Origin of the sequence: Candidatus Tisiphia endosymbiont of Dioctria linearis, from assembly GCF_964026545.1 — a bacterium.
In the GTDB taxonomy this organism is placed as follows: Bacteria; Pseudomonadota; Alphaproteobacteria; order Rickettsiales; family Rickettsiaceae; genus Tisiphia.
In genome coordinates this window covers 692,057-749,727 of sequence record NZ_OZ032156.1, presented here as the reverse complement: position 1 = coordinate 749,727, position 57,671 = coordinate 692,057, and the positions used below count along the sequence as shown (strand labels likewise).

57 protein-coding genes and 1 other RNA gene (1 of these 58 cut by a window edge) are annotated in these 57,671 nt (G+C 31.5%); 22 read left to right on the top strand and 36 right to left on the bottom strand.

What is annotated here, in order from left to right; translation table 11 throughout:
* Positions 1 to 634, bottom strand: the beginning of a protein-coding gene (locus AAGD42_RS03655; protein ID WP_410520961.1) for an MFS transporter. Its footprint begins 650 nt before the window's first position; the window shows 634 of its 1,284 coding nt (coding positions 1-634); its start codon is at positions 632 to 634; its stop codon lies off the left edge, out of view.
* Between the two features lie 167 nt (positions 635 to 801).
* On the opposite strand from AAGD42_RS03655, the gene AAGD42_RS03650 reads away from it, so the two are divergent.
* Both AAGD42_RS03650 and AAGD42_RS03645 read left to right on the top strand, forming a co-directional pair.
* Positions 802 to 981 (top strand): DUF2706 domain-containing protein, encoded by a 180-nt coding sequence (locus tag AAGD42_RS03650; RefSeq protein WP_250311635.1) that lies wholly within the window; start codon positions 802 to 804, stop codon positions 979 to 981.
* Positions 968 to 1,714 carry a ComF family protein gene (locus tag AAGD42_RS03645; protein ID WP_341760706.1) on the top strand — a complete coding sequence of 249 codons (747 nt, stop codon included), beginning with the start codon at positions 968 to 970 and terminating at the stop codon, positions 1,712 to 1,714. The genes AAGD42_RS03650 and AAGD42_RS03645 overlap by 14 nt, the downstream gene beginning before the upstream one ends.
* Before the next feature lie 59 nt (positions 1,715 to 1,773).
* Here AAGD42_RS03645 and der read toward each other — a convergent pair whose 3' ends face one another.
* A complete protein-coding gene (der, locus tag AAGD42_RS03640) occupies positions 1,774 to 3,135 on the bottom strand; it encodes a ribosome biogenesis GTPase Der (RefSeq protein WP_341753288.1) in 1,362 nt (453 codons plus the stop codon).
* Between the two features lie 176 nt (positions 3,136 to 3,311).
* On the opposite strand from der, the gene tolQ reads away from it, so the two are divergent.
* From tolQ to AAGD42_RS03625, 3 genes are read left to right on the top strand one after another with little or no spacing between them, the layout of a single operon-like run.
* Positions 3,312 to 4,037, top strand: coding sequence for a protein TolQ (tolQ, locus tag AAGD42_RS03635; RefSeq protein WP_250311097.1), 726 nt, complete (start codon positions 3,312 to 3,314; stop codon positions 4,035 to 4,037).
* Positions 4,037 to 4,483 (top strand): protein TolR, encoded by a 447-nt coding sequence (gene tolR, locus AAGD42_RS03630; protein ID WP_341753287.1) that lies wholly within the window; start codon positions 4,037 to 4,039, stop codon positions 4,481 to 4,483. The genes tolQ and tolR overlap by 1 nt, the downstream gene beginning before the upstream one ends.
* Positions 4,473 to 5,399, top strand: a complete 927-nt coding sequence (locus AAGD42_RS03625; protein ID WP_341753286.1) for an energy transducer TonB — start codon at positions 4,473 to 4,475, stop codon at positions 5,397 to 5,399. The genes tolR and AAGD42_RS03625 overlap by 11 nt, the downstream gene beginning before the upstream one ends.
* Positions 5,400 to 5,608: 209 nt before the next feature.
* On the opposite strand, the gene AAGD42_RS03620 is transcribed toward AAGD42_RS03625, so the two are convergent.
* The 21 genes from AAGD42_RS03620 to AAGD42_RS03520 form a co-directional block, all read right to left on the bottom strand.
* Positions 5,609 to 6,895: a citrate synthase gene (locus AAGD42_RS03620; protein ID WP_341753285.1), complete on the bottom strand. Its 1,287-nt coding sequence runs from the start codon at positions 6,893 to 6,895 to the stop codon at positions 5,609 to 5,611.
* A 195-nt stretch (positions 6,896 to 7,090) separates the two neighbouring features.
* Entirely contained in the window at positions 7,091 to 8,296 is a 1,206-nt protein-coding gene (locus AAGD42_RS03615) for a dicarboxylate/amino acid:cation symporter (protein ID WP_341753284.1), read from the bottom strand.
* Between the two features lie 146 nt (positions 8,297 to 8,442).
* Positions 8,443 to 8,757: a divalent-cation tolerance protein CutA gene (cutA, locus tag AAGD42_RS03610; protein WP_341753283.1), complete on the bottom strand. Its 315-nt coding sequence runs from the start codon at positions 8,755 to 8,757 to the stop codon at positions 8,443 to 8,445.
* Positions 8,758 to 9,174: a 6-carboxytetrahydropterin synthase gene (locus AAGD42_RS03605; RefSeq protein WP_341753282.1), complete on the bottom strand. Its 417-nt coding sequence runs from the start codon at positions 9,172 to 9,174 to the stop codon at positions 8,758 to 8,760.
* Positions 9,175 to 9,457: 283 nt separating this feature from the next.
* The gene (locus AAGD42_RS03600; protein WP_341753281.1) at positions 9,458 to 10,399 is read right to left on the bottom strand and encodes a DNA-methyltransferase; all 942 of its coding nucleotides are present in this window, start codon (positions 10,397 to 10,399) and stop codon (positions 9,458 to 9,460) included.
* Between the two features lie 40 nt (positions 10,400 to 10,439).
* Positions 10,440 to 11,831: a Ppx/GppA family phosphatase gene (locus AAGD42_RS03595; RefSeq protein ID WP_341750430.1), complete on the bottom strand. Its 1,392-nt coding sequence runs from the start codon at positions 11,829 to 11,831 to the stop codon at positions 10,440 to 10,442.
* Between the two features lie 30 nt (positions 11,832 to 11,861).
* The gene (locus AAGD42_RS03590) at positions 11,862 to 13,631 is read right to left on the bottom strand and encodes a type IV secretory system conjugative DNA transfer family protein (RefSeq protein ID WP_410520949.1); all 1,770 of its coding nucleotides are present in this window, start codon (positions 13,629 to 13,631) and stop codon (positions 11,862 to 11,864) included.
* A 2-nt stretch (positions 13,632 to 13,633) separates the two neighbouring features.
* Positions 13,634 to 14,626 (bottom strand): P-type DNA transfer ATPase VirB11, encoded by a 993-nt coding sequence (virB11, locus tag AAGD42_RS03585; RefSeq protein WP_341753280.1) that lies wholly within the window; start codon positions 14,624 to 14,626, stop codon positions 13,634 to 13,636.
* A complete protein-coding gene (locus tag AAGD42_RS03580; RefSeq protein ID WP_341753279.1) occupies positions 14,623 to 16,077 on the bottom strand; it encodes a TrbI/VirB10 family protein in 1,455 nt (484 codons plus the stop codon). The genes virB11 and AAGD42_RS03580 overlap by 4 nt, the downstream gene beginning before the upstream one ends.
* Positions 16,078 to 16,154: 77 nt before the next feature.
* Positions 16,155 to 16,607 carry a TrbG/VirB9 family P-type conjugative transfer protein gene (locus AAGD42_RS03575; protein WP_410520948.1) on the bottom strand — a complete coding sequence of 151 codons (453 nt, stop codon included), beginning with the start codon at positions 16,605 to 16,607 and terminating at the stop codon, positions 16,155 to 16,157.
* Positions 16,594 to 17,334 (bottom strand): virB8 family protein, encoded by a 741-nt coding sequence (locus tag AAGD42_RS03570; protein ID WP_341753278.1) that lies wholly within the window; start codon positions 17,332 to 17,334, stop codon positions 16,594 to 16,596. The genes AAGD42_RS03575 and AAGD42_RS03570 overlap by 14 nt, the downstream gene beginning before the upstream one ends.
* Before the next feature lie 240 nt (positions 17,335 to 17,574).
* Positions 17,575 to 18,030, bottom strand: coding sequence for an outer membrane lipid asymmetry maintenance protein MlaD (gene mlaD, locus AAGD42_RS03565; RefSeq protein WP_341753277.1), 456 nt, complete (start codon positions 18,028 to 18,030; stop codon positions 17,575 to 17,577).
* Positions 18,030 to 18,371: an NADH-ubiquinone oxidoreductase subunit NDUFA12 family protein gene (locus AAGD42_RS03560; protein ID WP_341753276.1), complete on the bottom strand. Its 342-nt coding sequence runs from the start codon at positions 18,369 to 18,371 to the stop codon at positions 18,030 to 18,032. The genes mlaD and AAGD42_RS03560 overlap by 1 nt, the downstream gene beginning before the upstream one ends.
* Positions 18,359 to 18,883 carry a ribonuclease HI gene (gene rnhA / locus AAGD42_RS03555; protein ID WP_341753275.1) on the bottom strand — a complete coding sequence of 175 codons (525 nt, stop codon included), beginning with the start codon at positions 18,881 to 18,883 and terminating at the stop codon, positions 18,359 to 18,361. The genes AAGD42_RS03560 and rnhA overlap by 13 nt, the downstream gene beginning before the upstream one ends.
* 50 nt (positions 18,884 to 18,933) lie before the next feature.
* On the bottom strand, positions 18,934 to 19,416 hold the full coding sequence (locus AAGD42_RS03550) for a ClpXP protease specificity-enhancing factor SspB (protein ID WP_341753274.1): 483 nt from the start codon (positions 19,414 to 19,416) through the stop codon (positions 18,934 to 18,936).
* Between the two features lie 117 nt (positions 19,417 to 19,533).
* Positions 19,534 to 19,876: a transfer-messenger RNA gene (ssrA, locus tag AAGD42_RS03545) on the bottom strand.
* 163 nt (positions 19,877 to 20,039) lie between these two features.
* The gene (locus tag AAGD42_RS03540; protein ID WP_341753273.1) at positions 20,040 to 20,834 is read right to left on the bottom strand and encodes a GNAT family N-acetyltransferase; all 795 of its coding nucleotides are present in this window, start codon (positions 20,832 to 20,834) and stop codon (positions 20,040 to 20,042) included.
* Positions 20,835 to 20,871: 37 nt separating this feature from the next.
* Entirely contained in the window at positions 20,872 to 21,582 is a 711-nt protein-coding gene (locus AAGD42_RS03535; protein ID WP_341753272.1) for a class II aldolase/adducin family protein, read from the bottom strand.
* A 2-nt stretch (positions 21,583 to 21,584) separates the two neighbouring features.
* The gene (locus tag AAGD42_RS03530; RefSeq protein ID WP_341753271.1) at positions 21,585 to 22,766 is read right to left on the bottom strand and encodes a mechanosensitive ion channel family protein; all 1,182 of its coding nucleotides are present in this window, start codon (positions 22,764 to 22,766) and stop codon (positions 21,585 to 21,587) included.
* A 325-nt stretch (positions 22,767 to 23,091) separates the two neighbouring features.
* Positions 23,092 to 23,982, bottom strand: coding sequence for an HAD family hydrolase (locus AAGD42_RS03525; protein ID WP_341753270.1), 891 nt, complete (start codon positions 23,980 to 23,982; stop codon positions 23,092 to 23,094).
* A gap of 286 nt (positions 23,983 to 24,268) precedes the next feature.
* Complete coding sequence (locus tag AAGD42_RS03520; RefSeq protein WP_341760773.1) at positions 24,269 to 24,424, bottom strand: hypothetical protein; 156 nt, start codon at positions 24,422 to 24,424, stop codon at positions 24,269 to 24,271.
* Positions 24,425 to 24,475: 51 nt separating this feature from the next.
* Between AAGD42_RS03520 and lgt the strand changes: the two genes are divergently transcribed.
* From lgt to AAGD42_RS03490, 6 genes are all read left to right on the top strand, one after another.
* Entirely contained in the window at positions 24,476 to 25,267 is a 792-nt protein-coding gene (gene lgt / locus AAGD42_RS03515; protein WP_341753269.1) for a prolipoprotein diacylglyceryl transferase, read from the top strand.
* Positions 25,246 to 26,325 carry a class I SAM-dependent methyltransferase gene (locus tag AAGD42_RS03510; RefSeq protein ID WP_341753268.1) on the top strand — a complete coding sequence of 360 codons (1,080 nt, stop codon included), beginning with the start codon at positions 25,246 to 25,248 and terminating at the stop codon, positions 26,323 to 26,325. The genes lgt and AAGD42_RS03510 overlap by 22 nt, the downstream gene beginning before the upstream one ends.
* Positions 26,326 to 26,381: 56 nt before the next feature.
* Positions 26,382 to 26,753, top strand: a complete 372-nt coding sequence (locus tag AAGD42_RS03505; protein ID WP_341753267.1) for an MliC family protein — start codon at positions 26,382 to 26,384, stop codon at positions 26,751 to 26,753.
* 379 nt (positions 26,754 to 27,132) lie between these two features.
* Entirely contained in the window at positions 27,133 to 28,404 is a 1,272-nt protein-coding gene (locus tag AAGD42_RS03500; RefSeq protein WP_341753266.1) for an HlyC/CorC family transporter, read from the top strand.
* A gap of 133 nt (positions 28,405 to 28,537) precedes the next feature.
* Positions 28,538 to 30,259 carry a heme lyase CcmF/NrfE family subunit gene (locus tag AAGD42_RS03495; RefSeq protein ID WP_410520960.1) on the top strand — a complete coding sequence of 574 codons (1,722 nt, stop codon included), beginning with the start codon at positions 28,538 to 28,540 and terminating at the stop codon, positions 30,257 to 30,259.
* 153 nt (positions 30,260 to 30,412) lie between these two features.
* A complete protein-coding gene (locus tag AAGD42_RS03490) occupies positions 30,413 to 31,081 on the top strand; it encodes an HD domain-containing protein (RefSeq protein WP_341753265.1) in 669 nt (222 codons plus the stop codon).
* A 9-nt stretch (positions 31,082 to 31,090) separates the two neighbouring features.
* On the opposite strand, the gene AAGD42_RS03485 is transcribed toward AAGD42_RS03490, so the two are convergent.
* From AAGD42_RS03485 to hemE, 5 genes are all read right to left on the bottom strand, one after another.
* The gene (locus tag AAGD42_RS03485; protein WP_341753264.1) at positions 31,091 to 32,335 is read right to left on the bottom strand and encodes an MFS transporter; all 1,245 of its coding nucleotides are present in this window, start codon (positions 32,333 to 32,335) and stop codon (positions 31,091 to 31,093) included.
* A gap of 365 nt (positions 32,336 to 32,700) precedes the next feature.
* Positions 32,701 to 34,653 (bottom strand): primosomal protein N', encoded by a 1,953-nt coding sequence (locus AAGD42_RS03480; RefSeq protein ID WP_341760772.1) that lies wholly within the window; start codon positions 34,651 to 34,653, stop codon positions 32,701 to 32,703.
* A gap of 442 nt (positions 34,654 to 35,095) precedes the next feature.
* Entirely contained in the window at positions 35,096 to 35,533 is a 438-nt protein-coding gene (hemJ, locus tag AAGD42_RS03475) for a protoporphyrinogen oxidase HemJ (RefSeq protein ID WP_250311362.1), read from the bottom strand.
* A gap of 183 nt (positions 35,534 to 35,716) precedes the next feature.
* Positions 35,717 to 36,844 (bottom strand): ferrochelatase, encoded by a 1,128-nt coding sequence (hemH, locus tag AAGD42_RS03470; protein WP_341753262.1) that lies wholly within the window; start codon positions 36,842 to 36,844, stop codon positions 35,717 to 35,719.
* Complete coding sequence (gene hemE / locus AAGD42_RS03465; protein WP_341753261.1) at positions 36,822 to 37,841, bottom strand: uroporphyrinogen decarboxylase; 1,020 nt, start codon at positions 37,839 to 37,841, stop codon at positions 36,822 to 36,824. The genes hemH and hemE overlap by 23 nt, the downstream gene beginning before the upstream one ends.
* 394 nt (positions 37,842 to 38,235) lie before the next feature.
* Between hemE and AAGD42_RS03460 the strand changes: the two genes are divergently transcribed.
* Positions 38,236 to 39,069, top strand: coding sequence for a pyruvate, water dikinase regulatory protein (locus tag AAGD42_RS03460; protein ID WP_341760771.1), 834 nt, complete (start codon positions 38,236 to 38,238; stop codon positions 39,067 to 39,069).
* A gap of 91 nt (positions 39,070 to 39,160) precedes the next feature.
* Here the strand turns inward: AAGD42_RS03460 and AAGD42_RS03455 are convergent, their stop codons facing one another.
* Complete coding sequence (locus AAGD42_RS03455) at positions 39,161 to 39,928, bottom strand: N-acetylmuramoyl-L-alanine amidase (RefSeq protein ID WP_341753259.1); 768 nt, start codon at positions 39,926 to 39,928, stop codon at positions 39,161 to 39,163.
* A 334-nt stretch (positions 39,929 to 40,262) separates the two neighbouring features.
* Here AAGD42_RS03455 and trxA point away from each other — a divergent pair, with 334 nt between their 5' ends.
* Genes trxA through AAGD42_RS03440 form a run of 3 tightly spaced genes read left to right on the top strand, consistent with a single transcriptional unit; the run spans position 40,263 to position 42,116 of the window.
* Positions 40,263 to 40,586, top strand: a complete 324-nt coding sequence (gene trxA / locus AAGD42_RS03450) for a thioredoxin (protein ID WP_341753258.1) — start codon at positions 40,263 to 40,265, stop codon at positions 40,584 to 40,586.
* Positions 40,587 to 40,602: 16 nt separating this feature from the next.
* Positions 40,603 to 41,340, top strand: coding sequence for an ABC transporter ATP-binding protein (locus AAGD42_RS03445; protein WP_341753257.1), 738 nt, complete (start codon positions 40,603 to 40,605; stop codon positions 41,338 to 41,340).
* Positions 41,340 to 42,116 (top strand): ABC transporter permease, encoded by a 777-nt coding sequence (locus tag AAGD42_RS03440; protein ID WP_341753256.1) that lies wholly within the window; start codon positions 41,340 to 41,342, stop codon positions 42,114 to 42,116. Before AAGD42_RS03445 ends, AAGD42_RS03440 begins: the two co-directional genes overlap by 1 nt.
* Positions 42,117 to 42,344: 228 nt before the next feature.
* Here AAGD42_RS03440 and AAGD42_RS03435 read toward each other — a convergent pair whose 3' ends face one another.
* Complete coding sequence (locus tag AAGD42_RS03435) at positions 42,345 to 42,587, bottom strand: AbrB/MazE/SpoVT family DNA-binding domain-containing protein (protein ID WP_341753255.1); 243 nt, start codon at positions 42,585 to 42,587, stop codon at positions 42,345 to 42,347.
* 421 nt (positions 42,588 to 43,008) lie between these two features.
* Here AAGD42_RS03435 and AAGD42_RS03430 point away from each other — a divergent pair, with 421 nt between their 5' ends.
* From AAGD42_RS03430 to AAGD42_RS03400, 7 genes are all read left to right on the top strand, one after another.
* The gene (locus AAGD42_RS03430; RefSeq protein ID WP_341750460.1) at positions 43,009 to 43,197 is read left to right on the top strand and encodes a hypothetical protein; all 189 of its coding nucleotides are present in this window, start codon (positions 43,009 to 43,011) and stop codon (positions 43,195 to 43,197) included.
* A gap of 57 nt (positions 43,198 to 43,254) precedes the next feature.
* The gene (locus tag AAGD42_RS03425; RefSeq protein ID WP_341750461.1) at positions 43,255 to 43,812 is read left to right on the top strand and encodes a hypothetical protein; all 558 of its coding nucleotides are present in this window, start codon (positions 43,255 to 43,257) and stop codon (positions 43,810 to 43,812) included.
* Positions 43,793 to 43,948: a hypothetical protein gene (locus AAGD42_RS03420; protein ID WP_341753253.1), complete on the top strand. Its 156-nt coding sequence runs from the start codon at positions 43,793 to 43,795 to the stop codon at positions 43,946 to 43,948. The genes AAGD42_RS03425 and AAGD42_RS03420 overlap by 20 nt, the downstream gene beginning before the upstream one ends.
* 68 nt (positions 43,949 to 44,016) lie before the next feature.
* Positions 44,017 to 44,637 carry an NAD(+) diphosphatase gene (nudC, locus tag AAGD42_RS03415; RefSeq protein WP_341753252.1) on the top strand — a complete coding sequence of 207 codons (621 nt, stop codon included), beginning with the start codon at positions 44,017 to 44,019 and terminating at the stop codon, positions 44,635 to 44,637.
* 181 nt (positions 44,638 to 44,818) lie between these two features.
* Positions 44,819 to 45,073, top strand: coding sequence for a membrane protein insertion efficiency factor YidD (yidD, locus tag AAGD42_RS03410; RefSeq protein ID WP_341751000.1), 255 nt, complete (start codon positions 44,819 to 44,821; stop codon positions 45,071 to 45,073).
* Positions 45,074 to 45,372: 299 nt separating this feature from the next.
* Complete coding sequence (locus tag AAGD42_RS03405; protein ID WP_341753251.1) at positions 45,373 to 47,130, top strand: type I secretion system permease/ATPase; 1,758 nt, start codon at positions 45,373 to 45,375, stop codon at positions 47,128 to 47,130.
* 12 nt (positions 47,131 to 47,142) lie between these two features.
* Positions 47,143 to 48,669 (top strand): HlyD family type I secretion periplasmic adaptor subunit, encoded by a 1,527-nt coding sequence (locus tag AAGD42_RS03400; protein WP_341753250.1) that lies wholly within the window; start codon positions 47,143 to 47,145, stop codon positions 48,667 to 48,669.
* A gap of 242 nt (positions 48,670 to 48,911) precedes the next feature.
* Here AAGD42_RS03400 and AAGD42_RS03395 read toward each other — a convergent pair whose 3' ends face one another.
* The 6 genes from AAGD42_RS03395 to AAGD42_RS03370 all read right to left on the bottom strand — a co-directional run bounded on the left by AAGD42_RS03395 (position 48,912) and on the right by AAGD42_RS03370 (position 57,563).
* Positions 48,912 to 49,538: a bifunctional (p)ppGpp synthetase/guanosine-3',5'-bis(diphosphate) 3'-pyrophosphohydrolase gene (locus AAGD42_RS03395; protein WP_341760770.1), complete on the bottom strand. Its 627-nt coding sequence runs from the start codon at positions 49,536 to 49,538 to the stop codon at positions 48,912 to 48,914.
* 108 nt (positions 49,539 to 49,646) lie between these two features.
* Entirely contained in the window at positions 49,647 to 51,911 is a 2,265-nt protein-coding gene (locus tag AAGD42_RS03390) for a tetratricopeptide repeat protein (protein ID WP_341753248.1), read from the bottom strand.
* On the bottom strand, positions 51,908 to 52,492 hold the full coding sequence (locus tag AAGD42_RS03385; protein WP_341760769.1) for a hypothetical protein: 585 nt from the start codon (positions 52,490 to 52,492) through the stop codon (positions 51,908 to 51,910). The genes AAGD42_RS03390 and AAGD42_RS03385 overlap by 4 nt, the downstream gene beginning before the upstream one ends.
* Positions 52,471 to 53,283 (bottom strand): hypothetical protein, encoded by an 813-nt coding sequence (locus tag AAGD42_RS03380; RefSeq protein WP_341753246.1) that lies wholly within the window; start codon positions 53,281 to 53,283, stop codon positions 52,471 to 52,473. Before AAGD42_RS03380 ends, AAGD42_RS03385 begins: the two co-directional genes overlap by 22 nt.
* Positions 53,284 to 53,727: 444 nt before the next feature.
* Positions 53,728 to 54,276, bottom strand: coding sequence for a CDP-diacylglycerol--glycerol-3-phosphate 3-phosphatidyltransferase (gene pgsA / locus AAGD42_RS03375; RefSeq protein WP_341750472.1), 549 nt, complete (start codon positions 54,274 to 54,276; stop codon positions 53,728 to 53,730).
* A 743-nt stretch (positions 54,277 to 55,019) separates the two neighbouring features.
* Positions 55,020 to 57,563, bottom strand: coding sequence for an AsmA family protein (locus tag AAGD42_RS03370; RefSeq protein WP_341760768.1), 2,544 nt, complete (start codon positions 57,561 to 57,563; stop codon positions 55,020 to 55,022).
* Positions 57,564 to 57,671: the final 108 nt, after the last annotated feature.

The following is a 57,671-nucleotide window of genomic DNA, read 5'->3' as shown; positions in this document are numbered from 1 at the left end:
ACTCTTCCACTATAGGTAAATTAACCTCATTAGGAGAATTACGTAACCTATTAAATAAAAATAATGATATTAACAATGCAATTATTCCAGGAATTATAAATGCTGATTCCCAACCGTAAACATCTATTAAGTAACTACACATTATCATAGTAATTGCTCCACCAATTTGATTAGAAGTGGCTCCCAAAGACCATTTCGTTCCTAATTCCTTAGAAGCATACCAATAAGTCAACATACGTGTTGCAGGCGGCCAACCCATGGATTGAAACCAATGATTCAGAATCCACAAAATACCAAGAGATGTTATACTTGAAGCAAAACCTGATAACAATGTTATAATACCTACACATATAAGACCAATTACCATAAATATACGAGCATTTGATCTATCACTTAAGAATCCATTACATAACTTTCCTATACCATAAAATATAGAGGCAGTTGTTAAAATCCAGCCAAGTTGAGTTTTTGTTACATCAAAATGCTCCATTAAAGCAGGCATTACAATATTAAAATTCTGACGACAAAGTATGAATGTCGAGTAACCAACAATTATCGAATATAAAATTCTAATACGCCAACTATTATACTTTTTTGCATAAGGGGATCTTTCTTTAAAGGGTGTATTTGCCATCATTGCCTTGATTTATCAATTTTGCATTATATATCCTTGTCAAGAAAAATACCACAAGCTATTATGTTTTTTATATCTAAAACTTATTTTTCATCAAATATACTTGAGATATATTGCAAACTAGGATAGCTTAACCATAAAATCTAAAATTATTTTAAATGACAATTATGACAAAATTATTAAGATTTCTTCTGCCTTTTGTTGTGTTATTGCAATTATTATCATGCACCTCTAGTCCTCCTTATGAGATTAAAAGTCCTTGTGTATCTATTGAATCAACAGATCCGTCTGGTATTAGAAACCCATGTGTTCGTAGACCAGTAAATTTAACCATTGACATCGCTTAAAAATTTGCTTTATTACGCACACAAAATCAGTAGACTTTATAATTATCTTATAGATTACATCTTACCAGCAAGATGCTTGTCTTGTACCGAAATGACTGAAACTAAAGAGGATTTTTGTCAAAATTGTTGGAAAAAACTTGATTTTATTACAAAACCCTACTGTATTATTTGTGGTAGTAGATTAGATATATCAATTTTAGATAATATGTGTTGTGCAAAATGCTTTCAACATAAACCTTGTTATGATAAATCTCGTAGTCTAATTAAATTTAATGAGCATAGCAAAAAAATAATTCATGCCTTTAAATACCAGGATAAAACTATTCTTGCTAAAACTTTTAGTAAATTATTTTATAGACACTATAATAGTGAAATTCAAGACATTGACTTAATTATTCCAGTTCCCATGAATAGGTTCAAGAGGTTGTTTAGAATGTATAATCCTGCTTTGATTTTAGCCTTAGAAATTAGCAAATTAACAAGGAAGCCGTTTGGTCCGGATGTATTAATTAAGTCAAAATGGACCAAATCTCAAACATTTTTATCTAAAAAAGAACGAGAAAAAAACTTATCAAATAGCCTTATACTCAATAAAAAATATCAGATTATAGGTCAAAAAATATTATTAGTAGATGATGTATTGACCACTGGAACTACAGTTAACAAATGTGCTAAAATCTTAAAAGATTCTGGAGCTGAATGTGTTTATGTTATGACAATTGCCATGACATAAGTACCATAGCATCGATTAGACATATTATACTTTAACTTTTTTTCGTGAACGCTAACATTCTATGATTTTACATATGGATTCTCAGTTTTGGTATAAATAAATCTTATTGGAACACCTGGTAAATTAAAAGCTGCCCGCAAGTTGTTTATAAGGTACCTAGTATAACTATCAGTGATTTTTTCAGGATTATTGGAAAATAACTTAAAGGTCGGTGGACGAATTTTTGTTTGAGTCATATATTTAATTCTAACACGTCTTCCGCCTTTTTGTAAGGGTAACGGATGTTGTTCAAGGGCAAAACCTAACCAATCATTCAGTTTACTTGTTGTAATTTTTTTATTCCATAAATTATAAATTATGATAGATTCATCTAGCACCATATTAATATTATGTTTTTTTAAGGCTGATATGAATATTATTGGCAATCCTCTAACTTGCGGTAGATTGGTTTCTATCTTATAAGCAAATTCCTTTTTAAATTTATCCTGGTCTCTTCTCTCAATCAGATCCCACTTATTAACTACTATAAGCAAACTTCTGCCTTGATCTATAACATAATTGGCAATATTTAAATCTTGTTGTTCTAGAGGAGTTCGTGCATCAACCATCAGAATAACTGTATTAGCAAACTTGATGCTATTAATAGCATCAGAAGATGATAATTTTTCTAAGGATTTAGTAACCGTTCCTTTTTTTCTTAAGCCAGCCGTATCAATTAATTTAAATTTATTATCATTATATAGCCAATCAATTTCTATAGATTCTCTTGTTATACCGGCTTCAGGCCCTGTTAATAATCTTTCATTGTTAATAATGCTATTAATAAAAGTAGATTTTCCTGCGTTTGGTCGACCACTCACCACTATTTGTATATAGTTAGCTTTTATTGGATCGGTTAATTGGTCAGTTAATTCTTCCTCTCCATCTTTATTTTCTAATTCTTCAGTTATTGCATCGTATAAATCTGCCATACCAACACCATGCTCGGCAGAAATTGGTACTACATTATCAAAACCAAGCTTGTAATATTCTTTAGCAAAGTCAAATCGTCCTTCACATTTATTAACGATTAACACAGATTTCTTATTATATCTTCTGATAAAATTAGCAAAAAACTGATCTTCAGGTAACACCCCCTCCTTGCCATCTACCACAAGACATAGCAAATCTGCCTCTATAATCGCTTCCATAGTTTGTTGCATCATTCTATATTCTAATTTTTCATCTTCTGCTTCTTCTAAACCAGGAGTATCAATTACCGTAAAATCGAATGGGCCAATTTGTGCGTCAGCGTATTTTCGGTCGCGTGTTACCCCAGGGAGATCATGTACGATTGCCTTTTTCCTGATAGCTAAACGATTAAAGAGCGTAGATTTTCCGACATTGGGTCTGCCAATAATTGCCACAATTTTTTTAGTCATGTCACTTCATTTTATCATAATAACGCGTTAGCACTAATATCAAATCATTTGAATATTAGCAATATTTGCTATATTATTAGCACTTAATTATATAAAGTTAAACAGTTTATTGTACTATCAGGGATTTTATATATAGTTATTCAAAATAACATTTTAAATAATATATAATGGCAACAATGAGTACAAATAATAATATTAATGATGTTGTAGAAATTACAGCACAAAGTGGTTCGTCAATTTTTTCTCTGATATCGTCATCTGATATCATCGGAAAATCTGTTATGATAATTTTGGTAATTGCCTCAATCTGGGCATGGACTATTATTATAGATAAGATACTCCATTTAATTCAGGTAAGAAGGAAGATTGCAGTTTTTGAAGTTACTTTTTGGTCTGGAACAGTTTTAGACCAATTATATGAAACTACCAAAAGAACAATCAATAATCCTCTTGCTGCAATTTTTGTAGCCGCGATGAATGAATGTAACCGTCAAAGTTCCAAAAACCTCACTGATGCACTTAAAATTAGTCATAAAGAGCGAATAATACAATCTATGTATTTGATCAGAAATCGTGAAATTGAAAGATTAGAACAAAATTTAGGTTTTTTGGCAACTGTTGCTTCTAGTACACCATTCATAGGATTGCTGGGTACTGTCTGGGGGATTATGCATAGTTTTCAGTCTATTGCAGCATCAAAAAACACCTCACTTGCTGTTGTCGCCCCTGGTATTGCAGAAGCTCTACTTGCAACGGCAATTGGCTTATTTGCAGCAATTCCGGCAGTGATTTTTTATAATTACCTTTCCTCGCAAATAATTAAGATTAACAACAAAATCGATGATTTTATTAATGAGCTTAGTTCTATATTATCAAGAGCTATAGATGAAGGAAAAATGTAATGGCAATACAATTACGCAACTTAGGTAATAACTCAGGCAATCAAAGAGCAAGAAGTAATTTAGTCAGCGAGATTAACGTTACACCACTCGTTGATGTTATGCTAGTATTGTTAATCATCTTTATGATAACCTCTCCAATGCTAGTATCAGGTATTAATGTTGATCTACCAGAAACAACTTCTAGTCCACTGTCAGGACAAGATGAGCCGTTAGTGATTAGTATTAACAATAAAGGAGAATTATATTTATTAGAATCTAAAATAGAAAGACAAAATTTGGCTAGCAAGCTAACTAATATTACAAAAGAAAAAAAAGATACTAGAATTTTTGTAAGAGGAGATAAAAATGTATCCTATGGTGAGGTAGTTAGTGTTGTAGCTGAAATCCATACAGCTGGCTTTTCTAAAGTAGCACTAGTTTCAAATATTAAATATAATGAAAAATAATAATATTGTTTCTGTCTCTTTTATTTGCTCGATGGCACTTCATTTACTAATAATTTATTTTTTCTTATTTGGTATGCCATCATTGTTTAAAAAACTTCCTGAAGAGCAAGTAATAGTTTTTGAAATGTTACCGATTAGTAATCAATCTAATGTACCCAATAAAACCAAACAACCTGAAAAAGCTATAGAAAATCAAGATGTAAAAAAGGTAGAACAAAGCAAACCTGATTATGTAGAAGAGAAAAAACCTGTAGAGAAGGCTGTTGAAGAAAAGAAAATTGTAGAAGAAAAACCGGTAGAAGAGAAGAAGTCCATTGAAGAGAAGCCTATTATTGAGGAAAAAAAGCCTCTAGAAGAAAAACCTATTATCGAAAAAAAGAAGGCTATAGAAGAGAAGAAACCTACAGAAGTGAAAAAGCCTACAGAAGCAAAGAAGCCAATTGAGAAAAAAAAGAAAATTCCTAATAAAAGTGACTTAGATTCTTTGCTTAAAAATTTAGAGCAATCATCCGAAGGCTCTAATGCAAAGTCAAATAAACAAGCAAGAGCCAAAGAAAATAAAGAAACTCAGGAATCGAAAGGTTCATACGATGACACGTTAGCTCTTTCTATCAGTGAAATATCTTTAATTAAGCAACAAATAGAGAGATTATGGAGTAAGCCTATTGGGATACAAAATCTTGAGCAGTTAAGGGTAATTTTGTATATAGCTTTAAATAAAGATGGCAATGTTAAAGAAGTAAAAGTAAAAGAAACAATATGCCCAAATATAACGAAAACAGCTTGTGATGCTCTATCTGACAGTGCAATGAGGGCAGTATGGCAAGCAAGCCCTATTAATAATCTAGACCCTCAACGTTACGATAGCTGGAAAGAATTTAATTTTCTTTTTAATCCGAGTAATAGCAATAACTAAAGTAATTTTTGGGATTTGATATAGAATATTTTAGGATATAAGTTTAAGAAAAATACCTTTCTACTATGCCATTCTGCGTAGATGGAAATCCAAAAAATTAATACCACAAATGAGTTTTGTGGTGTTATAGATTTCCTCCATTGCTCATAGGCGTCATTGCAAGACCATGTAATGGTCGAAGCAATCCATAAAGCTACCTTATTTTTTAGCTATCTTTTATCATAAGGCATAAATTCTCTTTGTACATACCCAGTATATAATTGCCGAGGTCTGCTAATTTTTTGTTCTGGATCTTCATGCATCTCTTTCCATTGCCCCATCCAGCCGACAGTTCTTGCCATAGCAAACAATACTGTAAACATCTGTGATGGTATACCCATAGCCTGATAAATAATACCAGAATAAAAATCAACATTCGGATAAAGCTTGCGATCGATAAAATATTGGTCATTGAGAGCAATTTTTTCAAGCTCAGTAGCAATTTGTAATAAGGGGTTATTACGGTTCCCTAACTCATCTAATACTTCTTTGCAAGTTTCTCTAAGTACAATTGCTCTTGGATCATAACTTTTATAAACTCGGTGACCAAAACCCATTAATCGGAATGGATCGTTTTTATCTTTTGCCCGTGCGATATATTCCGGAATACGGTTTATGGTGCCAATTTCTTTCAACATGTTAATTACTGCCTCATTAGCTCCACCATGGGCTGGACCCCATAAAGAAGCTATGCCAGTACTGATACAAGCAAATGGATTTGCTCCGGATGATCCGGCTAAACGTACTGTCGAAGTGGAGGCATTCTGCTCATGGTCAGCATGGAGGATAAATATTTTATCTAAGGCATTTTTTACTACCTGATTCACCTTATATTTTTCACAAGGTGTTGAGAACATCATATAGAGAAAATTTTCAGTAAAATCTAAGCTATTGTCAGGATAGATAAAAGGCTGTCCTATTGAATATTTATATGCCATTGCCGCAATAGTTGGCATTTTTGCAATCATTCTAATAGCAATCAACTCACGCTCATTTTCTTCTACATTTAGAAAATCTGGATAGAATGCAGATAAAGAGCCTACCACCGCCAGCATAATTGCCATAGGATGATCTGATGGACAAAACGCCATAAATAAATTTCTAAGCTGCTCATTAATCAAAGAATGATAAGTAATTTTCTGAGAGAAAGATTTATATTGATCAATAGTCGGCAATTCACCATTTAATAGCAAATAGGATACCTCTAAAAAATTACTTCTTTCTGCTAATGTTTTAATATCATATCCCCGATATCTCAATATCCCCTGATCACCGTCTATATATGTCATAGCCGATTTACAAGCTGCTGTAGACATAAATCCAGGGTCGTAAGTGAAATAGCCTGTTAATGAATATATACTGCTAACATCAATAACATCTTGACCGATCGAAGCTGTCTTTACTGGTAAATTAAAAATTTTATCTCCTATTTTTAGTTCAACATTTTCTATTTTCATATATCCTTCATTTTTTCATACTATAGTTAACCCGATTAGCATCACACCGTCTATTAGCGAGGAGGTGTGAGCCGACGAAGCAATCCAAGATAATGGATTGCCACGACCTACTTGCGTGGTCTCGCAATGACGTTTAACTATTGACTATACTATATCATATTTTTATTGCCCACTAATACCAAAATTCTAATATTTTTAGACCGAGTTATATGTATCTTTATCCAGAGTACCTTCACTATTATCGATAATCAAGGTAATTGTTGCATCACCTGTAATATTAATGGTCGTACGTAACATATCTAATATCCTGTCAATTCCAGCGATTATAGCAACCCCCTCAATCGGTAAGTTGATTGAAGACAGAACCATAGGTAGCATTATTAAGGAAGCTCCAGGAATACCAGCTCCACCGATAGATCCAAGAGTTGAGGTAATAATAATTACTAAATAATCATGTAATGCTAAATCTACCCCCATCATTTGTGCAAAAAATATAGTGGTAAGAGCTAAGTTTATCGCAAACCCATCCATATTTATCGATGCACCAAGCGGCAATACAAAAGAAGTGCTAGATTCAGATATACCTAGTCGTTCACGACAAACTTGCATAGTAGTGGCAAGCGTTGCCTTACTACTAGAAGTAGAAAAGGCAAGTACCTGATATTCTAGACTTTTTCTATAAAAAGGTAATGGTGATATTCGACAGAATAGATAAATTAACATGCCAAAAATACCATATTGACATATCATAGCAATAACTACCGCAGCAACTAATTTGGACAAGCTAATCATTACATCAAAGCCCTGAGTACCAACTATCCAAGCCGTTAAAGCAAATGCACCATATGGAGAAATCTGAATGATCATTGAGATCATTTTTAACACCACTTTTGATAATATATGAAATAAATTCTTAATTGGTTCAGCACTAATACCCATTTTATTTATCACAAGTCCAAAAAATATTGCAAAGAATACAATTTGTAAAACATTAGAATTGGCAAATGAACCTACTACATTCTCGGGCACAATACTTACAAAAAAGTTAAGTATGTTAAAGGATTTTTCTTGCGGTATAGTTTGTGCAACATCAAAGTTAATATGTACACCATGCCCTGGCTTTAATATAAGAGCAACTGTAATACCAAAAACTACGGCAAAGAAGGTCGTGCCTAAGAAAGCTGCAACCGCCTTTAACCCCACTCTACCAAGAGAAGCAGGGTCATTCATACTAGTTATGCCCGCTACTAAACTAAAAAATATTAAAGGAGCAATAATCATTTTTATCAAACGCAGAAAAATATCTCCTACCGTTTTTATGTAAGATACATATTCAGGAAAATATATACCAAACACTATACCTAAGATTAACCCCAATGTAACTTTTTTCCATAATTTCATTATTATACTTAATTAAATTAAAGAGTGTTTTAAACTTATTTTACTGATTTCAGGTGAATGCCTATAGTAAAAACTAGTTGTACTATAATTACAACTCTTTTTGCTATAATTGAGTAAATCTTAATTCTAATAAACACTCTCTTAAATTAGATACTTTGAGTTACCCAGTTTAAATACGCCGGTAGCCCATCTTGAATGTCGAGCTTTATTATTTGAGGAAGATCATAATTGTGTATATCAATAATCATCTTTTCTATTGCATTGTAGTTATCAGACTTGGCTTTTACTACAATACGAAATTCTGGTACAGAAGATATCTTACCTTCCCATTTAAAATAGCTGACTACATTGTCTACTTGTATGCAAGCAGCTAAATTTGCTTCCAACAAACTAATGGTTAGTTTGTCTACTACTTGCTGGTCATCGGTCGTAGTTAAAATTACACAACATCTTTGTACCACTTATACCTCAACAAAGCAATTAGGTGTTTCAAATAATTTGACTTTTGCAACAAAAAGGGAACTATTAGTAAATAATTTTGGCAAGATATCCAACTTTAAGTGTAATGCTATATTTTCTGCTGTTGGATTTTGTTGCATATAATATATTTTCTGACCAGTCCAGTCACATATTTTATCTCCTATCTCTTTATCATTTTGATGTAATATAATATTATGATCAAAATTATCATCTATCCAGTGTTTTATTACCGATTTCATGTGACCAAAATCTACAACCATACCAAGATTATCAACCACATCAGATCCAGCGGTAACTTCAAGGACATAACGATGACCGTGTAAAAATTTACATTTATTCTCATGCCCAATCACTCTATGAGCTGCATCAAATTCAATTCTGCGAGTACATTTTATCATAATTTCTTCTTCAGTATCTTATATTACCCAAAAATATTTTGTCAGCAAGGGTGTAAACGTCATTGCGGGAAACCACTTTAGTGGCTACGAAGCAATCCAAATTTATAGTAATTTTGGTGAATAAAGCATTTTTCCTTTGCTTGTTTTCTCTTGGCTGACCTTATTTTTCTTTATGTCATTTATCGCTTTTATTGATTCATGAACTTCTTGAAAAATTTTAGGATAATCAAGTTGTAAAATTTGTCTTCCCCCAAGATGAGAATATTAATAAACTATTTTCATATTATACTGTTTCAGGTTCATAGACGGGTTTATTCATTTCTCTAACCATAATAGTTCCATTTAATGTTTCTTTAATTCTTTTTTTTGAAATATTTATATATTTTTTATCTATTTCTGCCCCTATACATTTTCTAGAATTTTTTAGACTTGCAACAAAAGAACTACCAGAACCAACAAAAGGATCTAAAACAATATCATTTTTTTTGGTCATTGATAAAACCAACCTTTCAACTAAACCGACAGGAAATTGACACGGGTGTTCCGTTTTTTCTATATGATTACTTTTTACATTTGGAATATCCCAAACATCTGATGGGTTTTTACCTTTTGGATTACAAGACAATTCCCCTTTTTTGTTACCTTTAAAATATTTTTTATTAGGATATTTTTGAGGTATCCTAACAGCATCTAAGTCAAAGTAATAATTGTCGGTTTTACTAAACCACATAATAGTTTCATGTCTTCCAGAGAATCTTTTTGAAGCGTGTAATCCATGTCCAAAATGCCAAATAACCCTATTTCTCATTTTCATTTTTAATTCTGAAAATATAGGATATAATAAAATATCTAAAGGTATTACTTCTCCATTTTCTACATAATTACCGACCTGCCAACAAATATGTCCATCATCTTTTAGCACTCTATAGCACTCATTGATGACTTCTTTTTGCCAATTATAATATTTATTAATATCTAATTTTTTTTCGTATTCCTTACCTATGTTATATGGCGGTGATGTTATTATTAAATTTATACTGTTATCTGGAATTTGTTTTAATAATTTCATGCAATCACCTTCAAATAGGGTTGCTTGATTATTTAAATCAAAACTATTTTTTAAGATATTATATTCTTGTTTTTGACAAGACAAATTATTTACAAGTTCACTAAAACTATAATTCTTTTCCTGTATTTCAGATATTCTAATTGCTTCTTGTGTCATATTCTAGAAAGCTAAAGTTTTTTATACGTTACTTAGAAATTCAACAAATATTCTTTCGAGCAAAACCTATAGCTTTTAGATATTCACATAGTTTGGTAAAAACTGGTTTTGGTAAAATATTTAGTGTAGAAATTTCAATATATTTATCATTTTTTAATTCAAAAGAAAAAGATGGTGATTGAAATCTTGGCCCATCAATTTCCCTAGCAATTTTTATAAAATTACCTATTATATGACTGTTACAATAATCATACTGATCAATCATTCTTTTTGCCAGCCTATTAATATATGTATCACTTTTGGATGTATAGCTAAGTGCAAGAGCGTTACTCATCATCAATCGTTGACGATGAGTAAAAGGAATATCTGAAGCTAAAATAAATGCAACAATAAAATTAGAACGCAGTGTTCTATCAATATTTTTATTATATTGTGCAAGCATTATAACCAAAGCAATTATACTAATTGTCGTGGTATCTGGTTGAATTAATATAGGTTTAATAACTTCTGTATAATTTTTGATATTACAAGTAGTTTCGTCAAAATTTACTAATGTCTTGATTCGTTCATAGATAATATCTTTTTGCTGTTCTTCTTTAGGAAGACAATCAAATCTAACCCCTTCTTTTAAACCATAATTTGAAATTATTACCTTTTCCGGTAAGAAGACATTTAGCATAGATTTTGCTACTAAAATTGCATTGGCATGAATTCTTGACTTATATTGCTTTTTCTCACTGATAGAATTAGCCAATCTTTCAAGATATAGCTCAAATTCCTTACTGTTTATTTCAAGGTTATGTAAGTTTTTAAGAGGGTAATGAACAAACTCCATATAAGAACGCCCCATTAATCTTAAAGCTCCTCCTATTAAGTATAAGTTTTGGCAATGTAATTCTTCAAATTCTTTCTTGATCATTTGACTAATTATATCAATATCATCAAAGTGATTATTAGCGATTAGACCAGTACCTAAAGGTAAAGACTTTAAGATACCAACCTTTCTGTCTTTAATTTGGACAAGCTCAAGACTACCTCCACCTAAGTCTGCTGCTATACCACAAGCGTCATTGATACCAGAAATTAATCCGGTAGCTGTAAGATAAGCCTCGCGGTCGCCAGAAATAATTTCAATATCAATATTAAATTTTCTTTTAACTATCCCTCTAAACTCTTCAGCTCTTGGATGTCCTCTAAGTACAGCAGTAGCAACGCATTTAACATCTGTTACTGATAACCTATCAAAAATATGTACCAAATATTGTAGCGACAAATATGCTTGATGCTTGATGTCTATGTTATCTAGATTAAGTAAATTAATAATATCACTTTTAAATTTATCATTAAAAATTTCTGGAGCTCCAAGCCTATCACATTCATAGACTACAGCTCTCACGGCATTATAACCAATATCAATAATAGCTGAACGCATAGAGATTTATCTTACTTCTTACTTACAAAATTAATCTTCTTTAGTGGTAGAATCTGTATTTTCTTGATCCTCATCTACATTATTTTTATTTGGATCATAAGGTTTTTGAGTTGGAATAAATGTAGGGGGTAATAGCCTATTTGTAAAGAACTTATCTTCATAATACTTAATTTTTAAAGATTTTATAGGCGGGAAAGATTCAATTAAAACGATTTGTTCATCTTTTGGTAATTGAATTACTTCTTGAGGTAAAAGCAGAGCTCTTGAAACTTGCGATACATTCTGCGTTCTTGTTGAAATATTTAGATCAAAAAATATTGGTTTACTATAAGAGCGTTGTTCAACTGTCTTATTACCAACTAGCTGAGATATTAAGTTAGCTGTTTCATAGTTATTAGCTGCAAAAGTAATACGATATGTAGAATTTGACAGAAACGAATTCATACCAGCATCCTCATAAGTTCCTTTGAGCTGTTGAGTATCTTGGATAATCAAGAATAGACGAACTCTATATCCCCTGAAGAAGGCGATACCAGCCTTAAATGTTTCCATTTTTCCTAAAGTAGGGAATTCATCAAGTAAGAACATCACCCCATAAGGCTCTTCTTTTAGATCAGGCATTTTACGACTTAAAAATTCTGTAGCCTGCTGGTAAAAAACCTGCATCAGTTTTTGCAAACGTTGTATGTTATCAGGAGTTAGACCAACATACACTGTTGTTTTAATCTTTTTAAACTCAAGTATATTAAAGTCAGATGAGGCAGTAGCAGCATCAATAAGGGGATTTGCCCATAATTCTAAGGAGGAGTTCATTGTTGAGATAACACCTGAACGTTCTTTATCTGCTTTTTGTAAAAATGCTGCTATATTCATATAGGCAACAGGATGTATTACTTTGCCTAAAGTATCTAAAACTACTGCCAAATTATACACTACGTCATCACTACGCATTGTTCTCACAACTTCACCAAAAGATTTAGTTTTTGTTGGGTCAGCAATTAAGTATAGTACCACACCGAGAAATAAACTGCGTGCCTCATTATTCCAAAAATCTTTTTCAGGCATAATCAGATTTGAGATTTTTTGTACGTCATCCACCATTTGACCTGGTTTGGTACTTACCCAATCTATCGGATTGTAGCAATGAGTTATCCCATCAGGATTTGATGGCTCCCAAACAAATACACGTTGCCCTTGTTTTTGCCGCCAACCACTTGTAAGACCATGATTTTCCAGCTTAATGTCATGTACTATTATAGAATGTTCCCAAAATAATAAATTGGGAATAACAAATCCTACACCTTTACCTGAACCGGTTGGGGCGAAAAGTAAAGCATGTTGAAACCCATCAGCAACAAAATATCCGCCACTATTAGTACCAAGTAACATACCATGTTTTGCCCTTAGACTAGCTCTACTTATATCATCTTCAGTAGCCCAACTAGCATCACCATAAACTTTCTCTGGCTGAGTAAAAAATTGTAAACTTTTTATTCTTTTAAAATTCTTCCAATAGAATATGATGACTATAATTGTTGGCATAGTCAGGGCTAATATTAACTTAATTTTTAAGTAATTATATGCTTGAATATCTAATTGTGACCATACACTAACTAACCAATAAAACCACTTATAAGCTATGTCTATGGCTACTAAGTCAATATTTAGGACTCTAGTTTCGTTAGTAATAAATGCAACTATCGCCCCACTTACCCATATCGTACAAAATATTACCAATGGGTGTATTATAGCATGCCCTAAAATGTTACGAGTAAGTTTTTGTATTTTATGCCATTCCATCGTTAGCCTTGCCTATTCTTACTATAGTATATTTCTGAGACATATCTTTTACCGCCACTACCTCGCTTTAATTGTACCACAATATCGACGACCGCTAATATATATTTTTTTACCTCATCCGGTGGCATACCTAGACTAGCTTGCATAACCATTAACTTAAGTTGTTCTATAGCCATAGCTGGTGCATCAGCATGTAAAGTAGATATAGAACCAGGATGTCCTGTATTAATGGCTCGTAAAAAACTAAATGCTTCAGCCCCCCTAAGTTCACCGACAATAATTCTATCAGGTCTTAGACGTAAACACGCCTCAATCAAATCCTGAGTAGTAACTTTTGCACGCCCTTGCCCCCCTTTTGAAGCTAGGAGATGTAATTTATTAGGATGGCTTGTTAGAATTACCTCTCGTGCATCTTCCACAGTGATTAATCGCTCACTATTTGGAATTTCTGCTAAGGCAGCGTTAGTAAAGGTTGTTTTACCAGTGGATGTCCCACCACTAATAATAATATTTTTCTTAGAAATTACTGCATGTCGAATAAATTCTTTTATTTTATTTTCTTTCAGATAGTTGTTTAAGATTTCTTCATTCTCGTCAATCAATTCCCCTGTAGATGTTGAATCAAAAGCTCCCATCTTGTCATATTGATCTAACGTGAGATTCATTGCACTACCTTTCCTGATAGCATACCCAACATAGCCTGGTTCACAAGCAGGAGGAAATACTACTTGGATACGGTAACCATTGGGTAATGAGGCGGAAAGTAAAGGTCTTTCTTCGGAAATTATCTGATCAGTTGACTGAGCTACCAACCTACCAAGTGATATAAGATGTTCGAAATCAAGCTCAGGTACCAATTTACAAAATTGATCTCCTTTCTTTTCAACCCATACTTCTCCCGGTTTGTTTACCATGATCTCATTAATACCATCTTCTGCGAATAATTCTTTAAATGGTAATAGAAAAGTCTCTAATGCAGCAAAATTATCACTCATTTTATTAATCTTGATTTTCTTAGTACAGCTTGAGGAAATTTATAATCTTTATTGACATAAATCTTGATTATCGTACCTTGATCTATGGTAATAGTTGGTTTAAATTCCTGTTGCTTCATCATATCTTTTACAGTATTACTGACATCAGTAAAAGCTTGTTTTGAAGCTGCTTGTGCCTGGGTTGGAGTGGTAGCGGTTGCCGTACTAGATAACAAACTAGCTGCTGCACTAGTTACTGCATTCAATAACGCAATAAGTCTTTGACCAGGTTGTGACCCAACTGGATTACGAGCAGTGTTACAAGCCTGTATCATGGAAATATAGGCTGTTGAAGCTTTATCAGTAATAGCATTCATCACACTAGAACATATCTGTGCAATTTTAACATCCTCGGTACCGGAACCATTATTAATACTTTGTGCCAAATTTTGTATGTTAACAGCGATAGCAGTATTAGCAGCGGTAGCTTGTGCATTAACCGGCGGAGCTACCACCTTGTCAAGAGCAGTGGCAAGTCCAATATTAAATGCTGATGATAATACAGCATTGGTTAATCGTTCTTTAAATTTATTATCTACTCTTCCTTGTTCACCTTTCCTTCCAAGATTATCAACAGCCAGAGCATCTAAGTTAATGGTATAACCACTTGATAGATCGATACGATTCCATATTATGGAAATTCGACCATACGCTCCATCAGTACCAGTTGCATAAACACCAAAAATCTTTGATCCTTTAGGAATTAAAATAATCTTCTCCTTTTCAGAGAATACATCTCTGCTAATTATTGCTCTTATCTCTCCACCAAAATCAGTATTAATAGCACTCTCTAATACCGCTTCCATTATCTTACCACGAGCCAGAACAAATGCCATATCCCCACGATCTTGAAAATTTGCTTCTTCGGCAATCTGATCAGGTGTTTTTTTCTCTGGAACTCCTGCAATTAATACTATAGCAGATTTTCTCTTTGCTTCACGACGGTTCTTTTCCTCATCACTTTCAGTTAATTTCCCAGGAAGGGCTGTTGGCGTAATGGAAGGAAGAGTAGCTTTGTCAGCATTACTATCTCCTGAAGGAGGTGGTAAAGGAACTGTTGGTTCAGTAACTTTAGGGGAGAGAAGTTGTGGAGGAGGTGGTGGTGGACGATCCACAGGTGCTTCCAGCTTAGGTGCTTCTGGTAATTTTGGAATTTCTGGTATATTTTTAGAGTTATCTTGTGTCGGTTTAGTAATATCAGTAGGTGCTGACGGAGCTACTACCACCTCCTCTGGTTTATTATCACTAATAAAAAGTTTAAAAAAAATAAATATAAAAACGGCAGAAATGACAAGCAAAATCGCAATACTTTGCTTAGGATTAGTTGCAACTTTTGACAGTTCATTTTGAACTTCTGGTATGTCTTGTTCCTCTGTACCAGATTGAGAAGTAGTATTATCTTGTTCTGCCATGTTAAATTAATATCAATTTATAAAAAAATCATCTAAAATGTAGATTAGAGCTAACCAGATTAGCACTAACAATAAATCTATTGTGTAGTACTAAAGCCTTTCTTAGGATAATAAAACCTAACTACATACACCAAATCCTTTTCACGTCCTTCTTCCAATTCTTTAGATACAACATCGAATTGGTAAGTCCTTTTATTAGTTATTATAGTCATATTTGTTCTAATGTTTTTTTCCAATGGCTTAATGAATAATCTGTTTGCCAACGGAGTCATTTTCCAAGCGTATGATTCTCCTAGAACAATATTTTGTATTTCCTCATTTTTGGCAAATTCTATACTTGACTGAAACCCAAAATGTAGAACTAATAAATAAACCTCATTAGGATTATGTATATAAGTTTTAATTCTGTTATCAGTAGTTATGGCTAGGTCATCTAAATCATTATCTATATGCATATTACTTGTATCAGCATTGGCAATAACCGAATACAATAATATTATTGCTGTAAAAAGAAGTCTAGCTATTATCATCATCTACCCTGTAATCATTAATTTGAAAGCCTACTGGATTAATATCTCGGTCTGCATCTGTTAATTCCATTGGAATATAGGCGAAACTTACTACAGCTATTTTATTAGAAACCTTTTTACTACCTGCTGTTTCATTAATAGAGAACCTAACCATATATTTATTTTTATTTTCTTTTAAATTTTCTTGTAATTTTGACCAAGATTTAATTAATAGAAAAGTTGTGTTGTTTTGACCATACATTAAAACTGGATCTATATCTTTATTTTTTATGTAGCCGAGATAGTTATAATATACTGAACTTGAAGATAATAACCTAACGCTTTTCCGGGCTTCAGTATCAAAATCAACAGGATTATAGGTTTCTCTAGCTATTAGGTATTTTTTTATAAAATATCTTGAAAGTGCATCATTGCCACTTAGTATCTCCGAAGATATTGGATTTACAATTGTTGCTGCCCCGGTGCTATTATCAATTTGGATAACAAAAGGGCTAAACTCTCTTGAATTTATTGCTATGGTCACCGATACTATAGATGCCATTATAAGAAGCATCAGTAATATAGATATTACCAACAAAATATTACGTTGTACAATGATTCTATCAGATTTTTCTTCGTACCAATTCCTGGTAATTTTAACAAAGTTACCAGACTGAACATTTTTGGGTTCTATCGTGGGATTAGTAGGTGATTTTAGTATATTTAATACATTCGATAATTTAAACATTGTGATTATAACTTATTTCATTTTGTAATATAACCTGAATTCGATATAACAAGTTATGGCAAAATCTGTTATATCTATAAATATAATAGATTTTTTTGCTCCACTAATAACTGTTTTCATTATTTTTGCGATATTGCTTATTTTTTTATTCCCTAACTAGTTAATATAATAATCCTTGTCACTACAATTATACACTAATTTGCAATGTACACTAATAGGATTATTGAATAAAATTTAATATTACCTCTTACCACTACCAAAAGAATAAATTAACTTACCTATCAAGGATTCAATATTAACCGCCGACTGAGTATATTTTATCTGATCGCCTATCGCCAAATTCTCTTCAGATGAACCTGGAGTTACGGATATATATCTACCACCAATTATACCACTTGTGACTATCGCTATACTAGTGTCTTTAGGCAACTTTATATCGTTATTGATGCAAATCGTTAATAAGGCAAAAAAACTAGTCTTATCTAAAGTTACGTTAGTTACTGATCCGATTTTTACCCCAGCTAACATCACGTCACTTCCTTTAACTATCCCTTCAGAATTTTGAAAATTTGCTTTAAGCATATACCCAGCTTCGGATCTTGATGAACTACCAATTTTATAAGCAAAAATAAAAAAGGCTAAAGCAACTAGTATTACTATAAAGCCAACTAAAGTTTCTATAATATTCTGTTTCATTATTTTGATTTACCTAAAGGTTGCCACCTACTATATTCAGCTTTAGTGGTATTATTTTTTACCAGCTTATGCGACAAACTAGTACCAGTGAGATTAGGAAGATAATCTTGTTGCCAGTCGAATTTATCATTATTGATTGGCACTTCATTGATCATATAGTGCAGCCAAGCATGCCACATAGGTGGAACTTTTGACGCTTCTACTTTACCTTTATAAACCACCTGTCTTCTAGCTTGACCTAAATAATCAAGCTTTTTACTTTCGTAATATTTATTACCAAATTGATCTTTCCCAATTTCCTTAGAGAAAATAGATATAAAAAAATTATCTATGAATGACATTTGAGCATTTTTATAGCAGTTTCTTTTCCCTTGACAGCCAGACTATCGGCTATCTGATTTCCCTTATTATTACCATGACCTTTAACCCAATTCCAGATAATAGAGTGTTTACCTAGTTCGTCGTACAATTTTTTCCATAAATCAACATTCTTGATAGGATCATTGTTGTTTTTATGCCAGTTATTTTTTATCCAGGTGTTAATCCACTGAGTTATTCCAAGCTGTAAATACTTACTATCTGTATAAAGTTCTACACAGCATGATTTTTTAAGAACTTTTAACGCTTCAATTGCTGCTGTCATTTCCATGCGATTATTAGTGGTGTGTAGCTCATGACCAAATATCTCCTTACAAACTCCATTAAATTGTAACAATGCCCCCCAGCCACCTGGTCCAGGATTACCTGAGCAAGCTCCATCAGTATATATGATAACTTTAGGTATACTCTTCTGCTTTGAGTATAAACTCAAATGATTCTGTGAATCTGTTCCATAAAACGACGTGGTACTCATGTGATCGCCTCTTATTTTAAACTCCAATTCTTCAAATCATTTGAGTATATCTATACTGGTTTACGGGGTTTCCGAAATTTATCCAAAACTATTATATTATCTGCTGAATTAGATTCACTGCTAGAATCAACACTCCCCTTGATTGTTTCTCTTTGTTTTGCGTCCGATAATTGATTAGATTTGATTGCTTCTGGCTTAAATTTTAGGCTATAACCACTATTAGGATCAACAAAACTGATCAGAGAATCAAATGGTACATTAATCGTTTCTTTGATACCATCAAAACTAACTGTTACGGAGAAGCCATTGACTCCTACGGTTAAATCTTCAAATTGATATTGCATTACTATAGTTATTTCTTTTGGATAGCGTGCTTTTATCCTAGAAGATAAGACCACGGCAGGATTGTCAGTTCTATAAGAAATATACAAGATTTGATCCATCTGCAACTTATCCGCACGAACTCTTGTAAGAATCTTTTTTACAAATTCCAACATACATTCATTAAGAAATTGTTGATATGAGTTGTTCATAGTTATAAAATAAATAAAGAAAATAACACTTTGGAGGCTACCTGAAATAACTAATTAATTCTATAATTTTCTGTTCTGTGTTTATAAACTAACGGTCAATCCAACATAGTTACTAATAGTGGGGCTTTTTCTGTTGCCCGGTTAAGCCCCCAACCGCGTAGGATTAAGCAGCTAGTGCTTGATTTCCTACGAAACGTTCATTATCATTTGCGTTTCTTTTTTTTAACCCAAAGACACAAGGTCCGGCGGAATTATACCGAGTAAAGATAATTTTTTTATTAAGCACGTCGATCCTATTTCGCCCCCATAAAGTTTTGCTTACAAAATATACTACAACTTTTTGGTGGAAGCGCCGGGTACCGCCCCCGGGTCCGCAACCTCTATTCTAAATTACGTTTATTACTATAGCTACAAAAATAGCAATTTTATATTACATCAATCATAATAAGATGTAAAGGCTAATTTCAACAAAGGGCTACCTCATATAAAAACAGTAAATATTGTAAGCGTTCACGGTTTTTTTGCTATTTTCTTATGATGAATAAAAAATCTGAGTTGCCAAACATCTATTAGCAAAGAGCGGCGATACAGCAACGAAACAATCGCATTACATAAGTTTACTCTCACGGGTAAGGATTATTTTTCAGCCAATTTGCCAAATTAGAGCAAAGAACGTTGCCGCGATCAGGGACAAGTAATGTATAATAACGGGTTATCTCAAATCCCAGTTTCATAGCTGTATGTAATGAGCTTCTATTATCAACGTTGCAACTCCATTTAGGAGTTATTTTTGTATTGAAACACTGTGTAATTAAATGAGATACAATTTGTCTACCGTATCCTTTACCACGATAATCAGGATGGGTGATAACACCTATTTCAGCGTAATCGCCACCAATACTAGCGTAAACTTCACTCACAACTTGCAAACCAAGACATAACGCATATCCAGTACCATGCATTAAAAAATTTTTATCTGAACCATATAGCTGAGATTGTTCTTTGTACCGAAAGCATTTTTTAAAGATATCCAGCGTCTTAATTGGTTCAATATCTACATGTTGTTTTGGCACTCCAGTGTCTTTTAGATTTTTGAGTGAAAGTTCAGTGCGTAAGTGAAAATTCCACCCAAGCCGTAAAAACAAAGGATGATATTTAAGGTGGCAGTAAACCATTGGAAACTTTAAATTACCAACAAGGGAGATCGTATCCTTAATCGCCTCATCTGTTAATAACCCTGCAATAAAGACAAATGGATCGGGACAATTTTCCATAATTAATATAGCTCCACCTGATAACTCAAATATTTTTCCAGATTGGTTTTTCTCTATAATTTCCCAAAGTACACCTTGATTTGGAAATTCTTTTAACTCTGATGTTAAGTTAAGATTGTTGATATTCTTAATTTCTTGAATCATTTTTGACCAATATTAAATATTCTATACCATAAACCTGTTAAAAATTTTTCCTAGCCGTTTTGAGCAAATTAAGCCAAGCTATCCAGTCACGTTTGCCTAAATCTTCCTCAAATGACAATAAATCTTGCACTGATTTCTTGCAAGTTTCTGGAGACGGTATAATTAACTCCTGATTTGTTGAACATGCTAAACATTGGGTTTTACATGCTTGCTCTAAATGATAAGTATAAAACATCGCTTCATGTATTGTCCTGCCACAGGCTAATATTCCGTGATTACGTAGAAACATAACATAATTCTGCCCAAGATCGTCTAGTATTTTACTAGTTTGATTGGAGGTCAGTATAAGAGAGTTATACTCATGATAAGATAGTTTTTCATAAAAATGCAGTGCCCACTGACTTATTGGCAACAATCCTACTCGCATAGATGATACAGCAACAGTTGCTGGAGTATGCAAATGAAAGATAGATAAAATATCCGACCTTTCTTTGTAAATATTACCATGAGTGACGTAGCCTGTTTCATTGTAACTATATTCATTACCCTTTATAATTGTCCCATCTAAACTAATTTGCAGTAAATTATCGCTAGTTACTTCCTCAAACCGTAAACCAAAAGGATAAATATAGTAATAGTCAGCCCCTTTAGGTCTTGCAGATAGATGGGTATATGTATGATCATCGAAGCCCAAAATTGCAAGAATTTGGTAGGCAGAAGCTAAATTAAATTTGGTCTCTAAAGTCATGGTTATATCGAATTTTCATTATTACTATTTTGAAATATTTTTAATTTGAGATCAGGTAGCACCGCCATCAAATGATCAAAAATATCTGATTGGATATCTTCAAATAGCCCCTTCCTCGTCTCATGGGTAAAGACACATAACTCTATTGGCAGACCATTAGGGGTTGGAGTCAACTGACGCACCAGAAAGGTGAAATTTTGTTGATAAATCATCGGGTGATTTTTCAAATATTCTTTTATATATAGCCTAAATATCTTGATATTTGTTACATAATCATCTAGCTGTTTCAAATCCACTTTATCCATTACTTCCTTTAGCAAATATGGTGATTTTTTTAACTCTTGTATAAATGCTATAGTCGAAACCGACAAAATACTGTTTACGTCAATACAGATTGCTCCCTGAATCTTTTTTGCCATTGAGTCAGTTATACCACGTGAGTTCACTACATTAGTCGTTAAAAGACTAGATGTTGGTATTGTTGAAATAGTCTGATCATTATTCCTAATTTTAACTAATGTAATAGTAATTTTTTCTACGGTACCTTCAACATTATACTGGCTAATACTAACAAAATCACCAATTCGTATTATATCTTGCAAAATTAGTTGTAAGCTTGCTAGCAAAGCCACAACCGTATCCTTAAATAGAAAGGTTAACAACGCTGCTGCTGCTCCCAAGCTAGTAAAAAATGCACTAAGAGAAACATTCAAAATGCTGGAAATAATGATAATGGTAGCAACCGAGATAATAAGTATCTTTAATATTTGAGTGTATAAACTTAAATATGATTGGATAGAAATTGTCAGTCTGCTTCGATAAATATCCGCAAAAGCATCGATAAGAGATAGGATTAGCATTGTAACGAAACTACCTGTATAGAATATTATCGCAACATTCTTGATGCTAATTATCCAAGATAAAGTAGGAAATGTCTGTAAGATATTATCCCAAAATATAAGGTATAAAGCTAGTAATGTATGTAATAAATATGTGTATATAGAATATTTTTTAAATATTTTTTCATAATCAGGATGCCATTGATTAATATAGTTTTTAAGCATTGAAAATATTATTGTCTTAATAAAAATAATCAATGGAATGATTGAAACTATCATAATTATTAACATTAAAATTTCTTGATTGCCTTTATGATAAAGATCCAATAAATATTGTACTGCCATATAAACTAACCTTTCTGATGGCTATTACGTTAACGATAAATAACATTAATTCGGGACAAGAATAATTGTTTTTATCTACCCAATTTGTATAATATACACCAATTATAATGTACACTAAGTATTATTGTGAATATTTTAAGATGAATATAATATAGCAAAATTAAAAATAGTAGATGAAAAGCTGTTGGTGGATAATGGTATAGTCAATTCAGGAGGATTGGGTAGCAGGAGCGATGGAGCGACACCTATAAGTTAATAGGCAAGCATTGAGCGATGACGTCACCAACTTCTCATCAATTGACTATAGTGCTACTCTAAATCAGAATCAAATAATGTATGGTATCAATGATGCTGTTGATTCTTGCGTTCCCAATAACTGGGCGTCTAATTCAATATTACTGTAATTATGCATTTGTATTGGTTGCATGCTTACGTGAAGATGTTTTTGTATTGATTTAGGAATTTCAGAATCTAATATGTTCGAGTTATCTTTGATTTGATTCGGTTGATGTGCCTCAGATATATTATTAAATTCTCCAATATCAGTAACTTGTTGATACTTTATCCCTTTAATAAGTGATAACATATTGTTTTTAATATCTGGACCTACTAAAATAGCATGCACACCTATTTTTTGTGCTTCGTTTAAATTACGTACATCATCATCTACTAATACTACATTGAAGTAGTTTGTAATACCATTAAGCTTCATTGCCTTTTCAATATGTAAGTTCTTTCCCATTTTTATTCCGCCTGTAGGAACGCCTGTTATTATATCAATTTTTTCAATTTGTTTCTCAGTTAAGCCCATTTTCTTTAATGCTGGTTTGATTGTATCAGGATATCGGGTATGAGAAGTAATAGCCACTTTATGACCTTTGTTTAATAAATAATTAAACGTATCTTTTAATTGATCGCGATGGTTTAATCCAAACTTATCAGAACGTAATAATGGTTTCATTATCTCTTGAATTTGATGTGGATCATAAGTACTATTTAGTGTATGCCCTTCTTCTATGCTACCGTTTATAATAAGGCAATTTTCATATGTTATAGGTTTAAAATCTTTGTGTTTTAATAAAGAATGAATATGCCCGTTTACTACAGTGCAATCAAAATCCCAACATACCAGTATAGTATTTGCTTTATTTGCTTTATTTGCTTTATTTTCTTTTTTGGAAAAAATTTTGTATATACAATTTTTTAATTTTGACATTGACTATATTATTTTTCTTGTAACTAAAACTTATAATATATTTTGAATATAATTCAACTATGTTTTTGTTGTTTCTTATGTATAACCCATTAACCCGAATATTATATGAAAGGATTATTAGTTGGGGCAAGAAAGCTAAAATGCCCTAGGAAGCTTATTGCAATAACGAAAGTAATTCTATATTTGGCTCTTTTTGGCTACGAATAAACATGATTTTCTTGAAATAGATAGCCTATTCTTGCAAAGAATCATATGTATTCTCGCCGAAAAATAGCTCAAAATATAATTAATTAGTTATCGCAGGCAACCTCCTAGCCCCCAATTCTTCTGACTTGACTATAGTAGCGACAAAGCAATCCATAAGAATTAGTATAGATACATCAAGACTATATGGATTTCTTAGTCGTGCGGTTTCCGCACTCCTCGCCATAACACCTAACATTTTTTCCTACTACTACTTGCAATCGATAAAGTCTGTGTATATAATAAACGTATGCTCTTTCCAAATATCAATCCTGTTATTTTTTCTATCGGATCATTTACTGTTTATTGGTACTCTATGGCTTACGTTTTGGGTATAATAGCTGGGTGGTTCTATGCTTATAAAATTATAAAAAAATTCGAAGTTGGTGTTACTACAGTACACTTAGAAAATTTTGTTACTTGGGCTATTCTTGGTATCGTAATAGGTGGAAGATTAGGCTATGTGTTCCTATATAATCCGATTCAATATTTTTCTGATCCTATTCTCATTTTAAAGACTTATGAAGGAGGTATGTCATTTCATGGTGGTGTGATTGGTTTAATCATCTCTAGTTATTTTTTCTGCTATAAGCATAAAGTTAACTCCTTGCTTATGTGTGATATATTAGCTACGGTTGGGTCTATTGGTTTATTTTTAGGTAGAATTGCCAATTTTATTAATGGGGAATTATATGGCAGAGTGACTACAATGCCTTGGGGCATGATTTTTCCAAATAGTGATCTACAACTAAGACATCCTAGCCAACTCTATGAGGCATTTTTTGAAGGAATTGTATTATTCATAATTCTAGCTTACGCCACTTTTAAATACAAAACTATAAATATCCATGGGTTAAATTTTGCTATATTTTTAATATTCTATTCGGTATTTCGAATTATTATAGAAATGTTTCGTGAGCCAGACTTTCACATAGGTTTTATTTTTAATAATTTAACTATGGGGCAAATTTTGTCATTACCTATGCTAATACTAGGAATTTATTTAATAATACGAATTAAATGCCAGTCGACTCCAAAATAAGAAAACTTATTGAGCAAAATGGTAGTATTAAGCTTGATGAAATGATGCTCCAAGTAACATCTGTAGCCCCTTCTTCCTATTACCAAAAACAAGATAAGCTAGGTTGCTTAGGAGATTTTACAACAGCTCCAGAAATTTCTCAGCTTTTTGGTGAAATGATAGCTTTATGGACTATTGACCAATGGTATAAAATGGGTTGCCCACAGAAAACTAATTTAGTTGAATTGGGTCCTGGGCAGGGAGTGTTAATGCGAGATTTGCTAAATGTTGCTAAATTAGTTCCAGAATTTTACCGCTCTCTCTCTATAGAATTAATTGATATTAATCCTCATTTTATCAAAAAACAAAAAACAAACCTAAAGTTAACAGCTCTACCTATCAAACACTATACATCCATACAATATATATCTAAAATTCCTTCTATTATAATAGCTAATGAATTTTTTGATGCTATGCCAATTAAGCAATATATTAAAAGCAAAAAGCTTTGGTACGAGCTAACACTTATTATTGACCCAGCTGATGGTAAGATTAAATTCGATAAGATAGAGGTTAGTAAGGAGTTACAGCGTTATTTACTGCAAGAACACTCAAACGCACATGATGGAGCAGTAATAGAAGAATCACCTAAATCGTTAGAAATCGTAAAATTTATCAGCAAGCATATAATGCAATTCGGTGGGGCTAGCTTAATTATCGATTACGGTTATGATATAGATCCAATAAAGAGGACGCGTAACCAATATAACCCTACTTTACAAGCGATAAAAAATCATAAATATTATCCACTACTTGAAACTTTAGGAGAAGCCGATTTATCAGCACATGTTGACTTTTATGCCTTAAAAACAGTAAGAAAAAATATAGGAATAAATGTGTATGGATCAATAACTCAACGTGATTTCTTAATTAGCAATGGTATATTATTACGAAGTCAACTGTTACAAAGTAAATTACCTATTATAGAGGCAAATATCATAGCCAAGCAAGTTGATAGACTAATTGCTCCCAATAAAATGGGACTATTGTTTAAAGTATTGATCTTTGTGCAGAAGTAAGGTATTAGTTTATTATGAGATGAATAGAATCTAATAATAGAAAAATAGGGTAAACTATGAAACTAGTTCAAAATAAGCTGGTAATTCTTACTATTTTTTTAGTAATTATATTTTTTGCTTTCTGGAAGAATTATAAAGCACAAGAAAATTTAATTATTCCTGGGGATGGGAAACTACAAGTTAAGAATGTAAATTATAGCTGTACAGATGGAAGAAAAATAAATATAAGGTATCTGAATAAGGAAGCTAATACTTTAGCACTTATTCCAGTTGGGGAAGAAAACCAGATTTTGATTTTTACTGGTAGGATATCAGCTAGTGGAGCATTATATGGTGCAAATCAATATGAATGGCATACAAAAAATAAAAGAGGAACATTCAGTAATATACAGACTGATAACACAGTATTTTGTGATGAAATAGAATAATAGACTTACCTAGGGGGCTGTTGGAAATAGCTAAAGTAATTCTATGTTTGACCCTGTTTAGCTGTAAATTATAGCTAACCCGATTAGTATATCCATGCAAACTAACGTTATTGCGAGACTACGTAGTGGTCGTGGCAATCCACTGATTGCTTCGTAGTCACCAAAGTGGCTCCTCGCTAATAGTACCAAGCTATTTTCCCTATAACTTTTAAACGCCATGTGTAAGGTGAATAATTAATTATAAGGCTTAAACTTTTATAAATTTTTGCCTACTCAGGAAAGAGATTGCCTTCGCCATTTTTTCAGCAAAAAAGTATTAGGGGAATTGTTCAGTTAGCAATATAATCAGGTTTATGCTAAATAATTTATACAAGGATCAATGACTATTTTTTTGATAATCATTATTGTTCTAATGATAGGATGTTCCGCACTACTCTCAGCCACTGAAACGGCTATAACCGCCTCGTCTCCTGGGAAAATACAAAAAATTAAGGCAGAAGGTATTAAACGTGCCACGATTGTATTACAAGTTCTAAAGGAAAAAGAAAAAGTAATTGGCACATTACTAATTGGCAATACCTTATTTAATACTGTCTGTACTACGATTTCTACCAGTATGTTTATCGATTGGCTAGGTGATAATGGTACTGTCGCAGCTTCAGCAGTTATGGCTTTCTTGATAATTGTTTTTGGTGAAATCATACCAAAAGCTATTGCTGTAGCAAAAGCAGAACAGTTAGCGTTATTCACTTCTCCAGCCATTATATTTCTTCTAAATTTTTTGAGACCAATTAACTATATCTTTGAATTGATAGTTAAAGGGTTTTGTTTTATTTTTCGTATTAATCTGCAACAAAATATCTCAGGAACAGAAGAAGTTAGGGGAGTTATTGAGCATTATCATCAAGAAGGTAATGTTTATAAATCTGACCGTGATATGTTAGGCGGTATATTAGATATTAGGAGAATGACAGTATCTGAAATTATGATACACCGAAGTAATGTCGTAGCCATCAATATAGATTTGCCTAAAGAGGAGATAGTAAGGAAAGCATTATTGTCCAGCCCTCATACAAGAATACCATTATGGAAAGACACTCAGGACAACATAATTGGTGTACTTCACATACGAGATATGCTCCGAGCTCTTTATGAAAAAAATAATGATGTAAAAAAAATTAATATCGAGGAATTGATAAGTCAGCCTTGGTTTATACCTGATAACGCTTTGGTCACTCATCAACTTCATGCTTTTAGAGAAAGAAAAAACCATTTTGCTTGTGTTGTTGACGAATATGGTGATTTACAAGGTATTATTACTTTAGAAGACATTTTAGAAGAGATTGTTGGTCCTATTATCGATGAACATGATTATCCTATTGACACAATTGTAAAGAAATCTGAAGTGGAGTTTATTATTGACGGATCTGTAACTATAAGAGATGTAAATAGAGAACTAAATTGGAATTTACCTGATTATAATGCAAATACCATAGCCGGCTTAATTATCCATGAACTTGAGCGTATTCCTAATCAAGGAGAATCTATAAAAATATTTAATTTAAGTATTACTATTAGCAAAAAAGTAGGCAATAGGCTTGATAGCATAAAAGTTATTGTTTTACCAAATAAAGAATCTGAAAGTGATTAGTAATTTTGGTAATTATTTACAAATATTGGCAATGCTGTTCAGTATACTAGCAGTTATTACCGCTTCATATCGTGCAGGTACTTTATTTTTTTACTTTAGCTGGCTGTCCACATTACTATCTTTTTTGTTATTAGTGTGTGGATTCATTATATCGGATTTTTCTATACAGAATGTTTTTCTAAATTCTAGTACATTAAAGCCGCTAGGATTTAAAATCGCGGCTAGTTGGGCGAGTCATGAGGGGTCTATCCTGTTGTGGCTGTGTTTATTGCAAACTATAGGAGTTATTTATATTGCTCTATTTAATAGCCGGCCAGCTCGAGTCTACCACATAATTGTACTAGCACTAATACAAATATTGTTCAATAGCTTCATTTATTTTACCTCCAACCCATTTGACAGCCTATCATTCCGTCCCACTCAGGGTCTCGGCTTAAACCCTATGCTTCAAGATATTGCCCTAATAATACATCCACCTATATTATATCTAGGTTCGGTCTGTTATGTCGCCCCTTTTACATCGGCTTGCGTTATGTTGCTTACCTCTAACTTAGACTCGGCTAATCTTAGAGCTATTAAAATATTTAGCAATTTAGGAATAATTTTTTTAACCTTAGGAATAGCCCTAGGATCATGGTGGGCTTATAGAGAACTCGGCTGGGGTGGCTTTTGGTTTTTTGATCCAGTAGAAAATATTTCCCTGCTACCATGGTTGTCGGCTATCTCTCTACATCACTCAATCTTGGTAACAATCAAATCTGAACGAATGAAAAATTGGACGATAACCTTATCCCTCCTCACTTTCTTACTTGTAGTTTTGAGTACGTTCTTGGTACGCTCAGGGCTAATCACCTCAATTCACTCTTTTGCCTCATCAGCTGAGCGGGCAATCTATATGCTGGCAATATTTGCTATTATTGCTATATCAAGCTTAGTTCTACTACTAGTAAAAGGGCAAAATATCACTCAACCTGATTCGATAGGATTAGACAGACACCAATTTAAGCACAAGCTTATTGTTTGGGGAAGTATATTTTTCTTAACGGCTTTAGTAGTATTACTATGTTCCACCATTTACCCCATAGTTTATTCTTTATTATATCAAGAATCTGTTACCATTAGTGAAAGATTTTTTATCAATAATTTTATAATTTTTATCATCCCAACGGTTCTACTAGCTGGTATTGCTCAGACAAATCACATAAGAAGACAACAGCTAATTATCTTAGCTTGTTCTTTTGCAATAACGTTTATTAGCTCATACCAAATTCAGTATGGCTTCATTTCAGCATGTGCTGTGATATTTTCTCTTTTTCTAATAATACAAAATTGTTACTATGTATTAACAAAGAGCAATTTTTTTAGAACCAAACTAAAAGCCAATATTGCCATGATTTTAGGACATTTAGGCTTTGGCTTACTTGTTTTAACTATTACTGTTAATTCATTATTACAAAGCGAAGTAGATTTTATAGGCAAAGTTGGAGACAAGGTACTAGCCAAGGGATTTGAAGTTACTTTAAAAGATATTAGAGTATCATCAGCCCAAAACTATTATCGGCAAATTGCTGAATTTTGGATTCAAGATCAACAAAATAACATCACTATATTAAAGCCTGAAAATAGATTTTATATAATAGAAAAACAACTATCCCAAGAAAGTAATATATATTCTTATTTAACTTATGATCTTTACGCGGTGTTAAGTAAAATTGATGATGATGTAATTCATGCAAAAATATATTACAAACCAATGATGAGTCTTATTTGGTTATCTATTATACTTATAGCCGGAGGATTGTTAATTGGACTATTTAGTCGCTCCGTCAAAAGTTTAGAAGGTTGCCTACGATAACTATTAATTAGACTATACTCGATCTCATTGCTTATGAGCAGGTAATTGAAAACCTTTGTCATAAATTCCAAAAGAATTTTTAAAATATATCATAAAATAATTGGTAATATTATTTTAATTTAATGTACAATTAAAATAATGGAGAGGTATTTTATGGAAGATCTTAAAAATTGGCAGACAAAGTTTAAGCCTTGCGAATATTCTGCTAAGTTACTTAATAAATTGATTTTACTAAATGAAAAAGTGACTCATCCAGTAGATATCAGAGAAATTATCAAAGCTATCTATTACGCTAAGAAATATCATGATAGTCAAATGAGGCAATCGGGTGAACCTTTTTACTCTCATCCAATAGAAGTAGCTTACATGGTTGCCGAATACACAGCCCAAGAAATTTGCCAATTGTTTAGAACTGACATGATCGTTACTAGTTTACTGCATGACACGATCGAAGATACAGTCCTTACCAAAGAGATGATTTCTCGAATTTTTGGCAGTAACGTTGCTAGCCAAGTGGAAGCTCTAACAAGGATCAAACCTTACGGCAAGATTAGCTCCAAAGAGATTTTGAATTTATTATCTCAACAAAAGAGATTTGACGTGGCATTGATTAAATTATTTGACCGTATTCACAACCTACAAACAATAGGGGTTAAATCACCGGAAAAGGCACTGAAGATAGTTAAGGAAACTATAGCCTATTTTGTAACTCTTTGTTTCTACTTGGAAATACCAACAGCCGAGCAACAATTAGCAGACCTCTGTTATCAAAACTTACCTATTACCCATGACCCACTTGCTCTAGACTATACATTTCTTTGAGTGGATGATTTAAGCTGGTTTTGCCAGATTTTCAAAATGAGATAACCCATAGACAAAACCGATAATTGTCGGAATCATAATAAACCATATTCCCCAATTGCCAAAATACTCAATAAGGTAGACAAAACAAAAAGAGCTAATAACATACATTAAAGCACGAGATCCAGCAAATGTAATGCTAGCACAGGTAAAACGTTTTAATATAGGAAAGCTTTTTAAACAAATGGGAATAGCAGGACTTAGGCATTTCCCAAATAAAACTATAAAGAATTGAATGAAAAATAACTGATAAGGAAAATTAATATTATTCAATAAATAAGGACAAAATGTCATAAAAATAGAAAATATTAGCAGTATAATTTTCATGATTACTAATGGATACACTTCTAAACTTAAATAACATAATATTAATGTGACTAACACCTCCATTAGACAAACAATAAAATTATGATAAATAACTTCGGACAATGTATAACCAAAGCTAGTTTTTAAAATATTACCACAATATATATAAATAAAATAAACACATACCGGTAAGGCACATTGTAATAAAAAGAAAGCTATTGCTGTTTTTTTATTAACTTTTTCTTGCAAAAGAGGATAGTCTTGTAAAATATTTATATCGGTATTAGTTTTTCTTAAAACTTTTTTTATTCGACGCTTTGCATCAGCAAATTCTGGTGTCTCTCTTAATTTTGTACGAGCTACTGAACCAATTAAGGCAACTATTGCACCCGTCCAAAATGCCATACGCCAGTTAAAGATATGAGAAGCAACAAGTGAGGCAACTCCTAAAGCAGCTAACGTTCCTAGGATAGCACAAACCCCTATCAATCCAACACTTGCATATTGTATAGGTGGATGAAGCATTTCAGTTAAATAAAGTTCTGCCCCTACTATTTCACCCATAGAAGATATACCTTGAACAGCTCGGCAGATGATCGCTATCCAAGCCGCTAAGCTCCCTATTTGTGCATAAGTAGGCAGATTAGCCATAACAACACATGATACAGCCATTGTAATAGTTGTGATGATAACTGTTTGCTTACGCCCTATATTATCACATATCCATCCAAATATTAAAGCACCTAACGGTCTAAGTAAGTAAGTTGAGCAAAAAGTAGCTGCATAATACAAAGAAGTAGTGTGTGGGTCGGTTTTTGGAAAAAATAATTCATTAAGAAATATCGCCATGTGAACATATATCATCAAATCAAAATATTCAAGGAAGGTTCCTATTGACAATAACCACATAGTTTCTTTTTGTTGTTTTTTTTAAACTTCTTTGTTCTTGAGGGTACCCTATCATTTTTTTTACCACCAATATACTAGTTATTAATGATAGCAAGAAAAAAATAATATTAAAAGTAGAATAATAAAAATTAGTGAATAATATCACTAAATCTTAATAAATCTTCACTTGATATCTTGTCCTCTAACTAAAATTAAAGTATGCTGAAGTAAATAAAGTGTTATTAGCAAGAAATATAAAACAATGAGCATAAGAAATTATCCAACAGATTTAACAGATGAAGAATGGTCAAGGATATAGGGGTTTTTTCAAGTATCGTATGTAAAGGGGAGGTTCTTTAAAACATAGTATTGATATGAATATATAATTAATGAAAACTCTTAGGATCAATGTCTATTTTCAAGTGACAAAAAGAGGGGATTTTGATTAAACTTAACCATATTTGCAAGAATTTCTGTAGATTAAATTTCCTATCTACTATGATTAAGATACGATAGCGAAATTTTCCTGCTAATTTAGACATTAAGGCACTAGATGGTCCAAGTATTCGTGCTGAACTTTTTGGAGCAATGGCAACTAAATTTCTGGATATTTCAAACACTTTATGTTCACTTTTTCCAGATAAAATTATCGATGCCATTTTGGTAAAAGGTGGCATATTTTCTGCTTGTCTTGTTTTAAGCTCATATTGCAAAAATTGATCTCCTCCATTTTTTATATAGCTAAATATAGCATTATCTGGATAATAACTTTGCATTAATACTACACCTTTTTTATCTTCTCTTCCTGCCCTACCTCCAACTTGATGAAGTAACTGATAGTTACGTTCACTTGATCGTAAATCTCCACTATTAACTGTTCCAAGATCAGCATCAATAACACCCACTAAGGTAAGATTGGGAAAATGATAACCTTTAGTAATCATCTGAGTACCAATTAAAATATCAATTTCCAAATGTTCCATTTTATATAGTAATTCTTGTATATCTTTAGATTTTTGAGAATGATCTTTACTAATTACAGAAATTTTACTATCAGGAAAAATACTCCTAGTTTCTTCTTCAATTCTCTCAATTCCAGGACCACATATAGTTAAAGAATCTTTTTCTAAACAATCTGGACAAACAATATGAATCCTACTCTGATAACCACAATGGTGACATTCAAGTTTTTTACTAGATTTATGTACCACTAACCAAGCAGAACAAGAATTACAAGTAAAACGATAACCACAAAGTTTACACAACATTAACGGAGCATAACCTCTACGATTTAGAAATAATAATACTTGCTCTTTGCTTGCCAGCTTTTCACGAATTGACTCTATTAACTTTGTAGATAAATAAGAATTTTTTGGTAAATTTTCCTTCTTCATATCTATTATTTGAATTTCTGGTAAAGTTGCATCTTGGTAACGACTTGACAATTCAATTAATTGATATTTATCTGTATTTACATTATAAATTGTTTCAATAGATGGAGTAGCTGAGCATAATACTACTTTTGTTGCAGATAGGCTTCCTCGCAATATTGCTACGTCACGAGCATTATATAATATACCATCATCTTGCTTATAAGAACTATCATGCTCTTCATCAATAATAATTAATCCAAGACTAGGATACGGTAGAAATAAACTACTTCTAGCACCAATTATGACTTTAATTTCATTGTTCAGCAAACCTCTTAAAATCATCTTTTTCTGAGCTTTAGTAACTGCCGAATTCCATATTATCGGATTAAATCCAAATCTTTCTATAAAACGATTTATAATTTGTTGACTTAAAGCAATTTCTGGTAACATTATCAATATTTGCTTACCTTTCCTCAAATATTCAGCTAATAAATGGAAATAAATTTCTGTTTTACCTGATCCGGTTACTCCCTTAATAATTGATGGTTTATCTGATTGACTTAATAGAGAAAGTGCCTTTTGTTGATCTATTGAGAGGGGTGGTAAAGTAAAATCTTTATTTAATTCTTGATGTTTTATTTTTATAGGTTGCTCAGCAATATCAATTGGTAAAACCAACTTTGCAATTGAACCAAGCTCTACCATGTAATAATTAGCAGCCCACTTAATTAGCGATAATATCTCTTGATTAAGTTTAAATTCAAGTGGTACTTTCTGTTTAACAGATTTGATTTTGTTATATTTCTCTGAAACTTCAATATCTAACTGCCAGACTATACCAGTTAGTTCCTTATTTCTAAAAGGGACTATTACTAAATCCCCTATAGCTAATTCTAATTCATTTGGAATTGAATAATCCAATGGAAAAAGATTAGCCAATGGCAATAATATTTTAGCAATTTGCATTAAAATTCATTTTTATACTATTTTATCATACTTAATTATATACTAAAATGATTTGAATAAATGTCATTGCGAGTAGCCGCTTTGCGGCGACGCGGCAATCCAAAAATGACCAGGTATGGATTGCTTTGTCGGATCACGCCTTCTCGCATAAGCGTCAGTTTAAGAAAACAATAATTGAAAAACCGTCATTGCGAGGAGACCTTATGTCGACGAAGCAATCCAGAAAAGTGATTAGAAATGGATTGCCACGCCACCTACGGTGGATCGCAATGACGACTTTTCTACTTTATCTTCTTAAACTAATGCTTATGCACCTTCTCGCAATGAAGTCTTGTACTTATAGCTTTTTTTCCGTGAAAGCTCGCCTTTTTACGGAGCCAATTCTTTAAATCACTTTATTATACATTATTTTTTCAATGCACTAATAGGTAATTGCATAAAATTAATCAAATGGTTTAACAATAACCATAATAACCGCTATGATCATCAATAATGCCGGAACTTCATTGACCATACGATAAAATTTCTCAGAATGATTATTTTTTCCATCAACAAAATTCTTTCGCCATCTAGATAATAAACCGTGAAAAATAGTTATGCATAAAACTGCTGTCATTTTTATATAAAACCATGTTCCTAAAGCTACTAACCCATATATATAACTATTGATTATACCTAAAGTATAGGTACTTATCATAGCAGGATTCATAATTATTCTGAGCAACTTACTTTCCATTAACTGAAATGTTTTATCAGATTCACTCCCTACCGCAACTCTAGAATGATATACATATAATCTTGGCAAGTATAATAAACCCACCATCCAAGAAATTGCCGATATAAGATGGAATGCTTTAAACCATAAATAATAACTAGCCATTAATATTATCTCCTGTTACTTAAATTTTTAAATTCATAGTCAATTAACCTAATTTAGTGCCAAATAAGCACCCATCGTGCTGTCTATTAGCGAAGAGGCATAAACCTCCGAAGCAATCCATTTTAATCGTTTTTTTGGATTGCTTTGTCGCCACTAAAGTGGCTTCTCGCAATGACGCTGAAGCTAAATACTAATCGGATTTATAACGTCACTAAATTCTCCTGAATTGACTATACAAGGACACATAGTAAAATTACCAGGACATATTTTCTTGTTAATTGAACTACATATTAAGTTTTTCGTTTCTTCTCCACAATCAATTAAATTTGATATCATCTTAGTTAAACTATTAATAAATAATTCATTTACCCCCATAGTGGGAGTTCTAATATATTCTATCCCATATTTGTCAGATATTTTTCTATATTCAATATCTAATTCTACTAATGTTTCAACATGCTCTGATACAAATGCTATTGGAACTATTATAAGAGGTTTATTTTCTTTACCAGCTATTTCAATTTCATCCTCTGTGTTAGGTTTTAACCATTCCACCGGACCAACACGGCTTTGATAAGTTATTTTATAATCTAAATTATCTATGTTAAGATTAGACACTATATTTTCTACAGTTTTTTCAATTTGCCATTGATAAGGATCACCTGCTTTTATTATTTTTGTAGGCAGTCCATGAGCTGAAAATAATATACGAAAAATACATTTGTTTTTCAACTTTTTTAACGATTTTTTTATTAACAGTAAGTGAGATTTAATAAATTGATCATCAATGGGATAACAACAAATAGTTTTAATTGGTATATCTAAATTTGAATATATATTTTTTTGGAAAGAAGATACAAAATCTTTAATCGAAGACCCAGTAGTAGTACTAGAAAAATGTGGGTATAATGGTAATAATATTATTTCTGAAGGATTATATTCATTTATTCTTCTTACGGCTTCTTCAGAATTAGGGAAAAAATGACGCATTGCTATAAAAACTCTAAAATCATCATTTATAGTATTTTTTAACTTTTCTATAATGGCACCTTTCTGAGATTCTGTTTCCTGTAAAATAGGTGACTTATTACCTATTAGAGAGTATATTTTTTGAGATTTTTTATTTCTGGTAATTGATATTATTTTAGCAATAATAAATCTTAGAGGATTTGGTAGATTAATAATCGCTCTGTCATAAAATAAATTAAATAAGAACTGCCTAACTGAGCTTAAACTATCTGGTCCACCAAGATTAAAAAGTACAATAGCTATTTTTTTTTGAGAGATTTTAATATCTAAATTTTCTGACATAATTAACTAAAAATTCAACATTTTCAACTGGTGTATTTGGTAATATACCATGTCCAAGATTAAATATAAAGTTCTTTCTTTTAAAATTTAAAATTATTTTACTAACTTTTTCCTCAATAATCTCTTGATTAGTAAGTAATATAAAAGGATCCAGATTACCTTGTACAATAATTTTTTCGCTCCATAATTTCATAGAACTAACCGGTACAAATTGATCAACCCCAATAACATCTACGCCAGTATTATTAATATATTTTTCATATAAAAGTCCAGAACCTCTTGGAAAACCTATAATCGGTAAGTAAGGAAATTGTTTTTTTAAAGCTATTACTATTTTTTTTGTTGGTTGTATAACAAACTGGTCATATTCTGTTTCTTCTAATATCCCTGCCCATGAATCGAATAATTGTACTAAGTCCGCTCCAGCTATTACTTGTCCTATTAAGTGGATAATAGTCTTCTCAGTTATAAAGTCTAGAAGTTCTCGTGCTAAATTATTATTTTCATAAATAAATCTTTTACTTGTCTCAAAACTTTGCTTACCTTTTCCTTCAAGCATATAAGTCATTACCGTCCATGGACTACCGGCAAAGCCTATTAGTACAGTATTAGTTGGCAAATTTGCTTTAATTTTATTTATTATCTCATAAACTACATTTAATTTTTCACTAGAATTTTCTTTAAGATATTTAAAATCTTCTTTTGATTGAAATTTACGTAATATTGGTCCTATATTTTCTTCAAATTTAACATCCCATCCTAGTGCATCAGGTAAAACAAGAATATCAGAAAAAACTATAGCTGCATCAAAATTATATCTTCTTATTGGTTGTAAGGTAACTTCTACAGCCTTATTAACATCATAACATAAATTTAGGAAACCACTAACAGTTTTTCTTATTTTTTGGTATTCAGGTAAATATCTACCAGCCTGACGCATTAGCCAAATTGGTGTATAATTATTATTTTTCTTAAAAGTTTGTAATATCTGGTTCATAAATATAGTCCATATTAATCTATATAGTTATATAGTATTTTTTTAGTTGTTGTAGAGATTGTTTATATGTATATATATTATATATACACGTAGTTATACACATTTTTTATTGTTAAATTACTTAGTATAATATATTGATTGTAATTATTAATCACATATATTTATATAATTATTTTTTTAGTGGATAATTATAGTAATTTATGTGTTTAAAGTTAGGAAACGTGATGGATATTGGATATCTAGCATTTTACACACAAAATTATCCACAAAGTTATTCTTTGTATTTTATAGGTTATTAACCTCTTGATACATGATATATATACCTAGTTACTGGTTATTTTTAATATAGATATTAAAGTATGAATAAAAAATTATCCACAAATACTAATAAGTTATGAATAAGCTAGTTATTCACTTGGTTTCAGACTCTTCAGTACAAGCAGTTAAGCATGCATCTCATACTTCTTTGTCACAATTTAGTAAAATTGAGTCAAAATTATATCATTGGCCAATGTTAAGAAATGCAGAATTATTGAATGAGGTTTTGAGAAAAATTAAAATGAAGCCAGGCTTGGTATTATACACTATTTTAGATTATGAACTAAGAAGAAATTTAACTAAATTTTGTTATGATTTGAAAATTCCTTGTATTTCTGTCGTAGGTAGAATTGTAAAAGAAAATTCAGATTTTTTAGGTGTAGAAACAGAAGGAAGTTTAGTTTATGATTATGAATTTGATGAAAGTTATTTTGATAAAATTCATGCTATTGATTATACATTTAGACATGATGATGGTCAGATGACTAGTGAATTAGACGAAGCTGATATTATTCTGGTTGGTCCTTCTAGGACGTCAAAAACACCGACTTCTGTATATTTAGCATATAATGGATTTAAAACGGCAAATATACCTTATATACATGGTTATCCATTTTTAGATATTTTGGGAAATGTAACAAAACAACTTATAATTGGTTTAGTTATTGATCCAGCTAGATTGATTGAAATAAGAGAAACTAGAATGCATTCTTTACAGATAAGTGATAATACTAGCTATACTAATTTTAAAGTAGTCCAGGAAGAATGTATGCAAGTAAAACAAATTTGTGAACAACAAGGATGGTCAATAATTGATGTTTCAAGAAGATCTATAGAAGAAACTGCTTCTGTGATTATGAAACTTTATTATGATCGTAATAAGTATGTTTTAACAAATTATGATAAATAGCGAGTGTTTAAAAGTACAAGACGTCATTGCGAGACCACATAGTGGTCGTGGCAATCCATTCTCCTCACAATGACGCTCGAATTACATATTGTTATATGCTTGGAGAATCACCTACTAAATCAACGACATGATTAGGATGAATATTATCTAAAACATATTGATCTGCTTCAGACCAACTATTTGATAATTTTTGTTCTGGAACATATCGTGCATTAAATTTCTCAAACCATTTTACAGTTTTGTCACCACATTTTTCATCAACTGAAATATTGTAACCATGATTTTTTAACTGAGATTGAACATTAGAAACTGTTTCTCCTTGAGCATCCTTACATATTAGTATTTTTTCTTGTTGTTCTTTTGTAGTGTCTATAAATTTACCAAAACCAGCTTCTGCAAGAATTTTCCAAGGAAAGAGTTTTCCAGGTGCCACATGTCTTTCAGCTACTTCACCAAGACCAACAAGATCATCCTTAATATTTAAATCAGGATATCTTTCTTTAATATCTGTAAGACATACTTTTGATTTTTCTATTTGATAAGGTGTAAATTCATTTTTTGAATCATTAATAAACATGATAGATATGCCAAAATCATTAACATTTTTTTTCCCTTTCCAACTACTATCGCCGGCAAAAAATGTTTTTGACTCTAAGCCATTATGATATTGATATTGTTTACCATATTTATCTATTATGTAATGTACACTTGATCCTCTTTCTTGCAAAGCAGTTAATGCTTGGTCTAATGTTGTGCTAACTGAATAGGTTAGCACAACACAACTTGGTTCTATTCCTTCTCTAGGTGCAGAAAATTTACAATGATTAGTATTACTAATACCATTATTTTGCTTACTCATTTGATCCTCCTCATGATAATTTTAATTTTCTTGAAAGTATTAAATATGTACATATGGCTAACCAAATAACATTACACTAAATTCATAGATGTCTATTAGTGAGAAGCTAGTAATTAGTAACGATGAAGTAACCCAGGAAAATAATCAGAAATGGTTTGCTTCATAAAATTATGCCCCCTGATAATAGATGGAGTAATGCTAATCGGATAGCTATACTTAAAAAAGTATAACTATAATCTTGGCTTATGCAACAAGTTATTGCTAATATGTAGGAACTATTGTATCATAAAATTTATGATAATAGTGTGTTTAATAACTAAATAATTAATGGACTATGACAAGTAATATAACAGATGATTCTTTTGATAAAGAAGTTTTACAATCTACTGATCCTGTATTAGTTGATTTTTGGGCTGAATGGTGTGGACCATGCAAAATATTGACCCCTATTCTTGAAGAATTGAGTAAGGAATTGGTAGGAAAGGTAAAAATTGTTAAAATGGATATAGAGCAAAATCATAATATACCTTCAAGTTTAGGTATCCGTGCTATACCTACGATGATTCTATTCAAGGATGGCAAACAACTAGCTACTAAGACTGGATTATTTCCTAAAAATGCTATTGAAGAATGGATTGATTCTTCAATAAAAATGTAAATCATGTTTTTAGCATATGACGTCTAAACTAGTATCTATAGAAATAGTTGATGGTTTTGTCGAAGGAATCAACAATCAACAAAGAGTAGAAAGCTTAAGGCGTTTTCTTATTAAAGGGGGTAATATTTTTCCTTCGTCAATTCCTATCTTAAATAATATAAATTTTTCCTGTAAAACAGGTGAAAAAATTGCATTTATTGGTAGTAATGGTTCAGGCAAAAGTTCTTTGATTAAGGTAATTGCTGGAATTTATCCATTAAAATTTGGAACAGTTAAAGTTCATGGTGATTTTGCCGCTATCATTGAGACTGGCATAGGATTTGAGTTAGAGCAAACTGGCAGAGAAAATATTAAAATGCTTATGCTTTATAATAATATGTTAAGTAGATACAGTAAAGAATTAGAACGAGAGATTATAATTTTTTCTGAACTAGGTAGTAAGATAGATTTACCAGTAAAAAATTATAGTTCTGGTATGTTATCAAGATTAGCTTTCTCTGTATCGGTTTTTCAAGATGCAGATATTCTTTTGTTAGATGAAATTTTTGCTACTGGTGATAGTTATTTTGTTGAAAAATCTACTAATTTTATGAAGAATAAGTTACAAAATATACCAATTCTAATATTAGTAAGTCATCAGGAAAATATTATTAGGGATAATTGTAATAGATGTATCTTATTAAAAGAAGGTAGTATTATCTCCGATGGCAATCCAAGTGAAATATTAGAAATTTATAATAGTGGGAATTACTAATGTTAAAGTATTTTTTTTCCAAAAAATACTGGTTGTCAGTAATATTATTAACCCAAGCTTCTATATCTCGTCAAAATAAAGATTCTTTCTTGGGTTCGTTATGGGGTTTAGTTCAGCCTTTTGTCCATATAATAACCATTTCATTTTTTGTTGGATTTTTACTTAAACAACCAAGAGAAACAATGATTATGAATTTAGTTGGAGCTATACCATTATGGACGTTTATTGTTACTAGTTTAAATATATCATCAAATTCATTAACTAGTCGTAGTGGAATTATAAAAAAGATCATAATTTCTAGAACCATCTTTCCTATATCAGACAGTTTAGCACAAGTTTATAACCTAATTTACTCGTTTGTAGCTATGTATATAGCTTTTATAATTTTATATCCTGAAAGATTTAGTATAAATGTATTATTTGTACCAATTCTTGTCTTACCGTTGGTTATTTCAGTGTGCAGTAGTTCCATTGCCTTTGCATTTTTAACCCCATATATACGAGATGTTCCTCAAATTTTAAATCTAATTTTTAGTGTTGTATATTGGAGTATACCAATAGTGTACCCATATTCTATGGTACCAGAATCAAAAAGAATATTTTTTGAGATTAATCCTATTTTTCTTGTTATAAGACCAGTTCAATTCTTAATAACAGAAGGAATACTGCCAGATACATTCATGATTATCAAGTCTATTATTGTAGCTATTATTGTTACTTTTTTCAGTTATCTTGGTTATAGGTTTTTTGCTAAAAATGTCATATATTATATATGATACTTCAAGTGTCTATTAGCGAGGAGCAGCTTTGCTACAACAAAGCAATCCACGAAAAATATAATTAGTAAAGAGCCTAGTCAGAACAGAAACTAATTCACTTAAATTAACTGATGAAATAGCACTACTTGCGATAACATCCTCTAATATTTTATAACCTGATTCTTTTTTAATAAGGCAATAATTGCCGATGTGTCAAGCAAATATTTTTTTGTCTTGATCAAAGATTTAGAACCTGTTGACATCTTCACTTCTCATAATCTCCAACTCTTTTTGTAAATCAATATCCTTGTATTTACTTAAAATATTTCTGACTCTTTCTATATTAGCATGAAAAGTTGAAACTATTAATTCAAAACCTTTATATTTAATAGAAACTTCATCACCTGCTTTAAGTTGCAGCTTTTTTCTAATCTTAGCTGGGATAGCAAGTCTGCCATTACTATCTATATAACTTTTTAGTGCTGTCATGATATATACCTATAATATTAAGATTAATATAAATCTACAACTATATACAGTTTAGCTAAAATTATAAAAATGGTCAATTTAATAAATAGTTGAATCATAAAAACATTATATTGACTTTAGGGGTGTATATATTTAGAATTTAAGGCGGAATTACTATGAAGTAACTTTGGGGATTCAGAACCCTCTATCTAACAACGGTATGCATTAAACCGTAAAGATGATGCTTCTCGGTCTTTTATGGTCGGGGGGATGGTAGTCGTATGTTCGGCTTAAGTGTTTACATTTAAGCCCGACGGCTATCATAGCTGTCTGCTGGCAGTTTTGCTAACTCCCAGACCACCAATCTAGATTCATTTCTTCTAAAAATCTTGTCTTTGGTGGTCAAAAACTTACAGTTTTTTGACATTCAGGGGGAGATTAAATGGCTAAGAATATCATACAAGTTAGAAAGTCAGGAGAAAAGTTTTTTACTGTGCTTAGTAATAATAAATTATCTTTTCCGAACTCTCAATATTTTTCTGTTGATGAAATTTATGATTTACACTATCAAACTGGAGTTTACTCAGTTGAAAATTTTAAAAATAAAACTTTTCATTCGAGTCCAGTATGACTACATAGATAAAACGAACTATTGTTTTATCAAAAATTATTTATTTAGGAGAATGCTATGGTTAATTGGAATTCATACACGACTGTTGTTGCTGCTACTATAGTTGATAATTTAGATACTGCCACTGAATATTATGATAAAATATTTAATGCAAAACCTTTGTATCAGATAGATCACATTCAGGAATATGTAGATTTAAAAGATATTTTAAAGAATTCCCCAGTTGATGTTACTACTATTGACGCAAGCGTCCGTTTTTTAAATCTAGGCTTTAGTAAATATGTTTATGAAATAGCAAAATTTCATAACCTAAAGTATGATTATAATAACAGCAATAGCATTATAATGAAATTTTATGTTGATGATCTTAGTACAATATTTGAAAGAGTAAAGTCTGAAAAAAATACAAACTTACTAAGTAATCCTAATAAATTAAGTACTATTTTTAGTCCTTGCAGAAAATTTGAAAAAGATATAAAGTTTTTTGTTGATGAGGAAACCAAGCACACTATTTTATCTGAAGCCTCAAATAATCTGGGTGGATTTATCTTTGTTGATAAGTATAAAGTACAATGGGAAATTTTAGGAGAAATAAATGGTGGCAATATGCACTAGTATTGAAAGTAATGAACCTGATTGGGCATATTTTATGACTTTATTTCAAGATAATCCTTCTATATTTTTTACTGAAGATGGTATTTTAATAAACAAAAAAATAAATACCCCAATCTCTTCTTTTAAAAAAAACTAGCAGAACTTAATATTACTACAATAAATGCGTTTCACTTACTTGATTCAACAGTTGTACTTAATTGTGAGTTGGCATCTTCCGATAAAAATTTTAATGAATTAGATTATGAAGTTTTATCAGTTAAACCTTATTTATCAACTATAAGTTCCAACCTACAAGAACTTGTTTTGAAGGGATATCATTGGTTACAGTGGGATATTCAATCAAAGTTTTGTGGCAAGTGTGGTCATCCACTCAAATCTATGATTAAAACAACTGAGAAAAAATGCACTATGTGTAAGTACTCATTTTTTCCTAGATTTTCTCCAGCAATTATTGTGTTAGTAAAGAATAAAAATCAAATTCTCCTTGCATGCTCACCTAAATTCCCAATGGAAGTGTACAGTGCAATTGCTGGATTTGTAGATATAGGAGAAACGGCAGAAATGGCTATTAAGCGCGAGCTTAGAGAAGAAGTAGGTATTGAAGTAAAGAATATAACTTATGTTGGTAGTCAAACTTGGCCATTTCCTGATAGTTTTATGATTGCTTTCAAAGCTGATTATTTATCAGGCAACATTACATTGGATAAAAAAGAAATAGAAGATGCTCAATGGTTTAATGTAGATACACTTCCTACATTACCAGAGAGAGCAAGTATTTCAAGAAAATTAATTGATTTTGTTTTAAATGAAATGTCAATGAGATAATTACTCTTTAACGGATATTGTGCTAAGACAAAATAAATTTTATATAGGGAGATCATTATGGAAACTATTGAAGAACTTTTATCTGTTTAGTCCCAGGGTGTAATGCTAATCGAGTTAGATATATTAAGTAGAATCCCAAATTCTTGTGATAACATATTTTTTTTAAGTAACCGTGATCAAAATGAAACATCGCTTTAATTTATTGCTTATATTTATCTGGTTTTATCAATTTTTTATCTCTCCCTTACTTGGTATTAATTGCCGTTTCTATCCGTCATGTTCAGAATATGCTAAGTCAGCAATAGTGATACACGGTAATATTAAAGGATCATGGTTATTTATTAAGAGAATAGTCAGGTGTAACCCTTTTTGTCATGGTGGGTGTGACCCTGTACCTATAGATGTTTTATCTCCACATAAAGATAGAAATCTATAATATACCTTAGACTTTCGGGTTATTTTTCTAGGTAATTTTTTAATTTTATGTACCGAGATAGTTGAAATCCTTGAAAAAATTGATATATTAACACCTTAGCATTGTCGTACTTGAAGTAAAAGTATGTGGCTGTTTTTTTTGAATAGAAATGGTTATTTACATTATTGTTGGACTCTAAATCTAATAAAGAAGTTGATATATATATTTATTACATATATAATATCCGACTTAGAAAATATTGCAAATAATATAATTTTTACTAACTATATAGTAAAATAATATGATATAATAATGGTAATATGAAAAATAATAGTGCATTAGCAACTCAAGTAGCAAACCCTCTAAATAGTGCTCTTGAAAAGTGCAAGATTGCTTTTTGGATAGTTTTTGGTTTCGCGTTTGTTATTAACTTATTAATGTTGATAACCCCTCTTTATTCATTACAAGTTCTTGATCGAGTTATAGGAAGTGGTAACACATGGACATTAATGTGGTTGTCCATTATTATTGGTACAATCTATTTTATTTATGGGTTATTACAAATTGCTAGATCATTCACTTTAATTAAAGTTGGTGAATGGTTGGACAAAACAGTTGCCCCTGTAATTTTTGGTCACTCTATTTCAGCTGCTGCAACCCGTACTAATACTGGTGCTAGCCAATTACTTCGTGATTTTCAAACAATAAAAACTTTTGTAACTAGTACTGGTATTAATACTTTATTTGATGCCCCTTGGAGTGTTGTCTATATAGTAGTAATTTTCTTAATTCACCCATATATTGGGATTTTAACATTAGTTGGTGCTATTATTATCGTATCTACGGCTTTCTTTAATGCTGCCGCAACTAATAGAACTCTTGGTGAGGCTACTGAATTCTCCATAAAGGGTATGACCCAAGCTGATATTGCTAATAGGAATTCAGAAGTTGTAGAAGCTATGGGGATGATGAAAAATGTCACGGCAAATTGGCACCAATTTAATATTGCTGCTTTGGAGAAGCAATCCATTGCTAGTTATCGTAATGGTGCTATCTCTAATTTTTCCAGATTTATTCGTAATATTATGCAAATGCTTGTAACTGGTATTGGTGCTTATGTGGTTGTTAGCACTTCAGGAAGAGATATGACTACTGGTGGTATGATTATGAGTTCCATCATAGTTGGTAGAGCTTTAGCACCTTTCGATAATGCTATTGAATTATGGAAAAGTATGAGTGGAGCTCTAAAATCTTATAAAAATATCAATCAGTTATTTGCTTCGTATAAATCAAGAGAAGAAGCAATGCCAATTCCAAATGTCGAAGGACATTTAACTGTAGAAAATATTTATTATTCGTTTCCAGTGCCTCCACATATGCCACAACCACCAGTACCAAGATATATTTTAAAGTGTGTATCTTTTGCCGTTCAGCCTGGAGAAATATTAGCAGTTATTGGACCTTCTGCTGCAGGTAAGTCAACTTTAGCTAAAGTTCTAGTTGGGGTATGGAAAGCCGCATCAGGAACTGTTAGACTTGATAGCGGGGAAATTTATCGCTGGAATAGAGAAGATTTTGGTAAGCATGTAGGATATTTGCCACAAGGGATAGAATTATTTAGTGGTAGCATAAAACAGAATATAGCTAGGATGGCTGAAAATGCTGATCCAGAAAAAGTAATTGAGGCAGCTAAAATTGCTGGAGCTCATGAGATGATCTTAAGATTACCAGATGGTTACGATTCGGATATTGGAACAGCTGGCTCTAATCTCTCTGGTGGACAAAAACAACGTGTTGGTCTTGCTAGAGCATTTTATGGTAATCCTAAGCTACTTATTTTAGATGAACCTAATGCAAACCTTGATGAGGCAGGTGAAATGGCACTATCAAACTCTTTAAAGCACGCTAAATCTAAGGGTATAGCTGTAGTTGTTATCTCTCATAGACCTTCTGTATTATCAGTGGTAGATAAGATTTTGGTATTACAAGATGGGGCAGTGGCTCTCTACGGTACTCAAGAAGAGGTGCAAAATCGAGTTAAGCTGTTACAGAGCGGTGTAATTCACATTAACGAATAAAGTTTTAAATATATGGAAGAAAAGCCAACTAATAAGCCAGCATTTACAGCGGAGCAACTTAAACAGCTGTTGTCGCTACAAAATGACTTGATACACGCGAATAAATCAAAGGGAGGCACTCTATCACAAAAGATGGTAGTAGGTCTTTCTAAGGCAATTCAAAATACGTTATATTACCTTGATCGTTTCGTCAATTTTGTTACAAAAAATAATGATGTTGATCGCAATGATGTAGTACAAACTGCTAGAGCTCCTATTCTTTTTGGGGTATATATAATAATCTTCTTTGTATTAGTTGGAGGTTTGTGGGGAAGTCTTGCTCCTCTTGATAGTGCTGCTGTGGCAGTGGGTGTTGTTGTAGCAAATAGTAACAAGAAGATAATTCAACACCAAGAAGGAGGTATTATTTCCAATATTTTTGTTAAACAAGGTGACAAAGTCAAAGCAGGTGATAAATTAGTAGAGTTGGAAGATACAAAAATTAAGTCCCAGTATGAAAGTACTTTAAGTCAATATAGACACGCTTTGGCAACAGAAAGTCGGTTAATTGCTGAAAGAGATAATCAAGATCAGATTAAGTTTCCAGAATTATTAACAGAAGCGATAAATCTACCTGAAGTAGTAAGGATTATACATACTCAAGAAAATTTGTTTAGCTCCAAAAAAGAAGTATATAAAAGCGAAAAAAATGCCTTACATCAAAGGATCGAGCAATTTAATAAAAAGGTAGAAGGGCTGCAAGCTAAGAAGGTTGCTTATGTCAAGAGTCTAGAAGTTGCTAAGGATCGTTTAAAAGCAATGCATACTTTGCATGAAAAAGGTTTTGCCCAAAAAGCCGCTCTATTAGAGCTTGAGTCTAAGGAAGCTAATTTCAAAAGTGAAATAGCTATGACAGAAACTGAAATTGCTGGTACTAAACATGCGATCACAGAAAGTGAGATTAGTATTATTAACTTACAGAACAAATATACAGAAAGAACCTTAACTGAACTAAAAGAGGCTCAAGTACAAGTAGCTCATCTAAAAGAGCAATTTAATGCTCTCAAAGACTCCTTGAGTCGTACAGTTATTAGATCACCAGTGGATGGTATTATAAATGTATTGAACTATCACACAATAGGTGGAGTAGTTTCACCAGGTAATCCAATTCTAGAGATTTCTCCAACTAATGATATTTTGGTAATAGAAGCAAAGGTTCCACAGAAGAACATAGATTCCGTACATGAAGGTCTGGTAGCAAAGATTCGCTTTAGTGCTTTTAAATCTAGAACAACGCCGTTATTTACTGGTAAAGTAATTGGAATATCTCCTGATACTGTACAAGATAGAAACCAAATGCAACAAAGTCCAGAGACTTTTTACACTGCTAGAATTGAGATTGATCTGGATGAGTTTAATAAGATCGCAAAAGCTAGAAAATTAGAACTGCATCCCGGCATGCAGGCGGAAGTCCAAATTGTCACTGGCACAAGGACTCTCCTAAGATATTTACTTGATCCTATTACTGATACTATGTTCAGAGCATTTAAAGAGAAATGATAACCCTAACTATTTCATAGTAGTTTTATCATAATTCTAACTAATTTAAATTACAGGAGATTGTAATATTATCAGTTACGCATGAATATTGCCAATAACCATTTCTTTAGACAATTAAAATTTTGTTCACAGAGCCTAATGGTCGTGGCAATCCACTATTCATTAGATTGCTTCGTCGTACGGTTTCCCTACTCCTCACAATGACGTTTGTGAATTTGGCTGTAGTCGGGTTAGATACACCCCTATTCTTCTAATAATTGTTCACGTATTGCTTGCAAGTCATCTTGACAATTATTCCAAACATCTTGGATTTCTTGTTCATAAGCAACTAACTCCAGCATAGTCCAATTAAACTGTTCAAAAAGCTTATATGCATTATTTAGCCCTCTATAAATAGCATCTATATTAGATAATGTTGTAGAAAATAATTCTTCTATTCTCGCTTCTTGTGATTTTTTATATTCACCATGACTAGCGGTACCAAATTCTGCTATATCATGCATCTGATTGGTTCGTATCTGTATTTCCACATTACGACCAGGTGTACCAACGGCAGCCACGGTATGCAGAGAACTATAACCATTATGTTTGGGATTAATAATATAGTCTTTATATTTCTCAAGATTGTTAGGATATAGATCATGAATAATATCCAATACTTTGTAACAATCTTCTTGCTTATCAACTATAATTCTAAGAGCCACTAGGTCATTTAATTGATGAAAATCAATATTCTTTCTTAACAGCTTCTTTAAGACAGAAGTAGGGTCTTTTAGCCTGTATGATATGTTCTCTACTATAGAATTCTCATGCAAACTAGTACCAATAGCACTGACAATCTTGTGGAAATTATATAACATAAAACTCATATTACTCTATAATATTTTAGAGATATTAATAAAAATTACCACTTCCTGTCAATGACTAAATTATTAAGTTATAAATAATATCTTTTAATAATACAATTTGTTATCGAATTAGTTATAAACCTTAACTTGTTTTTTCCATAAATCCATGTCATATTGTTCACAATATTCAAACATGGCAGTAGTATTAGGGTGATGTATGCCGAATTCTTTAACTTGAGGTTTACCAAAGAATTTATAATTATATAAATCTTTTGATTTACAGGCGGCTATAGCTGCTTGACTATATAAGTAACTAACTTGTGCAATATTTTGACGATTATCTTTATATAAATAATGATATATAGTATAAGCTTTTTTATAAGATGCTATTGCTTCTTTAATATTATCTTGAGCAAATAAAATCTCACCTTGTACTACATAACTAGCCGCTAGATCCGGATTTTCATAATAATTTGTATCATTAACATCTCTACTCTTTGCTAAATATATGTCTATAGCTTTATTAATGTGATCTAGACATTCATCCATCTTACCCAATCCCAATTCACTTCTTGCCAATTGTGTATAAATCCTTGCCATTTGCTTGGAAGCATAAGCAATCCTTTCACCCTGTAAACGATGCATGTCACATAATTGTTTAGCTTGAGCATAGGATTCTTGATATCTGCCAAGATAGCTTAGTATTGCCGCCCTAAGTAGATAAGATGAAGTATAATATCTATTATTAGGGGGCAATCCGTTTTTTGTAAGTACCTCAATATTTTTATCGATACAAACTAAAGCCTCATCATATCTACCTTGGATAAAAAATAAGCTTGCTTTTAAAGAATATATTACAAATACATCATATTCTTGGAGTCCTTGTTTTAATAACTCTTGCATTTTTTCAAGGAGTTCTTTGGTAATTTTTATATTGCCTAAAGATACTTGAGATTTAGATAGGTGTAAGTGTAAATTAAATTTTAAGGCATCACAATCATTAAGATCATCTAAAATCTTTAATGCTTGAGTAACATAAGAAATAGCCACTTCAAAATTTGTTAAGGACACTCTATTATACGCTCCTATTATTCCCAAATATCGAGCATAATGATATTTTTGATGTTCGGACATTTTCCAAAGTTTAAAGTTACCTTCCTTATATTTTTGTTCGAACCAATCTATCATTTCTTTTGCTTTACATATATTGCTATCATTTATGCATAAAGAGAGTAAATTAGCTCTTAAATTAAGCATTGCATATACGCCAATATTATATTTTTCCGAATTTTTGAAAAGAATCTCCAGATTTTCACGTATAGTCTTTGATGCTCTCCATACATGTATCGACAACGCTGAATTCTTAGATTTAGGTAGTTTTAAAATAATATCTTCTAAATACATTTTATTGTTTTTAGCTCCATTTAGCTCCATGATCTTATTAGCAATAATATCATGCATCTCAAAAATAGGATTATCTTGGTTAGGATCAATGTTGCTAATCAGTAGGAACTTAGATAATTTATATATATCGTCATCTAGAGTATCTTTACTATCAGTAATGACACTAAGTAGTTGCTTTGAGAAACTCTGATTATTTAGTAAAGCTATTTTATTAAGTAACTTTACTGCACTAGGCTTTAATCCCTGTATAGCCATATTAATATTTGTTGTTATTTTATCAGCTGAGTGATAAATTTTATTCTTATATTCTTCTCTATCTAAACCTTTGATCTTATTTAATAATTGAATGCCTTGAACTATAAGTATAGGGTAACCATTGAATGCTTTTATTAAAAATTCAATATCATTTTCGTCTTTATTATTTAATAAATTACTAGCTAAAATAGCGGTAGTATCTTTGTCAAATAAAGCCATTTCTATAGTGTTAGGTAATTTCTCACTATCTTGCGAACAAAATATTATATTTCCATTACTCTCCCAATCAATAAACTCTTGAACTTTGTTATTTTCATTAATTTTTAGATTATCAAATATTAATAACCACTTATCCTTGTGAGTTAAATACGATATTACTTCCTTCTTTGCTAAAGTAACATTTTCAGATATATTAGCATTTCTAATACTATTAAGCTGTTTAGCTAACTTAAAAAATTGCTCATTAAGATCAACATTACAATCAAAAAACCAAATAATATCGTAATCAGCCTTATTATCATAGGCGTGCATTCTAACAAATTGCGTTTTGCCAATACCACTAGTGCCTACTATACTTACCTGTTTATGTTTACTTAAGCTATGCTTAAGTGCATTACGCTGATTCTCGTGGCTTACAAAATAACTAACTGGTATAATCAAATTAGATATTTGTTCCTGGGCAAATGAATCATTGACCATAATTAATATTATAAGTAACAAAAATTTCTTATTCATTTTTTTCTCTTAATTAAAGAGTTTAATAAAATGACGTTTTCTTCTTGTTGGTTGTTCCAATTCTTCAAGTCATTTGAGTAAATCTCTATAACATTACTTTGATTATGACTTACTTGATAGTTATAACCATTCGTTTGTAATAGATTAAATACTTGACTTAGATTAAGTAGAAAAGGGTTAGCATGGGTTTTGAAAAAATTATTTGACGTTTTTAGCAGCTCTTGTGCTGTCATTATAGGGTAACCATCATATTCAAAATGTAGTACCACCTTTTGCTTTATACTATCAATAGTTAATTTAATATTATGCTTGGTAACAAAAGGCTGGCTTTTTAACAAAAAGAATAGATAGCTAACAACACTATAAATGATTTGGTACAATGCTGCATTAGAAGAAAAATGTAATATTTTTGCTTTACTGGAAATTTTAAACGATATATTCTCATCTTCCTGATTAAATCTATCAATAAATAAATCAACTAATTTAGTGGTATCAATTTCTTCTATTTTATTTTCTTGGTACAATGTTATAGAGCAAGGTACTTTATCACCAAAGTTTCTTAACCTATAATCCTTGAGCATATCTTCTTGATTATTGGAATTATTATCAAGCAACGATATTTGATTAGCTTCTTGAGCAAATAAACAATTAATTTCCAAATCTTTTTCATTAGGAAGGTTTCACAATGTTTTAATTCCCTTTGATGATTAAGTTTGAGTTGCTCTAATTCTGCAGTATGTTCATCTTGATAATGTAATGCATAAGACTTACTGAAACTGCTAAATAATATTTTTAATAGAACATATAACAAGACCATATTAGCTATAATAAATGCAGTTAATAGCCAAAAACTTCTTTTGATATCTGTTTCTACTTTATGCCAAAATACATTATTAATTGCCAGGCTAATATTAAGTTGGTAAGAATCGTTAATATGGTATATTTTATCTATTTGATAATTTTGCACTGTAGTCTTTGAATAAAGAAAATTTTTATTCAGTTCTATCTTGTAATTAATGAATTCTGGAACACTCCGAGCTAATAGTTCCCCAAAAAGGAAAATATTATAATTTCTACATTTTAGTGCTTCATTACATATCTCAATCTCACTACTAGTACTTTTAATTGAAATGTTTTTGTCCTGAATATTGCTAGATAAGTAATATGCTAAAGAAGAAAGTTTATTCATACTTACCTCTACTATTCTGTCATAATTGGTTTGCAGAATTTGTGTTTTTTCCATCTCAACTTTATCATTATAATATTGATATAATGATATTATAATTGTGCTATAAACTATAAAAATTAAGGTAAATATCTTGAATAAATTTTTTCTTAATTTATCTAGATATGGTGAATTTTGCCCTTTCATAAATCAATAAACTAATAGTTGAAAATTACACAAAATGCCCTAGGCTCTGTGTAATGTCTAAAATATCTAGGCTCTGTGAACAAAATTTTAATTGTTTAAATTTTGAGTATTTTTAAGCGAAAATTAATAAGATTTTTGCCGGAATAGTTAGTTCTATTTCAAAAAAATCTTATAATTTGCAGCTAAAAAGAGTCAAAATCTAGTAATTTAAATTTTGTTCACAGAGCCTAGGTTAATTAGCTGCTTAATAACCACGTGCCACAGCTTAAATACACCTATTTATTTAGTTATATATCATACTTTTTATGCTACGCTAAGTTACTATTATGTCAATAACTTTAATTTTTTCCTGTTGTAATAAATAATTATTTCCAAAAGAAAAAATTATACGAATAGTAACATTTTATTTTAGGAGCTAATTTGTTCACAACCTCCTAGGTTATCTTAAAAATATTTACTACAAGCTTTCAAATATGAATATCCTGTTATAATAGTCAAAAGTGCAGCAACCCATAAAGCTATTTGTCCTATTAAATCCATATAAATTATACCCGAACCTTTAGAACCAAGAATTAATACTGACAAAGCAAACATTTGGGTAAATGTTTTAATCTTAGCTAACCTAGATACAGGAATACTTACTTGAATCAAAGCTAAAAACTCACGTAAGCCAGCTACCAGAAATTCACGAGCCAAAATTAATAAGCATGGTATCTCTCCTGCAGCTCCTTTTTTTACCAACATTATAATTACACAACCTACTAATAATTTATCAGCTATAGGATCAAACATTTTACCAAATCCTGATACTAAATCAAACTTTCTAGCAAGATAACCGTCAAAAAAATCAGTAATACTAGCTAAAATAAATAATATCGCTGCAATTCTATGAGCAAGTTTAGAACTATCTAGATAAAAGGTCATTACAATAATTGGAATAACCACTATACGAGCTATCGTCAGATAATTTGGTATATTTTTGTCAATAGTCATTTATTATAAATTTTTACTTACTTGATCTTTTTCTAGAAACAACAGCGATGGATTATGATCTAAATCTAAGAAAATAGAAACCATTTTTTATAAAATAACTCAAAAAAACTAATCTAGCTTGCCAGAACTTAAACATCGGTATTATCATTATCAGAAACACCTAATGCTTTTATATCCTATTCTGCTAAACTCATTGCTAAAGCAAAATCTAACTTTGGTGTAGAAATACTACACTCATGCTCTTTAAGAATAGAAGATAAATAAGAAGTTTTCTCAATCTCAATAATTTTTCGTTTTTAAGATCATTATTCTGCAAGCATGTAAAATCCTGTTGAAGGATTATTTTGTATAAGTCTTTAAGACTTTGAGCTTTTGAGTTCGATTTGTAAACATGTTCCAAAAATGATTTATTTGATATGTAGCTATCTCTCTCTTCTTTTGTTATTTTAATTTTTGCCATAAAAGTCATCTATTATTAGTTACAAGATATATATAGCATAAAATTTAGCCACCACTAATAGCAAAAGATATTATTTCAGAAAATTATTATAAATATTTAGATTATTGCGTATGGAAAAATTATAGCTTCTTCGTCTATTAGCGAGGAGCTGCAAGGCGGCGACGCGGCAATCCATTTTATACTAATTTTTAGGGATTGCTTCGTTGACCTACGGTCTTCCTCGCAATGACGGTGTATAGACGGAGCTTAAGGGGTTAGCTATATACACCTAGATATAGTTATATTATTTAAATAATCCTTTTAACCCTTTTTCAATGGTAGATTTTACTTTATTGATAGGATCCTTATTATTAGAAGGCTCTCTCTGTTGATTATTTTGTGTTTCTTCTCCTGTAGCTTGTTTATTCTTTCTTCCCCCAATAATATTTTTCAATATGTCTTCAGGCTTTGTGCCTTTCTTAACGCCATCAACCACGCTATTTACTAAATTCTTCGTAATATATTCCTTTAATGCTTTAGCATCAAGTTTATGCTGTGGATTATTCAGATTGCCGTAAAGGTGAACTTTCAATGGTGGTATTGAATTTATATTTACATTAATAATACTATCAATATCAAGGGTATATTTAGGTAGGTTAACATTTCCAGTAATTGTGACTTCTGACGAGGCAACATCTAATTTACCGTTTATTATATTAACTACCCCTTCTTTTATTTCACTATCCACCGCAAGCTTTTGAAAATTCGTTTCACCACTTGCCAAGAAAACATCGAGCATTTTTAAAATAGTTGCCAGGTTTTTAATATTTCTAAGGTTATCTAATAGTTTTTGTAAATCAAATCCACTAATTATACCGTCAGATGCTGTTAATGTTGCTGTACCAAATAGGTTACCTACATATTGAGATTGGCTTTGACCTTTTGTTTTGATATCTGTTACAAAATTAACAGTCCCTTGTGTAACTTTAATTTTACTTCCCTGTGAAACTATATTTTTTAACTTAGCATCTTTAAGAGTAGCTTTAAAGCTAACAGGTTGGTTAACTTGCGAAGAAATTTGTCCAGTAGCGAATAAAGTTCCCCCATATAAATTACCATTTATAGATTTAATATCCAGCACACCACCGGCAAGTAACATATTAGTTTTGACGTTATCAAAGTTCAGATTCCCTTTAATAATTTTCTGTATAGTTAACGTTAAATTTCCATCAAACTTGTTTAAAAATGATAAATCTATAACATCTTTAGACCAGGGTACAGAATTATTTACAACAGAATTATCTACATTTTGCACAGAATTCGCAGCCATATTAGGAGATGGTGTATCACTTAAGTCATCTAAATTTAAGGAAGCTATTGTTATATCTGATAAGATATTTGGTTTAGCAGAAGCTAAATTGATAGTGACTGCTCCACTAAGATTTATAGGATTCTTTTTTAACTGAACGGTAAATTTATTTATATTAGTTTTAAGAGAATTCTGTCGTTTATTTTGTTGTTTAACAGTCTCTCCCTTTAGCCAAATATCTCCAAGATTAATCGGTAGAGTCATGCCAAATAAACTAGCAATGGCTGCTATCTCACTAATTTTTACATTATAAGAAACAACTAGCTCTTTATCCCAATCCTTAACCCCTACATTACCTGTTAAATTAGCTTTATTTACAGTAAAATTAAGGTTATTTAGAGATAAATTTTGATCTAAATAAGCAAAGCTTGTTGCCAGAGAAAATGTCTTATCTAACAATTTAATTTTTAAATCTACCTTATTATCTTGAAAGTGGAAGTTAGCATTACCTTTAGCTAATAACTTACCTACGGTAAAATCAATATCACTAATTTTTAATAATTTCTTATCACTATTAACGTTAAAAGTTAGTTTATGATCTAAATTGTTGGGGATAGACATATTAGGCAAAATACTTTGTAGGTTTTTAGCAGTTCCTTCCAGTTTGAGTTGTCCAGCAAAAGTCATATCATCGTAAGCAAAGTTACCTGAAAAATTAACCTTTTCTTGCAGAGCATTTAAATCTGCCGTTAAAGATATGATACCCTGCTTGTCTTGTATATTACCTTTGATATTATAATTCTTGCCAGAAGAATAGAACTTACAGGATAAATCAGATGGTCCATGAAGATCGTTGATTTCTAATCTGTCAATATCTATGGTTGTTGGAGAAGCGTTATTGCCTTTAGTCTTATCAGTAAAATCAACATAATTTAACTTAGCATTAACAATTTTAATTAAGTTGATATATAAAGAAAATGGAGCTTTGCTATCGTTCATTTTATCAGTTGGGGTTGTATAGTCAATTGATGAGAAGTTGGTGGCGTCGTCGCTCAATGCTCGCCTATTACTTATAGGCGTCGCTCCATCGTTCCTAGCATCAACTTCTCCTGAATTGACTATACTAACATTGGTTGGTATTTTGGTAAATTCCCAAGAGGCTAAACCATTACTCATCCGTTCTAAATTAATTACTGGTTGGTTGATTTCAATCGTTGAAATGTCTATCTTTCCTTTAATTAGAGATAATATAGAAATAGAAGCACTTACTTCCTTAACATCCAATAAAGAAGGGTAGTTAGCACCATCTAGAGAGGCAAGTGTTAGGTCTTTAACGATAATAGTTGGAATGGGTAGCAAAGAAATGCTGATATCTCCATTGATTTGTAGTTCTCGACCAGTTATTTCTTTGACCTTATCAGAGGCTAGTTTTTTATATGATTCCAAAGAAATAAATAAAGGGGTTATCAGCAATATAACAATTATTAAAATAAATAACGCCACCGAATATTTTAGGAATTTTTGCACTATACTGCTCATTATAATTATTTTATTAAATATATTTTGATGTCTGGTTTCTGTCAATGATATAGCATAATTAAAAAATCCTAAAAAAGTGCTTAGTGGGGGAGCTATGACCTGTTATAA

Bases quoted from the DNA above. Each gene is read 5' to 3' on its own strand.
- AAGD42_RS03590 (WP_410520949.1), bottom strand. From the start codon at position 13,631: ATGGAATGGCATAAAATACAAAAACTTACTCGTAACATTTTAGGGCAT.
- AAGD42_RS03595 (WP_341750430.1), bottom strand. From the start codon at position 11,831: ATGCGTTCAGCTATTATTGATATTGGTTATAATGCCGTGAGAGCTGTA.
- AAGD42_RS03370 (WP_341760768.1), bottom strand. From the start codon at position 57,563: ATGAGCAGTATAGTGCAAAAATTCCTAAAATATTCGGTGGCGTTATTT.
- AAGD42_RS03405 (WP_341753251.1), top strand. From the start codon at position 45,373: ATGAAAAATAATAGTGCATTAGCAACTCAAGTAGCAAACCCTCTAAAT.
- tolR (WP_341753287.1), top strand. From the start codon at position 4,037: ATGGCAATACAATTACGCAACTTAGGTAATAACTCAGGCAATCAAAGA.
- rnhA (WP_341753275.1), bottom strand. From the start codon at position 18,883: ATGAGTACCACGTCGTTTTATGGAACAGATTCACAGAATCATTTGAGT.
- AAGD42_RS03620 (WP_341753285.1), bottom strand. From the start codon at position 6,895: ATGAAAATAGAAAATGTTGAACTAAAAATAGGAGATAAAATTTTTAAT.
- trxA (WP_341753258.1), top strand. From the start codon at position 40,263: ATGACAAGTAATATAACAGATGATTCTTTTGATAAAGAAGTTTTACAA.
- AAGD42_RS03455 (WP_341753259.1), bottom strand. From the start codon at position 39,928: ATGAGTAAGCAAAATAATGGTATTAGTAATACTAATCATTGTAAATTT.
- AAGD42_RS03505 (WP_341753267.1), top strand. From the start codon at position 26,382: ATGAAACTAGTTCAAAATAAGCTGGTAATTCTTACTATTTTTTTAGTA.
- pgsA (WP_341750472.1), bottom strand. From the start codon at position 54,276: ATGACTATTGACAAAAATATACCAAATTATCTGACGATAGCTCGTATA.
- AAGD42_RS03480 (WP_341760772.1), bottom strand. From the start codon at position 34,653: ATGCAAATTGCTAAAATATTATTGCCATTGGCTAATCTTTTTCCATTG.
- AAGD42_RS03435 (WP_341753255.1), bottom strand. From the start codon at position 42,587: ATGACAGCACTAAAAAGTTATATAGATAGTAATGGCAGACTTGCTATC.
- AAGD42_RS03540 (WP_341753273.1), bottom strand. From the start codon at position 20,834: ATGATTCAAGAAATTAAGAATATCAACAATCTTAACTTAACATCAGAG.
- AAGD42_RS03605 (WP_341753282.1), bottom strand. From the start codon at position 9,174: ATGATAAAATGTACTCGCAGAATTGAATTTGATGCAGCTCATAGAGTG.
- AAGD42_RS03430 (WP_341750460.1), top strand. From the start codon at position 43,009: ATGGCTAAGAATATCATACAAGTTAGAAAGTCAGGAGAAAAGTTTTTT.
- AAGD42_RS03535 (WP_341753272.1), bottom strand. From the start codon at position 21,582: ATGACTTTAGAGACCAAATTTAATTTAGCTTCTGCCTACCAAATTCTT.
- AAGD42_RS03510 (WP_341753268.1), top strand. From the start codon at position 25,246: ATGCCAGTCGACTCCAAAATAAGAAAACTTATTGAGCAAAATGGTAGT.
- AAGD42_RS03575 (WP_410520948.1), bottom strand. From the start codon at position 16,607: ATGATAATAGCTAGACTTCTTTTTACAGCAATAATATTATTGTATTCG.
- AAGD42_RS03445 (WP_341753257.1), top strand. From the start codon at position 40,603: ATGACGTCTAAACTAGTATCTATAGAAATAGTTGATGGTTTTGTCGAA.
- AAGD42_RS03400 (WP_341753250.1), top strand. From the start codon at position 47,143: ATGGAAGAAAAGCCAACTAATAAGCCAGCATTTACAGCGGAGCAACTT.
- AAGD42_RS03390 (WP_341753248.1), bottom strand. From the start codon at position 51,911: ATGAATAAGAAATTTTTGTTACTTATAATATTAATTATGGTCAATGAT.
- AAGD42_RS03525 (WP_341753270.1), bottom strand. From the start codon at position 23,982: ATGTCAAAATTAAAAAATTGTATATACAAAATTTTTTCCAAAAAAGAA.
- AAGD42_RS03460 (WP_341760771.1), top strand. From the start codon at position 38,236: ATGAATAAGCTAGTTATTCACTTGGTTTCAGACTCTTCAGTACAAGCA.
- AAGD42_RS03615 (WP_341753284.1), bottom strand. From the start codon at position 8,296: ATGAAATTATGGAAAAAAGTTACATTGGGGTTAATCTTAGGTATAGTG.
- AAGD42_RS03600 (WP_341753281.1), bottom strand. From the start codon at position 10,399: ATGACACAAGAAGCAATTAGAATATCTGAAATACAGGAAAAGAATTAT.
- AAGD42_RS03420 (WP_341753253.1), top strand. From the start codon at position 43,793: ATGGTGGCAATATGCACTAGTATTGAAAGTAATGAACCTGATTGGGCA.
- der (WP_341753288.1), bottom strand. From the start codon at position 3,135: ATGACTAAAAAAATTGTGGCAATTATTGGCAGACCCAATGTCGGAAAA.
- AAGD42_RS03570 (WP_341753278.1), bottom strand. From the start codon at position 17,334: ATGTTTAAATTATCGAATGTATTAAATATACTAAAATCACCTACTAAT.
- mlaD (WP_341753277.1), bottom strand. From the start codon at position 18,030: ATGAAACAGAATATTATAGAAACTTTAGTTGGCTTTATAGTAATACTA.
- AAGD42_RS03490 (WP_341753265.1), top strand. From the start codon at position 30,413: ATGGAAGATCTTAAAAATTGGCAGACAAAGTTTAAGCCTTGCGAATAT.
- hemJ (WP_250311362.1), bottom strand. From the start codon at position 35,533: ATGGCTAGTTATTATTTATGGTTTAAAGCATTCCATCTTATATCGGCA.
- tolQ (WP_250311097.1), top strand. From the start codon at position 3,312: ATGAGTACAAATAATAATATTAATGATGTTGTAGAAATTACAGCACAA.
- AAGD42_RS03395 (WP_341760770.1), bottom strand. From the start codon at position 49,538: ATGAGTTTTATGTTATATAATTTCCACAAGATTGTCAGTGCTATTGGT.
- AAGD42_RS03560 (WP_341753276.1), bottom strand. From the start codon at position 18,371: ATGTCATTCATAGATAATTTTTTTATATCTATTTTCTCTAAGGAAATT.
- AAGD42_RS03550 (WP_341753274.1), bottom strand. From the start codon at position 19,416: ATGAACAACTCATATCAACAATTTCTTAATGAATGTATGTTGGAATTT.
- hemH (WP_341753262.1), bottom strand. From the start codon at position 36,844: ATGTCAGAAAATTTAGATATTAAAATCTCTCAAAAAAAAATAGCTATT.
- AAGD42_RS03380 (WP_341753246.1), bottom strand. From the start codon at position 53,283: ATGAAAGGGCAAAATTCACCATATCTAGATAAATTAAGAAAAAATTTA.
- yidD (WP_341751000.1), top strand. From the start codon at position 44,819: ATGAAACATCGCTTTAATTTATTGCTTATATTTATCTGGTTTTATCAA.
- AAGD42_RS03580 (WP_341753279.1), bottom strand. From the start codon at position 16,077: ATGGCAGAACAAGATAATACTACTTCTCAATCTGGTACAGAGGAACAA.
- virB11 (WP_341753280.1), bottom strand. From the start codon at position 14,626: ATGAGTGATAATTTTGCTGCATTAGAGACTTTTCTATTACCATTTAAA.
- AAGD42_RS03425 (WP_341750461.1), top strand. From the start codon at position 43,255: ATGGTTAATTGGAATTCATACACGACTGTTGTTGCTGCTACTATAGTT.
- AAGD42_RS03650 (WP_250311635.1), top strand. From the start codon at position 802: ATGACAAAATTATTAAGATTTCTTCTGCCTTTTGTTGTGTTATTGCAA.
- AAGD42_RS03625 (WP_341753286.1), top strand. From the start codon at position 4,473: ATGAAAAATAATAATATTGTTTCTGTCTCTTTTATTTGCTCGATGGCA.
- hemE (WP_341753261.1), bottom strand. From the start codon at position 37,841: ATGAACCAGATATTACAAACTTTTAAGAAAAATAATAATTATACACCA.
- AAGD42_RS03520 (WP_341760773.1), bottom strand. From the start codon at position 24,424: ATGTTAGGTGTTATGGCGAGGAGTGCGGAAACCGCACGACTAAGAAAT.
- AAGD42_RS03440 (WP_341753256.1), top strand. From the start codon at position 41,340: ATGTTAAAGTATTTTTTTTCCAAAAAATACTGGTTGTCAGTAATATTA.
- AAGD42_RS03385 (WP_341760769.1), bottom strand. From the start codon at position 52,492: ATGCTCAAGGATTATAGGTTAAGAAACTTTGGTGATAAAGTACCTTGC.
- lgt (WP_341753269.1), top strand. From the start codon at position 24,476: ATGCTCTTTCCAAATATCAATCCTGTTATTTTTTCTATCGGATCATTT.
- AAGD42_RS03485 (WP_341753264.1), bottom strand. From the start codon at position 32,335: ATGTGGTTATTGTCAATAGGAACCTTCCTTGAATATTTTGATTTGATG.
- AAGD42_RS03500 (WP_341753266.1), top strand. From the start codon at position 27,133: ATGACTATTTTTTTGATAATCATTATTGTTCTAATGATAGGATGTTCC.
- AAGD42_RS03530 (WP_341753271.1), bottom strand. From the start codon at position 22,766: ATGGCAGTACAATATTTATTGGATCTTTATCATAAAGGCAATCAAGAA.